The organism is Jatrophihabitans sp., assembly GCA_036389035.1.
Classification (GTDB): domain Bacteria; phylum Actinomycetota; class Actinomycetes; order Mycobacteriales; family Jatrophihabitantaceae; genus Jatrophihabitans_A.
Genome location: DASVQQ010000010.1, coordinates 170,493 through 224,018 on the forward strand (window position 1 = coordinate 170,493; position 53,526 = coordinate 224,018).

Sequence of the window (53,526 nt, forward strand, 5' to 3'; positions counted from 1 at the left end):
CGTGGCGCCGACCGTGCTGCGGGCCCGCAGCGCCACCGCCGAGGCGGTGCACTCCGTCGAGCCGTTCGGCCCGGTGGCAACGCTGATCGGTTACCAGGGCGCCGACGAGGTCGTCGAGCTGGCTGCCCTGGGCGAGGGGTCACTGGTCGGGTCGGTCTACTCCTACGATCCCGGGTTCGTCCGCGAGGTGGTGCTCGGCGCCGCGGCTCACCACGGCCGGCTTCTGGTGGTGGACCGGGACGACGCGCGATCCTCGACCGGCCACGGCTCGCCGCTGCCGCTGCTGGTGCACGGTGGCCCCGGCCGGGCCGGCGGCGGCGAGGAGCTAGGCGGCATCCGAGGCGTCCTGCATTACATGCAGCGGACCGCCGTGCAGGGTTCCCCCCGCGCGCTGGCCGCCGTCACCGGACGCTGGACGCCCGGCGCACCGACCATCACCGAGGACGCGCACCCGTTCCGCAAGCACCTGGAAGACCTGGCGATCGGGCAGGTGCTGTTCACCGACAGCCACACCGTGACGGCCGAGGACATCGACTCCTTCGTGGCGCTGACCGGTGACTCGTTCTACGCCCACACCAATCCCGAAGCCGCCGCCGCCAACCCGCTGTTCGGCGGCATCGTCGCGCACGGGTACTACGTGATCTCCCGGGTCGCCGGCCTGTTCGTGGATCCGGCACCCGGGCCGGTGCTGGCCAACTACGGCCTGGACAACCTTCGCTTCATCACTCCGGTCAAGGTCGGTGACTCGATCCGGGCCCAGCTGACCTGCAAGGAGAAGAAGGCGCGCCAGACCGAGAACTACGGCGAGGTCCGGTGGGATCTGATCGTCCGCAACCAGGACGACGAGCTGGTGGCCACCTATGACGTGTTGACCCTGGTGGCCAAGCGCGACAGCTGAGCGGCGTTCACAGCCAGCTCTGCGTGATCCCCAAGCCAGCGGCGAGGTCGCGCCGGTTAGCTCGTGTCGTAGGAGAGACCTAGACGACACGAACAGAGGTGGTCAGCGTGAGCGACCAGTCCACACCCGAGCCGACCGGTCAGACCAGCGCGCCGCCGGAGCAGCCGTACTACGTGCCGACCGCTCACCAGCAGGCCTGGTCGGTGGCTCAGCACTACCCCGGACAGCCGTCCTGGAGCCCGCCGCCGGTCGCCGCCAAGCCGCGCTCGCGCCGGCTGCTGGCCGGCTCGGTGGCCGCCGCCGCGGTGACCGCGCTGACGGTCGGCGGCATCGCGGTGGCGGCGGACCGCTCGCCGCTCGGCTCGGAGCAGACCACGTTCAGCTCGCCGAACAGCCAGAACCCGTTCGACCAGAACGGTGACGGCCAGACCTCGCCGTACGGCGACGCCTGGGGCGGCAACGGCTCCAATGGCACCGACGGCAACGGCTCGGACGGCAACGGCTCGGACGGCAACGGCTCCAACGGCACCCAGACCACCGGTCCGGCCACCGCCGCCCAGCAGGTCGGGGTCGTCAACATCACCACCACCGTGAACTACGGCCAGGGCAGGGCGGCCGGCACCGGCATCGTGCTGAGCCCCGACGGCGAGGTCCTGACCAACAACCACGTCATCGAGGGCTCCACCGCGATCACGGTGACGGTGGTCAGCACCGGTAAGAGCTACTCCGCCACAGTGGTGGGAACCGCTCCCAGCGAGGACGTCTCGGTCCTGCAGCTCAAGGACGCCAGCGGCCTGGCCACCGCCAAGCTCGGCGACTCGTCAGAGGTCGAGGTCGGCGACGCCGTCACCGCGGTGGGCAACGCGGGCGGCAAGGGCGGAACGCCGACCGCGGCGACCGGCACCGTGACAGCGTTGAACCAGTCCATCACCGCCAGCGACAGCAGCGGCGCCAACACCGAGCGGCTGACCGGAATGATCGAGATCGACGCCGACCTCGAGTCCGGCCAATCCGGAGGCCCGCTGTTCGACAACGCCACCGACAGCGTCATCGGCATCGACACCGCCGCCTCGTCGGCGTCCGGCCGGCCGGACAACGGCGCGACCACCGGCTACGCGATTCCGATCGACCGGGCGCTGGACCTCGCCGACAAGATCGAGTCCGGGGAAGAAAGCAGCACCGTGAACATCGGCTACCCGGCGTTCCTGGGAGTGCAGCTGTCGCCCGCCGGCTCGTCCAGCCAGGGCCCCGGCGCGCAGATCGCAGGCGTGGTCGACGGCTCGGCGGCAGCCAAGGCCGGCCTGCGGGCCGGTGACTCCATCACCGCCGTCGACGGCACCGCGATCACCAGCGCCAGCGGGCTGTCGAGCGTGCTGGACGCCCACGAGCCGGGTGATCAGGTGCGGCTGGGCTACACCGACTCGGCCGGACAGAGCCACAGCGTGACTGTCACCCTGGGCGCCGGCCCGGCGGACTGAACCCCCCAGCCGCTCGACCGGGCCGACTCAGCCGGCTACCTGCTTCAGGTAGCCGGCTGATCTGCTTCGGTGGCCGGCCGGCTGGCCGTGGCGGCGTAGCTTTCGATCTCAGCCAGCACCCTGGACTTGACGGCGTCAGGAGCGAACGACGCGGTGACCGCGTCGGCCGCGAGCGCGGCGACGCCGGCCTCGTCCAGGTTCAACAGCTCGGCGGCGATGGCGTATTCGCTGTTGAGATCGGTGGAGAACATCGGCGGGTCATCGCTGTTGATGCTCACCCGGACGCCCGCGGCGACCAGCTCGGCCAGCGGGTGCTGGGCCAGCTCCGGCACCGCCCGGGTCGCGATGTTCGAGGTGGGGCAGACCTCGAGCGGGAGCCGGTGCTCAGCCAGGTAGGCGATCAGCTCCGGATCCTGAATGGCTGAGGTGCCGTGCCCGATCCGCTCGGCGCCCAGCAACCGGATCGCGTCCCAGATGGTGCTCGGGCCGGTGGTCTCACCGGCATGCGGAACGCTGTGCAGTCCGATCGCCCGGGCGGCGTCGAAGTAGGGGGCGAACTGGGCCCGTGGCACGCCGATCTCGGGACCGCCCAGGCCGAAGCTGATCAGGCCCTCGGGCTGCAGCTCGGTCGCGATCCGGGTGGTCTCGGCCGCGGCCGGCAGGCCGGCTTCGCCGGGGATGTCGAAGCACCACCGCAGCACGATGCCGAGCTCGCGTTCGGCGGCCACCCGGGCGTCCTCGATCGCCTCCAGGAACGCCTCGGCGGCGATGCCCCGGCTCACCGAGGAGTACGGCGTGATGGTCAGCTCGGCGTAACGGATCTGCTGGCCCGCCATCTCGCGGGCGACCTCGTAGGTCAGCGTCCGGACGTCCGTCGCGTCGCGGATCAGGTCGACCACGGAGAGGTAGACCTCGATGAAGTGCGCGAAGTCGGAGAAGGTGAAGTACTCGGCGAGCTTGTCCACGTCGGCCGGTACCCCCGCCGCGGGATGGCGCGCGGCCAGCTCGGCGACGATGCGGGGCGAGGCCGAGCCGACATGGTGCACGTGCAGTTCGGCCTTGGGCAGGCCGGCGATGAATTCGGTGAGATAGGAAGGCGCAAGGGTCACCGGCCGAGTCTCCCATTGCGGCGCACCCAGCGACCTCCCGACCGGGTACTTCCTCCGATCCAGCTGCCGCCGACTGGCGGGTCGGGCAATTCTTGCAGTCATTCTGTGGGCATTTGCGGGGAATTAATTAGCACCAACGAACGGCAGCGCTTTCACTAATTGTGCCCTGCGGTTCTTCAACAGGCGGAGAGTTTGGCCTGCTGTCAATTTGAAGAATGGAAAATAAAAGAGAGATTGCAATTTGGGCACCGTCGGGCGCAACACTTGGTGTGATTTTTCATGCCGCACTGACTGCGCGGGAATGGAATCCTAGGTCATTACCCGAATGGCCGCCACCTGAACTCGGACAAGCCTTGGAAAGCCTGCCGCGGGCCCCCGTCCTCGCCGTGATCGAGGACGATGACGCGACGTTGGCCAGGCAGCTGCCCAGTGGCGGCGCACTCGATCATGTCGTGTGCGTCGGTTCCATCAGCTCGATCGCGACGCTGGCCGAACTCACCGCCCGCGGGGCCACGGTCTTCAACCAGGCGGCCCCGATCCTGGTGCTGTTGGAGCTGGTACAGACTGCCCTGCTGGCCTTGAGCCGCAGTCAGAACAGTTCGCCGCAAAGCCCACCGGGCGGTGATCTGCGGCTCGGTGAGCTACTCGAGCGGCGCAAGGAAGCCCAACGGCTGGCCCTGCTGACGCCGGCAGAGATCGACACTCTGCGCGGCATCGTCGGCGGGTTGACCGCGACCGAGATCGCCAATCAGAGCCATCACTCCGTGCACACGGTTCGAAGCCATATCAAGGCAATTCTCAGCAAGCTCGAGGTACGCACCCAGGTGAGCGCGGTCGCGGTCGCCCATCGATCGGCCTCTTACCGCTGGATGCGCACCGGACCGGCACGATTCACCAATTTTGGGGATGAGGCGGGCTAATACCGGCGTCACCATAAGAACGTTGCCTGCAGTCACAGCACCAAATCCGGCACCGACGGGGCACGTCTCGAAACAGCGAAAGGAATCAGCGATGAGAAGGCTCCCAGCGGCATGGTTAGGGAAGCCACGAACGACAGTTCCTCGCCACTACCTCGCCTAGCTTCGTGCCGAACCTGCAGACACGGGCTGCCAAGGCTGGTGTGGTTACGCGCAATGGCCACCCGATCGAGCCCGGAGTCCGACGTGCCCTCGGCCGGTCCTTTCGCACGGATCTGGCCGAAGTGCGGGTTCACGACGGCCCGGACGCCGCTGAGCTGGCCGAGGCCTTCGGCGTCGAGGCCTTCGCGTGTGGAAGGGATGTCTACTTCGCCGCCGGCCGGTACCGGCCCGACCGGCAGGAGGGTCTGTGGCTGCTCGCGCATGAGGTCGCCCACGTCGTGCAGCAGGCGGCCGGGCACCCACCTGCGACCGGGACCGCCGGGGGCGCGTTCGGACAGGTCGAGCTGGAACGCGCGGCCAGCCAGGCGGCCGACCAGGTGGTAGCCGGACAGCGGGTTTCTGAGCACCTGCTCGGGGTGTCGCTTGCCGGCGCGGCGCGCCCGGACCGGCCGCGGGTGGTCCAGTTCCACAGGTCTTTCGAACACCGGGCGCTGGGTGACCTCTCGACCACCGAGCTTCGCGAGATCTCGAGGGCAGGACCGGACCGGACCCGGATTCTCAGACGTGAGATCGCTCTGCAGCGTTTGTGGCAGAAGGACCCGGAGTCGGTGACCGAGGAGCAGGTCAAGAGCCGCTGCCCGGGCATTTCCACACTGCGCCTGCGGGAAAGCGGTCTTGTCGTCACTTACGGCGAGCTCAACGCGTTGCCGGACTACCTCGCCACCGGCGGGGTCGCGGACGCCATTCCGAAGGAGGTCCTGCTCCCCATCCTTCAATCCATCCGCCAGGAAAGCCACCTCAACTTCATCAGGCTGTTGGATCGAAAGGACGAGACGGCGTTGAAGGGCCCGGTGAACGCCGCGTCGGTGACGGCGCCCAGTCTCTACAACCTGCTGCGTTCGAGCAAGGCGTTCGACGACCTGACCAGTGGTCTGGGCCTGTACGGCACTGACCACTACAAGGCGGTCCTGCTGCGCAACGCGTGCCACTTCGCCCCGTTCTCGTGGCACCGTTGGCGGCAGTCGTACACCATGGCGATCACCCTGGCCAGGCTTGCCCATTCCGAACACGATGCTGATGAGCGGGCGCACCTGACCCGGGCCGCCTGGCTTCAGCACGGCTACGCCGATCATTTTCTGCAGGACTCGTTCGCCGCCGGACATCTGATCAACAAGAACCTCATCATGCAGTGGTACGTGGAGTGGGCGGCCGGGCAGAAATTCACACCGGTCTTCAACTGGGAAAGCATCAAGACCATGACGGTGCGGGCGCAGCCGGGCCTGGCCGGCAGGCGGCTCTACGACCCCTATCACGCCGGCCGGTCGAATGACCCGCAGACCTCTGAGGAACAAGGCTCCTACGGCCTCCGGTTGGCCAATACGGGCCTGGTGGCAGGTGACTCGGGTGACCTGGACTCGGCATACCAGGATTACTTCGGGTTCCTGTCCAGCCTGATCACGCAGGCCGGTTCTGCCGCTATTCACGACTACTACGACGAGCACTCGTTGTGGGTCGCCTCTGTTCAGCATCCGGCGCCGTACGAGATCTGGGGAGACGGCACCCTGCTCAGCGGCGCCGACGGAGACGCCGGGGTGGTGGCGACCAGCGAGGCAGCGTCCTTGTCGCGGTTGAGCCTGCATGAGGCGCTGACGACGGGCGACACCGAGATTGAGCTCACCGACATTCTCGACCGCTTTCCCACGAAGGTGCGCGGGCCGGGCAACCAGCTCATCGGATTGGAGGCGTGGAACGACACCCAGCGGCAGTTCTGCTTCGACAAGATCTTTCCGGAGCTGTGGGTCAGAGTGCCCGCCCTCAAGTCGCTGGAGCCGAATTTCGCCCACAACCTGTCGGTGGATCAGGATCTCGCCGTGCGCTGGAGTGCTGAGCTCAAGGAGGCGCGCCACGCGATGGTGAGCGTGCTTCCCGCCGGAAACCGGATGTACAGCGGGTCCAACGGCTACCTCTATGAGATCGAGCCGTTGACCGGAAAGGTGCTCGACTCGCTGCTACTGGCAGGCAAGTCGGGAAGCGCCGGGCAGTGCCCGACCCGGCTGGCCATCGATGGAAACCTGATTTTCGCAGGCATCCGCGGCGCGGTCTGCGCGGTAGCGGTCAGGCAGGCGTTTCGCCTGGCGTGGACGGCGAAACTGCCCAACGCCGGTGACACCGCCGTCAACGTCATGGTCGTCAACGGCAGGCTGCTGGCAGGCGCCAATGGCTACGTCTACGACGTCAATCCGCACGACGGCACTGTCGTCAACTCATTGCGGCTAGGCAGCTGGATCGGTCAGGGCGACTACACGATGCGGTTGGCGGCGTGCGGCTCGACGTTGGTGGCGGGTGGGCACGGCTGGGTCTATGGCATCGGACTTGCCGATCTCACCAAGACGTGGGAGCTGAGGCTGCCGGACTCGGGATACCGGCAAGTCGAGGTGTTGGCCTTCAACGAGCAGCTCTTCGCCGCGAGTGCCGGGCGGGCGTATCACATCGACCCGGTCGAGGGCGCCCTGGTGAAGCAGCTCCGGGTGACCAGCGCGGAGGGAATGGGCGACTACCCGACCACCCTGGCCGCCGACATGAGCACCTTGTTCGTCGGAACGCATGGTTGCGTTCACGGATTCAACCTCGGTGAGTGGTCCGCACCGGCTTGGGCGGCCGAGCTGGCCGGCGATCGGTATTCCGTCCCGAACCTGGCGGTGGGAGGCGGTCACGTGCTGGCCGGCTCCAACGGATACGTCCTCCGGATCGATCCGGTGTCCGGCGCGGTGCTGCGCTCGATGATGGTGACCCGCAGCGCCGGCCTCGGCGACTACGAGACCAGGCTTGCCCTCAACAGCGCCAATGACGAGGTCTATGTGGGAGTTCATGGTTACGCGTACAAGCTCGCCACGGTGAACGTGTAGCGCCGGCGCTCACAGTTCACCCAGCGCGGTCACCGGATTCTCGATGCAGTCGGCCACGAAACGCAGGAACCCGCCGGCCACCCCGCCGTCACAGGCTCGATGGTCGAAGGCCAGCGTCAACTGGCTCACCTTGCGGATCGCCAGCGCCCCGTCGTGCACCCAGGGCCGGTCGATGATCCGGCCGAGACCGAGAATGGCCACCTCGGGGTGGTTGATGATCGCGGCCGAGCCGTCCACCCCGAAGACGCCGTAGTTGTTCACGGTGAACGTGCCGCCGGTCAGCTGCGCCGGTGTCAGCGAGCCGGCCCGGGCGGCCTCGGTGCGCTCGGTCAGCGCCGCGGACAGCTGCCGGGTCGTCAGGGTCTGCGCCCGGGGGAGCACCGGCACCAGCAGCCCGCGCGGGGTCTGGGCCGCGAACCCGAGATTGACGTCGGGCAGGATCTCGACGGCGTCGTCAGTGATCCGGCTGTTCAGCTCGCGGTACCGAACCAACCCCAGCACGCAGAACCGGGACAGCAGGGCCAGCACGCTGACCGGCTCGTCCGGCCGGGCGGCGTTCAACGCCTGGCGGGCCTCGAGCAGGCCGGTCGCGTCGACGTCGACCCAGACCGTCGCCTCCGGAATCTCCCGTCGGGACAGGCTGAGCTTGTCGGCCATCACCCTGCGCAGCCCGGTCAGCGGCACCCGCTCGACGCCGGCCGTCCCAGCATGCGAGGGCGCGGGCGAGTCCGCGGTGGCGGCGGTTGCCTGCGGTTGCGAGCCGGGCGCGGACGAGAACGCTTCGATGTCACAACGGCGAATGACGCCCGAGGGATCGGACGGCCGGATCACGGCCAGGTCGATGCCGCGGTCACGCGCCAGCTTGCGCACCACCGGCGAGATCACCGAGGTGGCGACCAGTCGCCGACCGCCGGCGGTAGCCGGGGTGCTGGTGGCGGCGACAGCCTGCGGCAGGCCGGCCGAAGCTGCCCTGCGGCCGGCCCGGCCGCGGCGTCGCGCCGGCGCCGATGAGGTGCCATAGCCGATCAGGACGTTGCCGGAGTACTCCGATGACTCGGCGGCGCTTGACTCGACAGCGACCTGCTCGGTAGCGCCTGACTCGACAGCGACCTGCTCGGTAGCGCCTGACTCGGCAGCGGCTGACTCGGCGGCGCCGTTGGAAGCGCTGGTGCCGTTGGAAGCGTTGGTGCTGTTGGAAGGGCTGACGCCGTTGGAAGCGGCGGCGCTGACCTCCTCGACGGTGATCAGCGGGGAGCCGACCGCGATCCGCTGGCCGGGGTCGCCGAACAGCGCCGACACCTTGCCCGCGAACGGGATCGGCACTTCGACCGAGGCCTTCGCGGTCTCCACCTCGACCACCGGCTGGTCGACGCTCACCTGGTCACCGACCGCCACCAGCCAGGTGAGGATCTCGGCGTCGGTCAGGCCCTCACCGAGGTCGGGCAGCAGGAAGTCAGGCATTGGGGTCGGTTCCGGCCGGGGTGCTGGGCAACACCACGGTGTCGTCGAACTGCAGCCGGTCCACGGCGTCGAGGATGCGGTCCACCGAGGGCAGGTGGTGTTTCTCCAGCATCGGCGGCGGGTACGGAATGTCAAAGCCGGTGACCCGTCCGATCGGCGCGTGCAACTGGTGAAAGCACTGCTCGGTGAGCCGGGCGGCGATCTCGGCCCCGAAGCCGGCGAAGCCGCTGGCCTCGTGCACCACCACGGCGCGTCCGGTCCGGCGCACCGAGGCGACCACCGTCTGGTCGTCGAAGGGGCTCAACGAGCGCAGGTCGATCACCTCGGCCGAGATGCCGTCCTGGGCGGCCGCGTCCGCGGTCTCGAGCAGGGTGGGCACCATTGAGCCGTAGCCGATCAGGGTCACGTCATCACCGGCGCGGCGCACCAGCGCCTGGTGGAACTGCGCCGCGGGTTCAGCCGAGATCTCTTCCTTGGCCCAGTACCGGCGCTTGGGCTCGAGGAAGATCACCGGGTCATCGCAGGCGATGGCCTGGCGCAGCAGCCAGTACGCGTCGGATGCGGTGCCCGGGGCCACCACCTTCAGTCCGGGCGTGGACACCCAGTACGCCTCGGAGGAGTCGCAGTGGTGCTCCACCCCGCCGATGCCGCCCCCGTACGGGATCCGGATCACCACCGGCAGCGTGATCCGGCCGCGGGTGCGGTTGTGCAGCTTGGCCAGGTGCGAGGTGATCTGCTCGAAGGCCGGGTAGGCGAAGGCGTCGAACTGCATCTCGACCACCGGTCGCAGGCCGTGCATCGCCATGCCGATCGCGGTGCCGACGATGCCGGACTCGGCCAGCGGCGAGTCGAACACCCGTCGCTCGCCGAACTCAGCGGCCAGTCCGTCAGTGACCCGGAAGACCCCACCGAGCGCGGCGACGTCCTCGCCGTAGACCAGCACCCGGTCATCGGCGCGCAACTCATCTGCCAGCGCCCGGTTGAGCGCGCCGGCCATCGTGAGGTCGCCGAGCTTCTCGGCCTTCTCGGCAACGGCGGTCATGACGCCTCCGCCGCGAGTTCCTCGGCGAGCTCGGCTGCCTGGCTGCGCAGCGCGGCGGTCGGCTCGGTGTAGATGTTGGCGAACAGCTCCGCGGGGTCGGTGACCGGATCGGCGTTCATCGCCGCCCGCAGCCGGGCCGCCCGGGTCTCGCCCTCGTCGGCGATCGCCGCGATGCCGGCCTCGTCGAGCAGGCCCTGGTCCTGCAGGTAGGTCTGCAGCCGGGAGAGTGGATCGCGGGCCAGCCAGCTGGTGACCTCGGCATCGTCGCGGTAGCGCGAGGCGTCATCGGCGTTGGTGTGCGCCTCGATCCGGTAGGTCAGCGCCTCGATCAGGGTGGGGCCTTCGCCGCGCCGGCCGCGCTCGATCGCCTCGGTGACCGCCACGTGCACCATCGCGGCGTCGTTGCCGTCGATCAGCACGCCGGGCATGCCGTACCCGATGCCCTTGTGGGCCAACGTCTCGGCCCGGGTCTGCTTGGCCAACGGCACCGAGATCGCGTAGCCGTTGTTCTGCACCAGGAACACTACCGGCGCCTGCCAGACCGCGGCGATGTTGAGCGCCTCGTGGGTGTCGCCCTCGCTGGTGGCGCCGTCGCCGAGCAGCACCACGGCCACGGTGTCCTCACCGGCCAGCCGGGCCGCGTGCGCCAGGCCGACCGCGTGCAGGGTGTTGGTGGCCAGCGGCGTGCACTGCGGGCCGGTGCGGTGCAGGTACGGGTCATAACCGCAGTGCCAGTCCCCGCGCAGCAGGGTCAGCACCTCGACCGGGTTGATGCCGCGGCTGACCAGCGCCATCGAATCCCGGTAGGTCGGAAACAGCCAGTCCCGCTGGGCCATCGCGGTCACCACCCCGACCTGGCAGGCCTCCTGGCCGCGGGCCGAGGGATAGACCGCCAGCCGGCCCTGCTTGGTGAGCGCGGTGGCCTGGGTGTCGAAGCGGCGTCCCACCGACATCAACCGGAACAGCTCGAGCAGCACCTCGCGGTCAGGCAACCGCGCGGGGTCGGCCGAGGTGGCGTGGCCGTCGGCGTCGATCAGGCAGCGCGGCGCCGTGGTGGGCAGGAACCCGGCGGATGGAGTGACGACAGTCATGTGCCAAGTGTGGTGGGTCTAGAGCCGTTGATCCAGAAATGTATGGCAGCTCCAGACGATTGGCACAGAAAGCCTTGCTATCGTGCATTATGTCAAAACATAAGCTTCCGCAAGCGGTTGAGGTTAGACAACCGGTCCAGCTTGATGACACCGACCGGGCAATCGTGGCGGAACTGCGCGAGGACGGCCGGCTCTCGATGCGGGCGTTGGCTGAGAAGCTGCACATCTCCCGGGCCAGCGCCTACACCCGGGTCGAGCGGCTGGTCACCGAGGGCGTGATCACCGGTTACACCGCCTCGATCGACCCCGAACGCTACGGCTTCGGCATCTCGGCCTACGTCTACCTCAAGATCAGCCAGCACTCCTGGAAGGCGGTCCGCCGGCAGGTGCTGCAGATTCCCGAGGTCTGGCACGGCGCGCTGGTCTCCGGGGAGAACGACCTGGTGCTGCTGGTGCGTACCCAGGACGCGGCCAGCATGCGCGAGCTGGTGCTCAACACCTTTCAGACCATGCCGGACGTGCTGGCGACCCAGACCGTGCTGATCCTGGACGAGCTGAGCGGCCCGCGAAAAAGCCTCTGACCCCCCGGTGGCCGCTTGCGGTGGGTGCCAACGTTTGCGATCATGAGAGGGCAGACCCCGGCTGTCACCGAGGTCTGCCCCGAGTGGGCCGATTACCGGTCCGCAAGGGTCCGGATCAGATCAGCAGTGGCCAGGATCGTCGGTGCGAGTGTTGCTAGCGCGACGCACCAGATCCTGGCTTTCTGCTTTCCTGACATTTTCGGCATCCATCTCACCTCCTCCCACAGCAGGACCGCGTACCGGATTGCCGCGGTCCTGCCAGGGGAGGGGGCGTGGCGATCCTGGCACGGCGCGCCGGAGGATCTCGCTGTCTATGCACAGCACCTGCCGCCAGGGCGCGTAAGCGTTTTTGCGCTGCTTAGACTGCTGTGTATGACAGTTCCTGCTCTGGCTATGAACAACGGCGTCCAGATTCCGCAGCTCGGCTTCGGGGTGTTCCTGGTGCCCGACACCGAGACCAAGGCTGCCGTCCAGACCGCGCTGGAGGCCGGTTACCGGCACATCGACACCGCGAAGCTGTACCAGAACGAGGCCGGCGTCGGGGCGGCGATCGCGGAGTCGGGCATCCCCCGCGACGAGCTCTTCGTGACCACCAAGGTGTGGAACTCCGAGCAGGGCTTCGACCCGGCGATCGCCTCTTTCGAGGCGTCGATGGACCGGCTGGGCCTGGACCTGCTGGATCTGCTGCTGATCCACTGGCCGGCGCCGGACCTCAACCGCTACGTCGACACCTGGCGGGCCCTGGAGAAGCTCTACGCCGAGGGCCGGGTGCGCGCGATCGGCGTCTCCAACTTTCAGCCCGCCCACCTGCAGCGGCTGTTCGACGAGACCTCGGTGGTTCCGGCGATCAACCAGATCGAGCTGCACCCGCTGCTGCCGCAGTCCGAGCTGCGCGCCTTCCACGCCGAGCACGGAATCCTCACCGAGGCCTGGGCCCCGCTGGCTCAGGGCGGCAGCGTGCTGACCGACCCGGTGATCGCTCAGATCGGCGAACGCCTGGGCAAGAGCCCGGCCCAGGTGATCCTGCGCTGGCATATCGAGCTGGGCAACGTGGTGATCCCGAAGTCGGTGACACCGTCGCGGATCCGGGAGAACCTCGACGTCTTCGACTTCGAGCTGACCGCGGAGGACCGGAGCGCGATCGACGGGCTGGAGACCGGTGATCGGATCGGCCCGGACCCCGACACCTTCAGCCGGGTCTGAGCCGGGACAGCGTCAGGAACGCAGGGCGGCGGCCACGATCTCACGGGCCTCGTCCTGGATCCGCGCCAGCTGATCCGGCCCGTCGAAGGACTCGGCGTAGAGCTTGTAGACGTCCTCGGTGCCCGACGGGCGGGCGGCGAACCAGCCGCGCTCGGTGGTCACCTTCAGGCCGCCGATGGCAGCGCCGTTGCCGGGAGCGGTAGTCAGCCGCCCGGTGATCGGCTCGCCGGCCAGGGTCGAGGCCGTCACCTGCGACGGCGAGAGCTTGGCCAGCACCGCTTTCTGCTGCCGGGTGGCCGGCGAGTCGATCCGCGCGTAGGCCGGCTCGCCGAACTTCGCGGTCAGCTGCCGGTAATGCTGCGAGGGCGACCGGCCGGTGGTGGCCAGGATCTCCGAGGCGAGCAGGCACAGGATGATGCCGTCCTTGTCGGTGGTCCAGACGCTGCCGTCGCGTTGCAGGAACGAGGCGCCGGCCGACTCCTCGCCGCCGAAGCCGACCGAGCCGTCGAGCAGGCCCGGGACGAACCACTTGAACCCGACCGGCACCTCGATCAGCCGCCGGCCCAGGTCGGCCGCGACCCGGTCGATCATCGACGAGCTGACCAGGGTCTTGCCGATCGCGGCGTCGGCCTGCCAGCCGGGCCGGTTGGCGTACAGGTAGCCGATGGCCACCGACAGGAAGTAGTTCGGGTTCATCAGCCCGCCGTCGGGGGTCACGATGCCGTGCCGGTCGGAGTCGGTGTCGTTGCCGGTGGCGATGTCATAGAGGGTGGCGCCGCTGCTGTCGGCCTGCATCCGCTGGATCAACGAGGCCATCGCCGCCGGCGAGGAGCAGTCCATCCGGATCTTGCCGTCCCAGTCCAGGGTCATGAAACCGAACTGAGGATCGACGTCGGGGTTCACCACCGTCAGGTCGAGGCCGTAGCGCGACCCGATCTCGCCCCAGTAGGCCACCGACGCCCCGCCGAGCGGGTCGGCCCCGATCCGGACGCCGGCGGACCGGATCGCCTCGAGGTCGAGCACGTCGGCCAGCGCGCTCACGTAGGCGTCGAGGAAGTCGAAACCCTGGACGTGCTCCGATGCCATCGCGCGCTCGTACGGGATCCGCTTGATCTTGGCCGCCCCGGCAGCCAGCAACTCGTTCGCCCGGTCCTGGATCCAGCCGGTGATGTCGGTGCCGGCCGGTCCGCCGTTCGACGGGTTGTACTTGAAGCCGCCGTCGCCGGGCGGGTTGTGCGAGGGGGTGACCACCACGCCGTCGGCCAGCCCGGCCCCGGCGCCGCTGCCCCGGCCGGCGTTGTAGGCCAGGATCGCCCGGGACACCGCGGGGGTGGGGGTGTAGCCCTGCCGGGAGTCGACCCGCACGCCGACCTCGTGCGCGGCGAACACCTCGAGCGCGGAGCGGACCGCGGGCTCGGACAGCGCGTGGCTGTCCGCGCCCAGGTAGAGCGGGCCGTCGATGCCGTGAGCGCCGCGGTACTCGCAGATCGCCTGGCTGGTGGCCAGGATGTGGTCCTCGTTGAAGGTGGTGCTCAGCGACGAGCCCCGGTGCCCGGAGGTGCCGAAGCTGACCCGCTGCTCGGCGGCTGAGACGTCCGGGTGCAGCTGGTAGTAAGCCTCGATGAGGCTGCTGATGTCGACGAGGTCTTCGGCGGCGGCCGGCAGCCCGGCGCGGGAGGGATTCGGCATGCCTTCGATCAAACCACTTCGACGCCCGGGGCCGGACGGCCCGTTTTGCGGGGTTGCTCTGCAGGCTCCTTTCGGTAAGGTGCAGAGGGTAAGTTCAATGCCTAAACAAACTGGAGCAGGACACCATGTCGCTCACTCCCACCACGCTGACTCCCACCAAGGCCGACCGGTTCTCCTTCGGCCTATGGACCATCGGCTGGCAGGCCAGGGACCAGTTCGGTGACGCCTCCCGCGCCCCGCTGGACCCGATCGAGGCCGTGCACCAGCTCAACGAGCTCGGCGCCTACGGCATCACCTTTCACGACGATGACCTGGTCCCGTTCGGCGCCTCGACCACCGACCGGGACAAGCAGCTGGCCAGGTTCCGGCAGGCCCTGGACGAGACCGGCCTGATCGTTCCGATGGTGACCACCAACCTGTTCACCCATCCGGTGTTCAAGGACGGCGGCTTCACCAGCAACGACCGCTCGATCCGCCGGTACGCCATCCGCAAGGTGCTGCGCAACATCGAGCTCGCCGCCGAGCTCGGCGCCCGTACCTTCGTGCTCTGGGGCGGCCGGGAGGGCAGCGAGTACGACACCGCCAAGGACGTCCGGGCCGCGCTGGACCGCTACCGGGAGGCGATGAACCTGCTGACCCAGTTCGTCACCGACCGGGGCTATGACCTCCGGTTCGCCCTCGAGCCCAAGCCCAACGAGCCTCGCGGGGACATCCTGCTGCCGACCGTGGGCAGCGCGCTGGCCTTCATCTCATCCCTGGACCAGCCCGAGCTGGTCGGCGTGAACCCCGAGGTCGGGCACGAGCAGATGGCCGGGCTCAACTTCGTGCACAGCGTCGCGCAGGCGCTGTGGCACGGCAAGCTGTTCCACATCGACCTCAACGGCCAGCGCAGCATCAAGTTCGACCAGGACCTGGTGTTCGGCCACGGTGACCTGCTCAACGCCTTCGGCCTGGTGGACCTGCTGGAGTTCGGCGGCGCCCCGACTTCCGAGGACCCGAGCGATTCGGGCGCCGGAAGCCCGGCCTACACCGGACCGCGGCACTTCGACTACAAGCCGTCGCGGACCGAGGACTACGACGGCGTCTGGGATTCGGTGCGCGCCAACATGCGCAGCTACCTGATCCTCAAGGAGCGGGCCGCCGCGTTCCGCTCGGATCCCGAGGTGCGCCAAGCCCTGGCCCACGCGAAGGTCAACGAGCTGTCCCGGCCCACCCTGGACGAGGGCGAGGGCTATCCGGAGCTGCTGGCCGACGCCAGCAGCTTCGAGGAGTTCGACGCCGGAGCGGCCGGCGAGCGGGGCTACGGCTTCGTCCGGCTCAACCAGCTCGCGCTGGAACACCTCACCGGCGCCCGGTAAGGCTGCGTGCTGAGTGAGCATCGAGTGAGCGCAGCGAGGGAGGCGCGGAGCGAAGTGACAGCACAGTGAGCATCGAGTGAGCGCCAGCGAGCGAGGCGCGGAGCGAAGTGGCAACCAGCCGCTGGTCGCCGGGGTGGACTCCTCCACCCAGTCCTGCAAGGTGGTCATTCGCGACGCCGGCACCGGACGGCTGGTCAGGCACGGCAGGGCCGGTCATCCCGAGGGCACCGAGGTGCACCCCGAGGCCTGGTGGCAGGCGCTGAACGCCGCGCTGGAGCAGGCCGGCGGCCTGGCCGACGTCTCGGCGATCAGCATCGGCGGCCAGCAGCACGGGATGGTGTGCCTGGACTCCGACGGCCAGGTGATCCGGCCGGCGTTGCTGTGGAACGACACCCGGTCCGCCGCGGCGGCCCTGGATCTGGTCGCCGAACTCGGCCCGCGGTACTGGGCCGAGGCCGTCGGCAGCGTCCCGGTGGCCTCGTTGACCGTGACCAAGCTGCGCTGGCTGGCCGAGCACGAGCCCGAGCACGCCGCCCGGACGGCCGCGGTCTGCTTGCCGCACGACTGGCTGAGCTGGCGGTTGGCCGGCGCCGACACCGCCGCGCAGCCGCTCGCCGGACTGGTGACCGACCGCTCCGACGCCTCCGGGACGGGCTACTTCGACGGCCGGAGCAACAGCTACCGCACCGACCTGCTCGTCCGCGCGCTGGGACACCCCGCGGCGCTGCCCCGGGTGGCCGGCCCGGCCGAGCCGGCCGCCGACCGCGACGGTGTGCTGATCGGCCCCGGGGCCGGTGACAACGCCGCCGGGGCGCTCGGGACGCAGGTCGGTGATGACGTGCTGGTGTCGCTGGGGACCTCCGGGGTGGCCTGTGCCCGCAGCGGCGTTCAGCCGGCTGACCCGAGCGGGCTGGTGGCCGGCTTCAGCGACGCGACCGGTGCGTTCCTGCCGCTGGTCTGCACCCTGAACGCGGCCCGGGTGCTCGACGCGGCGGCCCGGCTGCTGGGGGTCGGCCTGGCCGAGCTGAGCACGCTGGCGCTGTCGGCCGCCCCCGGGGCCGGTGGTGTGACGGTGCTGCCGTACCTCGAGGGTGAGCGGACCCCCAACCTGCCGCACGCCACCGGCGCGGTGCACGGACTGACGCTGGCCAACTCCCAGCCCGCGAACCTGGCCCGGGCCGCGATCGAGGGCATGCTGTGCGGGCTGGCCGCCGGCCTGGACGCCCTGGTCGCGCAGGGCGTGTCGGTGTCGGGCGTGCACCTGATCGGCGGGGCCGCCCGGTCCGAGGCAGTGGTGAGGATCGCACCGTCGGTGTTCGGGGTGCCGGTCACGGTGCCCGAGCCCGGCGAGTACGTGGCCGACGGCGCCGCCCGGCAGGCCGCCTGGGTGCTGACCGGCACCGCGCAGCCACCGGTGTGGGACCTGGGCTCCTCGGCGGTCTACGACGGCGCCCCGACCCCCGGGCTGCGCGAGCGCTATGCCGATGCCACCGGCAAGTACCTGAACCGATGACCGCGACCCGGTGACCGGGCACCGCAACCCGGCCGGCCAGCGGACCGTCCGGCGGCACAACCTGAGCCTGATCACCACGGCGCTGGCCGCCGCCCCCGGTTCCCGGGCTGAGCTGGCCCAGCGCACCGGCCTGACCAAGGCCACCGTGTCGAGCCTGGTGGACCACCTGATCGCCCGCGCCGTCCTCATCGAGGGGGAGCCGGCCACCGCCGGGGTGGGCCGTCCGGCCCGTCCGGTCAGGCTCAACCCGGACGGGCCGGTGGCCCTGGGTGTGGAGATCAACGTCGACTACGTCGCGGCCTGCGTGCTGGACCTGACCGGTGAGCTGCGCTGCTACCGGCACAGCGCGGTGGACAACCGGGCCGGCAGCGCGGCCGAGGCGATCGGGCAGGCTGCGGCGCTGGCCGGTGAGGTGCTGGCCGAACTCGGCCAGCCGCCGCTCGGCGGGGCGCTGGCGCTGCCGGGGGTGGTCGGCGCCGACGGCACGTTGCTGCGGGCGCCGAACCTGCCCGGCCTGACCGGCGCCCGGCCTGGTGAGCAGCTGGCCGCCGCACTGCGCCTGCCGCGGGCCGGGCGACTGCTGGTGGACAACGAGGCCAACCTGGGCGCCCTGGCCAGCCTGCGGGCCGAGCCGGCGGTCGGACCGGACTTCGTCTACGTCTCAGGTGAGATCGGGGTCGGCGCCGGGCTGGTGGTGGGCGGTGAGCTGTTCCGCGGGACGCACGGCTTCGCCGGCGAGCTGGGTCACGTGGTGGTCTCCCAGGACGGGCCGGACTGCGGCTGCGGCGGCCGGGGCTGCGTGGAGCAGTACGCCGGCCAGGAGGTGCTGCTGCGCACCGCCGGCCAACCGGACCTGGAGCGGCTGGAGGTCGCGGTCGCGGCCCGCGACCCGGCGGCGCTGGTCGCGGTCGCGCAGGCAGGCAGCGCGCTGGGGGTGGGGCTGGCCTCGCTGCTCAACGTCCTCGACCTGCCGAAGGTGGTGCTCGGCGGCGTGTACGCCCGGCTGTACGACGAGATCACCCCGGCGTTGACCGTGCAGCTGAACCGGCGGGTGCTGGCGCCCCGCGGCCCCGGCCGGCTCAGCAGGTCGCCGCTGGGCATCGACGCGGCGGTGCGCGGGGCGGCCGGCGCGGTGCTGGACCGGGCGCTGCGCGACCCGGCCGGCATCGAAGACCGGGGCGAGGAATTCCGGGGCGATCTCAGCGGGTCGGAGCTCAACGGGTCGGAGCTCAGCGGGTCGGGCGGGAGTTCAGGTTCCAGTAGCCCTTGGCGTACACCTGGGGCCGGCTGAGGCCCAACCGCGCCAGCTCGTCGCGCACCGCCACGATCGCCCGGGACTCACCGAGCAGGTAGGCATAGCCAGGGCCGGCGCCCGGCTGCAGCTGGTCCAGCGCGCCGGTCAGCAGCTCGGGCTGCCCGGCCGGCCGGCCGTCGCGGGTCAGCCACCGGACCTCGACGCCGGCCGCCAGTGGATAGCGTTCGGCGTCATCGGCGATCTCGGCCAGCACCCGCAGGCTGCGTCCGGTCGCGGCCGCTGCCTCGGCCAGCGCCCCGATCGCCGGCAGCCCGGCCTCGTCGGTCAGCGCCAGCAGCCAGGACGCCGAGGACGCCGGGGGCAGCGGCAGCTCGCCGCGCGGTCCGAAGAAGCTCACCTGCCCGCCGACCCGCAGTTCCTGCGCCCAGCTCGACCCCGGGCCGTGGCCGTGCAGCACCGCGTCGATCACCAGCCGCTCGCCGTCCTGGGAGCGCACGGTGTAGCGGCGGCGCACCTCGCGGCCGTCCGGGCCGGTCAGCACCACGGCGATGTCGCAGCCCAGCGGCCAGTCCCGGCCGGCGATCTCGGGCGCACTCAGCACGATGCGGCGCATCCGGGGCGAGAGCATGGTGAGTTCGGCCACGGTTGTCAGGAATTGGCCGGTGCGGGTGATGTGTTGGACGTCAGGCATGGTGTGTTCAGGATGCCATCGCCCCGAGCGGGCGTTGACGCCCTGCCGCCCCACCTGCATCCGCGACCCGTCATCGCCTTCAACCCCCCACAAGGAGCCTCAATGCCCTCCGAACTGACCAAGGTCGTCTACGTCACCGCCGCCACCGCCACCGGCGGCCGGGCCGGTCACGTCACCAGCGCCGACGGCCTCGTCGACTTCGACCTCGCCCAGCCGGGCGCCTCGCTAGAGCCGGCAGTCAACCCCGAGACCCTGTTCGCGGCGGGTTACGCCGCCTGCTTCCAGGGCGCGCTGACCAACCGGGCCAAGACCAAGGGCGTGGACGCCTCAGGCTCGAAGGTGACCGCCCACGTCTCCTTCGGCCCTGTCGAGGACGGCGGCTTCGGCCTGGCCGTCGAGCTCGAGGTCAGCATTCCGGGCGTCGAGCAGGCCCAGGCCCAGGAGTTGCTGGAGCTGGCGCACCAGTTCTGCCCGTACTCCAAGGCCACCCGGGGCAACATCGTGGTGACGCTGACAGCGGTCTGAGCGCTCTCGGCGGTTGGTCGAACTGAGCCGTCGGTCAACCGCCGAGGTGGCAGAATGAACAGATGGCCATCAGCGTGTTCGACCTCTTTTCGATCGGGATCGGACCGTCGTCCTCGCACACCGTCGGTCCGATGCGTGCGGCCCGGACCTTCGTGCTCGGGCTGGAGGCCGACGGCCTGCTCGAGAAGGTCGGCCGGGTCCGGGTAGAGCTGTTCGGCTCGCTCGGCGCCACCGGCCGCGGTCACGGCTCGGATCGGGCGGTGGTGCTGGGCCTGGAAGGCGAGACACCTGAGGACGTCGACACCGACACCGTGCTGCCCCGGGTCGCCGAGGCGCGCCGGGCCGAGAAGGTGAGCCTGCTGGGCCGGCATCCGGTCCAGCTGGCCGCCTCGGACCTGGTGCTGCACCGTCGCCTGACGCTGCCCTTTCACCCCAACGGGATGCGGTTCACCGCCTTCGCCGACCCGATCTCGACCGACCCGGCCCCGGCCGGCGCGGAACCCGCGACGAAATCCACGGAGGCGCCGACGCCACTGCGCGAGCGGACCTACTACTCGGTCGGCGGCGGGTTCGTGGTGGACGAGGAAGCCAGCGGCGCCGACCGGATCAAGGCCGACGACACCGTGCTGCCGTACCCCTTCACCACCGCCGCCGAGTTGTGCGCTCATGCCGCGGCCAGCGGGTTGCCGATCTCGCAGGTGATGCTGGCCAATGAGTGCGTCTGGCGTCCGGAGGCCGAGGTGCGGGCCGGCCTGCTGCACATCTGGCAGGTGATGCAGGACTGCGTGACGGCCGGCTGCGGCCACGGCGGGATCCTGCCCGGTGGCCTGAAGGTGCGCCGGCGGGCGCCGGAGCTGCACCAGTCGCTGGCCGGTGACTCGTTCTCCACCGACCCGCTACGGGTGATGGACTGGGTCAACCTGTTCGCCCTGGCCGTCAACGAGGAGAACGCCGCCGGCGGCCGGGTGGTCACCGCGCCCACCAACGGCGCGGCCGGCATCATCCCGGCCGTGCTGCTCTACTACCGCCGGTTCGTGCCCGGCGCCTCCGACGACGGCGTGGTCCGGTTCTTGCTGACGGCGGGCGCGATCGGCGTGCTGTACAAGGAGAACGCCTCGATCTCCGGCGCCGAGGTGGGCTGCCAGGGCGAGGTCGGCTCGGCCTGCTCGATGGCCGCCGGCGCGCTGTGCGAGGTGCTCGGCGGCACCCCGGCGCAGGCCGAGAACGCCGCCGAGATCGGCATGGAGCACAACCTTGGCCTGACCTGCGACCCGATCGGCGGCCTGGTTCAGGTGCCCTGCATCGAGCGCAACGCGATGGCCGCGGTGAAGGCCATCAACGCCGCCCGGATCGCCCTGCGCGGCGACGGCAAGCACATCGTCAGCCTGGACAAGGTGATCCGGACGATGCGCCAGACCGGGGCCGACATGCAGGCCAAGTACAAGGAGACCTCGCGCGGCGGCCTGGCGGTCAACATCATCGAGTGCTGAGCCGCTCAGGGTTTAGGCCGACGGACTCGTCGGCGGTGCGGTGCCCGTGCAGGGCCCTGCCGCGCAACGGCGACCGGGCCCCGTCCTCACTTAATCCGCGCTCTGCAGGACGGCGTCGATGCCGCTGGTGAACTCCCCCGGGGTGGGAGTGACCGCAGTGGCGCTGCTCTCGTCCGGCGCGTTGCGGTAACACTGCCGCAGGTAAGCCCCGGGGTCCCAGTACTCCCCTCTGAAGCAGATCACCAGCGGGATGGCAGGCAACCCGACCAGGGTGTACTGGCCGGTGGAATCGGTCAGGTAGGACGAGTCGTAGTGGACGCCGTCGGTTCCCCGCACGTCGACGTACGCCTCGTTCAGAAGCATGCCGCTGGCATCGGTCACCGTGCCCGTCACCGCGCCACCGATCCTGAGCTGGGCATCGATGCCGCTGGTGATCGTGGAGGCCTCGGCGTGCACCGGGGCGCCACCGGCAGGAGACTGCTGATCCCGCCAACACTGCTGCACGTAACCGGTGGGGGGACCGTCCCACGACGATCCTGGGTGGAAGCAGACGGTGTAGTCACCGGCCAGCAGGCCCGACACCTGATAGGACCCGTCCCAGTCGGTAAATGCGTCATTGGACTGGTCGGACGTCGTCGAGGTAGCCACCACCCGAACGGACGGCACTCCGACGCCGTTGGGGTCGGTGACCCGCCCGGTGATGGCAGGGCCATCGGCCAGCGCGGCGTCGACCCGGACGGTGCCGGCATCGGCGACCACTACCGGGTCCGCGGTGTCGGCGCTCGGCTGGTTGTCGTAGCACTCCGAGCTGTAGCCGAGACCGGATGAGCCCTGCGTCCAGGAGGCGTCGAAGCAGACCGCGTAGCTGCCCGGGTCGAGGCCGGCCAGCGTGTAGCTGCCGGCATCGTCGGTGAACGCGAAGTCAAGGAACCCGGCGCCTGCGAGCGGGATCAGCGACACTCGCACCGAGTCGATCGGCCTGCCGTCCTTGTCGCTGACGGTGCCGCGGATGGTTGCGCCGGGTACCAGGGCCTCGTTCACCGTGGTCAGCTGACCGCCCGTCACGGTCACCGGGGTGCCGGTGGTGGCGCCGGACGGTTGGCCGTCATAGCAGCCTCGGCGGAACCCGCCGCTGGTGAAGCTCGGGTCGTAACAGACGGTGTACTGGCCTGCGCCGAGGCCCGCCAGTTGCCAGTTGCCGCTCTCGTCGGTCAGGGTGTCGATGGCAATCCCGGCCGAGTCGAACACGGTCATCCAGACGCCGGCCACCGGGCTGCCGTCCGGTCCGGAGACCGAACCGCCGATCGCGCCGGCGAGTTGCAGGGTGCGGTGCTGCGTCACGGTCTGGCCGGCGACCACCGCGACGTCAGGACCGCAGCCCGTGATGTAGCCGTACGGGGCGGTCGTGGAGGTGCCTTCGGGCCCATTGACGCAGACGGTGTAGGCGCCAGGGGCGATCCCGCTGATGCGGTACAGGCCCTGCGCGTCGGTGATGTCCCTGCCGCCACTCGGTCTCAGGAATGCGATCACGCCAGCCGCCGGGTTACCGGCCGGGTCGGTCACCGTGCCGGTGACTGCCCCACCCACCGCGAGGACGGCGTTGATGCCTCGGGTGGTGTGCCCGAGGCGGACCGGGATGGCGGTGGCGTTCCACTGCGGCTGGTTGTCGTAGCACTCGTCGAGGTAACCCGTGCTGGCCGCTCCGGTGGCGTGGCTGGCGTCGAAGCAGACCCGGTAGCTGTCGGCCGGCAGGCCGGTGATCGTGTAGCCGCCGTCAGCCGAGCTGGTCGCCGAGTGGTAGGCATCCCACGGGGAGGTGACATAGACCCTGACGTTGCCCAGGCCCGTTCCGGACGGGTCGGTGATCCGCCCGGAGATCGCTCCCGCAACGGCCAGGTAATCGTTGATGCCGTTGACCGTCTTTCCTGCCGTGACGGTGACCGGGGTTCCGCTGTTGCCGGAGCCGAAAGGCTGCTGGCGATAGCAGCCGTTGAAGTAACCGGTGGGCGATGAGCCCTTCGTCTGCGAGGTCACCTGGAAGCACACGGTGTACGTGCCGGGCTGGATGTTGGTGACCCGGTAGCTGCCGTCGGCGCCGGTGGTCGCCTCGCCGGCGTACCCGCCGTCGACGGCGTTGACCTCCACCGACACGCCGGCGATCGGGTGACCCTGCTTGTCGGTCAGCACACCGCGGATGCCGGTGCGGTCGTTCGTGGTCAGGGTGGACGCGCTGACGGTGCTGGGAGTGCTGAGGTTCCGCTGCCGGTCCGAGGCGTAGACCGCGTAGCTGTAGGCCGTGCCACCGTCGAGCTTCTGATCGGTGAACTCGGTCGCGTGCGAGCCGAGGATCGCCACCAGGGTGCCGTCCGAGGCCGACAGCGGTGGCTGGTCGCCGATTGCACGCCGGATCAGCACGTGTGCCAGGTCAGCATCCTTCGGCACGGCCCACTCCAGCGAGATGGAATGCAGCGCGTTGGCGGTCACGGTGAGCCCGGTGACCGGGCCGGGCGCCATGGTGTCCTTCGGCGGGGCTTGATGAGGTTGGGTGTAAGCCGTGGCGGCAGGTATGGCTGTCGCAAAGCCTGCGCCCGTCACCGTGGCGAGGACGAGCGCGCCCGCGCCGAGCGCGGACATGAGAAATTTTTTCATGTTAGTGAGCCGCCTCGCTGCTAAGCCGGCGCGTCGGCGAGTACGGCGTCCACGCCGGAGCTGACCTGGCCGGCGGTGGTGTGGACGGGGTTGGCGGCGCTGGCGTTGGGCTGGTCGTCATAGCACTCGGACAGGTACCCGGCGCCGTTGGCGCCGCCCTCCGGGTAGGTCTGGAAGCACACCACCACGGCGCCCGCCGGCACGCCGACGATCCGGTAGTGGCCGGTGTTGTCGGTCATGCCAGCACGGCCGAGGTACGAGCCGCCGACGCCATAAGTCAAGACGGACACGTCCCAGATGCCGTTGCCGGCCGAGTCGGTGACCCGGCCGGTGATTTCGGCGCCGACGGCGAGTTCTGCGTCCACCCCGGTGCTGACCTGGCCGGCGGTGGTGTTGACCGGGTTGGCGGTACTGGCGTTCGGCTGGTCGTCGTAGCACTCGGACTGGAATCCGGTGCCGTTGGCGCTGCCTTGTTCGCCGGGGTGAAAGCACACCACTACGGCGGTCTCCGGCAAACCGGTGACCCGGTAGTGGCCGAGGTCGTCAGTTGTGCCGACGGGGCTTTGGTCCGAGCCGCCAGCACCAGAGGTCTGGACGAAGACGTTCGAGATGGGGTTACCGGCCGAGTCGGTGACCTGGCCGGTGATGGCGGCGCCGACGGTGAGTTCGGAGTCGATGCCGGCGATCACGGTCCCGGCGGCTACGTGCACCGGAGTGCGGGGGGAACTGACGCTCTGGTCGTCGTAGCACTCATCGACGTAGCCGGTGCTGGATGGCTCGAGGATGAGCGATGCGCCGAAGCAGACGTGGTAGTCACCTTCGGTCAGCCCGGAAAGCCGGTAGCTGCCGTCCTGGTCGGAGTAGGCGGCGAAACCTTGTCCGGACTGGAGATTGTCGGCGTAGACCCAGACATCGCCGAGCATGGCGCCGTCGGAGCCGGTGACCCGGCCGGAGAGCGCCCCGGCGACCGGCAGGTAGTCGACCAGGCCGGAGGTCATCTTGCCCGCCAGCACGGTCACGGGTGTGCCGGTGTTGCCGTAGCCGTAGGGCTGCTGGCGGTAGCAGCCGGGCAGGTAACCCGTGGCCGAGTGACCGGTGGTGCCGTCGTCGGTAAAGAAGCACAGCAGGTAGACGCCCGGCGTCAGGCCTGGGACGGAGAACTGGCCGGTGCTGGAGGTGGCCGTTGCGGCCACACCGTTGCCGGTGGACGCCTCGCGGACCTCGACGTGGGCCCGGCTGATCGCGCGGCCCTGCTGGTCGGTCAGCTTTTCCGCGCAGGCCGGTGGTGTCGCTGGTCGAGCGTGTGGCGGTGGTCAGGGTCGCCGCGACGCCGACGGTGCGGCTCTCGTACCGGGGAAACACCGCGTAGCTGTAGGCGCCGGCCGCGCTCAGGCGCTTGTCGGTGAACGTGGTCTGCCGGCTACCCAGGGTTGCCACCAGCGCGCCGTCCGAGGCTGCGAGTGGCGGGGTGTCACCAGCCGCTCGCCGGATCAGCACCCCGGCCAGGTCGGGGTCACGGGGGTTTACCCAGCTCAGGCTGATCGAATGGGCGTCGTTGCCGGTCATCCGGAGGTCGGTGACCAGTCCGGGCGGGGTGCGTTCAGGCGGCGGCTTGACTGCCGGACTGCGGTGGCTCGGCCCGGCTGCGGCGGGGCTGGCGGATGGCCCGGTCGCGTAGGACGGCGAGCTGGCACACCAACCCCGAAACCAGGGTCGCCGCGGCGACCAGGGCAAGGACAGATCGGCGTGCAGGCATATTAACTCCGCGTTAGGAACTTGTGTACCAGGCAAAACTTAGCTCGACGGCGCCGGCTAAGGCCCAGCCAGTCACGCCGCCGGCGCGTCGGCTAGCACGGCGTCGATGCCGGCCCGCACTCCACCGGCGGTGGTGTTCACCGGGGTGGCGGTGAACATGTCGGGCTGGTCGTCGTAGCACTCGTACAGGTGACCGGTGCCGTTGGCGCCGCCTTCATAACTCTGGAAGCACACCGACACGGCGGTCGCCGGCAGGCTGGTGAGCCGGTAGCGACCGGTGTCGTCGGTGAAGGCATAGCGAGTGAGCTGCCAGCCGTCGGCGCCGAAGGTGTGGACGTAGACGTTCGGGACGGGGTTGCCGGCGGAGTCGGTGACCTGACCGGTGATGGCGGCGCCGGCGGCGAGTTCGGCGTCGATGCCGGCAGTCACGTCGCCGGCGGTGGTGCGCACCTGGGTGGCGGTGCTGACGGTCGGCTGGTCGTCGTAGCACTCGGATGAGTAGCCGGTGCCGCTGGTGGCGGCTTCCTCGCCGGCAAAGAAGCACACCGACACGGCGGTCGCCGGCAGCCCGATGAGCCGGTAGCGGCCGGTGTCGTCGGTGACGCCGAGAGAGCCGGAGGACGCGTTGTCGCCGGCAAGAGTGGTCTCGACATAGATGTCGCCGAGGCCGTTACCGGCGGAGTCGGTGACCCGGCCGGTGACGGCGGCGCCGACGGCGAGTTCGGCGTCGATGCCCGTGGTCACCTCACCGGTGCTGACGTGCACCGGGGTGGCGGTGTAGCTGGTGGGCTGGTTGTCATAGCACTCGTCGACGTATCCGGTGGTGGACGGCTGCTGGACGCTCCCCGCGCCGAAGCAGACCAGGTAGTCGCCCTCGGTCAGCCCGGACAGCCGGTAACTGCCGTCCTGGTAATCGGAGATGACGGTGATGTACTGGCCGGACTCCGGCGCATAGGCGTAGGCGAACACGCCGCCGAGCACAGCGCCGTCGGAGCCGGTGAGCAGCCCGGTGATGGCCGCGCCCGAGCCCAGCACCGCGTTCGCCGTCACCGAGCCGGAGGATCCGACGGTGACCGGGTCGGCGGTGTCGAACGAGGGTTGGTTGTCATAGCACTGCGCCGCGTAGCCACCTGCTGTCGAACCCTGGGCGTAGGACGGGTCGAAGCAGACCTTGTACGCATCCGCGGCCAACCCGCTCAGGGTGTAGCTGCCGGACTCGTCGGTCTGGCCGGAGTAGCCGTTGAAGCCGACGCTGCCGAAGGCGCTGACCAGCACGCCGCTGATCGGAGCGCCCGAGGCGTCGGTGATCGTGCCGGTGATCGAGGCGCCCCGCGACAGGTGGGCGTCGACCGTGCGCAATTCTCCGGCGGAGATGGTGAGCAATGTGCCGCTGCCGTCAGCCTGGGCGCCGTAGCAGGTGCGCAGGTAGGCGCCGGAGGTGTAGGTCGGGTCGAAGCAGACCGTCACCTTGCCCGGCTCCAGCCCGGCGAGCTGGTACGTGCCGTCGTCATTGGTGGCGGTCATGGTCAGCATCCGTCCGGAGCTGTCGGACACCACCACCATGATGCCGGCGACCGGGCCGTCGTCGCTGGTGACGGTGCCACCGACCGCGCCGGCTTTGAAGAGGGTTTCGTTCACCGTGGTGGCTTGGCCTGCCACCACGTCCACCCTCAGATAGCGATCGCCGACGCAGGTGTTGGTGTAGCCGTACGGAGCAGTGGCCGAGACGAGGTACGAGCCGTCGAAGCACAGGAGGTAGCTGTCACTGGCCAGCCCCGCGATGGTGTAGTCGCCGCTGCTGCCGCTGCCGGCGCCGCCGTAGCGCGCGCCGGTGGCCGAGATCATCACGTCTTGCAACGGAGAGCCGCTGGAATCGGTGACCTTGCCGGTGATCGCGCCGGCAACGGCCAGCATGGCGTCGACGCCCGCGCTGGTCTGCCCGGAGTGCACCGCGATCGGCGTTCCGGAGGAGTACGGGGGTTGGTCGTCAAAGCACTCGTCGAGGTAGCCGGTGGCTGATGGCCCGCCCGCATGCAGGCTGTAGAAGCACACCTCGTAACTGCCGGCAGCCAACCCGGTCGTGGTGTAGCTGCCGTCCGCACCGGTGCTGGTGCTGAAGACCTGCTGGAAGTCATCCCTGCCCAGGACGATAACCGTGACGTCGGACAGGCCTCGTCCGGCGGGGTCGGTGACCCGGCCGGAGAGCGCGCCGGCGGTCAGCAGGTAGTCCACCAGGCCGGAGGTCATCTTGCCGGCCAGCACGGTCACCGGTGTGCCGGCGTCGCCGTAGCCGTAGGGCTGCTGGCGGTAGCAGCCGGGCAGGTAACCGGTGCTCGAGTGGCCGGAGGTCTCGCTGTCAGGGCGGAAGCAGACCGAAAAGGCGCCCGGCGCCAGGCCGGTGACCGAGAACTGGCCGGTGGCCGTGGTGACCGCGAAGCCAACCCAGTTGCCGGTGGACGGTTCGCGGACCTCGACCTGGGCCCGGCTGATCGCGCGGCCCTGCTGGTCGGTCAGCTTTCCACGCAGGCCGGTCGTTGTGCTGGTCGAGCGGGTTTCGGTGGTCACGGTCGCCGCGAGGCCGACGTTGCGGCTCTTGTCACGGCTGAACACCGCGTAGCTGTAGGTGCTGGCCGCGGTCAGGTGCTTGTCGCTGAACGTGGTCTGCCGGCTGCTCAGGGCCGCGACCAGCGTGCCGTCCGCGGCGCTGATCGGCGGGGTGTCGCCGGCCGCCCGGCGGATCAGCACGCCGGCGAAGTCGGAATCGGTGGGGTTGACCCAGCTCAGGCTGATCGAGCGGACGTCGTTGCTGGTCATCCGGAGGTCGGTGACCGGTGCAGGCGGGGTGGTGTCACGCACCGGCTTGAGTGTCGGACCGTGGTGGCTCGACCCGGTCGCGGCGGGGCTGGTCGGGGCCGGGGCCGGGGTCGCGACCGGCGCGGTGGCGTAGGACGGCGAGCTGGTCACCGCACCGGCGACCAGGGTCGCGGCGGCGAGCAGGGCAAGGACGGACCGGCGTGCAAGCATATTAACTCCCCGTTAAGTAACGTACGGGGCGAAAGTAGCATGCGTTATTCAGCCGATCTAACGGGATTGCAGGAAAAGGCAATCCGCCGCTGACCCAGCCGCGCTGGCCGGCTCAGCGGCCGGATCGCCTCACGCCGGCGCGTCGGCCAGGACGGCGTCGACGCCGGAGCTGACCGCGGCGGCGGTGGTGGTCACCGGGGTGGCGGTCGACACGTCGGGCTGGTCGTCATAGCACTCGGACAGGTGGCCGGTGCCGTTCGCGCCGCCGTCCTGACCGGGGTAGAAGCACACCCGCACCGCGGTCGCCGGCAGGCCGGTGATCTGGTAGTGGCCGGTGGCGTCGGTGAAGCCGGCCGGGCCGAGGTTCGAGCCGTCCGCGCCGAAGGTGTCGACGTAGGCGTTCGGGATGCCGGCGCCGACCGAGTCGGTGACCTGGCCGCTGAGGCCGGCCCCGATGGCGAGTTGGGCGTCGATACCGGTGGTCACCGTGCCGGCGACGATCTGGTGCAGGGGGCTGCCCTGGTTGTCGCGACACTCGTTGACGTATCCGGTCACGGCCGGCAGGCGGACGTTGGCCGCGTCGAAGCAGATGGTGTAGTCCCCGCCGGCCAGCCCGCCGAGCCGGTAGCTGCCGTCCAGGGGATCGGTGCTGGCGATGGCGTACCGGCCGGACGCGGGCGCGTAGGCGTAGACGTACACCCCGCCGAGCAGGGCGCTGTCGGCGCCGGTGACCTGGCCGGTGACGGCGGCGCCCGGGCTCAGCACCGCGTTCACCGTCACCGAGCCCGACGCCCCGACGGTGACCGGGTCCGCGGTCTCGAACGTGGGCCGGTTGAGGTGGCACTCCGCAGCGTAGCCGGCGGCTGACGGCGCCTGGGCGTAGGACGGGTCGAGGCAGATCTGGTAGTCATCGGCCGTCACCCCGCTGAAGGTGTAGCTGCCGGCCTGGTCGGTCTGGGCGGAGTAGCCGGTGTAGTTCGACATCCCGTTCGCGCTGACCAGGACCCCGCTGATCGGAGTGCCTGAGGTGTCGGTGACCGTGCCGGTGATCGAGGCGCCGACCTGCAGTTGGACGTTGGCCGTGCTCAACGCCCCGGCGGTGACGGTGATCGGTGAGCCGCTGCCGTCGGGTTGGGCGCCGTAGCAGGTTCGCTGGTAGCCGCCGGCGGTGTAGGTCGGCTCGTAGCAGACCGTCACCTGGCCCGATGCCAGGCCGTTGAACTGGTAGCCGCCGGAGCTGTCGGTGTTGGTCGAGCTGAGCTGGTTGCCCGAGCTGTCGGACACGCTCACCCAGACGCCGGCGACCGGGCCGCTGACGCCGGTGACGGCGCCGCCCACCGCGCCGGCCGTCACGACGGTCTTGTTCACCGTGGTGGCCTGGCCCGCCACCACCGCCACCGGCAGCAGGTCTGCGGTGCAGCTGTTGGCATAGCCGTAGGGTGCGGCGACCGTGATGGCGGATGAGCCGTCGAAGCACAGGGTGTAGTTGCCGGTCGGCAACCCCTTGACGGTGTAACCACCGCTGCTGTTGCTGCGGCCGGAGCCCGCGAACTGCGAGAGGCCGTGCACCCAGGCGTCGACGTCGATGTCGGTGACCGGCGCGCTGCTGATATCGGTGAGCTGGCCGGTGATCGCGCCGGCCTCCGCGAGCGCGGCGTCGATGCCGGCGCTGGTCTGCCCGAGGCTCACCGCGACCAGCGTGGCGGAGCTGGTGTTCAGCGGCTGGTTGACATGGCACTCGTCGAGGTAGCCGGTGGCAGAGGCTCCGCTCACGTCCTGGCTGTAGAAGCACACCTGGTAGGAGCCGGCGGCCAGGCCGGCCACCGTGTAGGTCCCGTCCTGCTGGGTGAGGGCGACATAGGGCCCGTATTCGGGGGTGCTCGGGTCGAAGGTGGAGACCAGGACGCCGGCCAGGCCCTGGCTGGCGGAGTCGGTGACCCGACCCGAGATCGCGCCGCCGACTTCGGGGTCATCGAGCAGGCTGGACGTCATCTGACCGGCCAGCACGGTTACCGGCGTGCCGGTGTTGCCGCTGCCGTTGCCGTTGTGCCGCCGGCACCCGGGCAGGTATCCGGTGCTGGACTGGGCGGTGCTCTCGTTGCCGGGCTGGAAGCAGAGCAGGTAGGAACCCGGCTTCAGGCCGGTGACCGTGAACTGGCCGTTGGCGGCGGTGCCCGCTACTGCCACGGGGTTGCCGGAGGACGCTTCGCGGACCTCGACCTGGGCCCGGCCGATCGCGCGGCCCTGCTGGTCGGTCAGCTCGCCGCGCAGGCCGGTCGCGGTGCTGGTCGAGCGGGTGGCGGTGGACAGGGCCGTCGCGAGGCCGACGTTCTGGCTCTTGTCACGGCTGAACACCGCGTAGCTGTAGGCGCCGGCCGCGCTCAGGTGCTTGTCGGTGAACGCGGTCTGCCGGCTGCTGAGGGTGGCCACCAGCGTGCCGTCCGAGGCCGCGATCGGCGGGGTGTCACCGGCCGCCCGCCGGATCAGCACCCCGGCGAAGTCCGGGTCGGTGGGGTTGGTCCAGCCCAGGTCGATCGAATGGGCGTCGTTGCCGGTCAGCGTGAGCCCGGTGACCGGGCTCGGCGCGATGCTGTCCCGCGACGGCTTGGCCGGCATGCCGGGGCGGCTCGGCCCGCTCGCGGCGGGGCCGGCCGCGGCGGGGCTGGCCGTAGTGGAGCCGGTCGCGGGGGGCTCGGCCGCGTAGGCCGGCGCGCTGGTCGCCAATCCCGAGACGAGGGTCGAGGCGGCGAACAGGACGAGGGTGGACCGGCGTGCCAACATAATTACTCCCCGTTAGAATCTTGTTACGGAGAGTTAACATAGCGCTTGAAGCACGCACTGTCTGTAGAAACCGGCGAATTGGTGAGAGGCTCCTCATTGCGGGCAGTACGGGCGGCTCCATGGAACGGGCCGGACAGCACGAAGCCCCTGATCCTCTCGGATCAGGAGCCCGTGCCATTCAGGTCGTGCGGCGGCTGCTCAGCGCCCGCCTCAGCACGCCGGTTTCATTCGCCGGCCTCAGGGCACCGGCGTCAGCGGGACGTCGGCGATCTCGTCCTTGCCGGTGCTGATCATGGTGGCGGCGACCACCACCGCCACCACCGCGAAGATCGCCGCGGCCAGGAAGCCCCGGGACGAGCCGTGCGCCAGCACCGTGTGGAACGCCTGGTTGGCTACCGCGTCCTGCAACGCGCCGGCCGAGGCCCGCACGCTGCCCGAGGCCTGCTGGGACAGTTCCATGAAGTGCTGCAGGACGGTCGGCTGTTCCTGGCCGCTCTGCACCAGCGCGCCGAGCCGCTCACCCTGGTTCTTGCCCTCGCTCCTGGAGGCGGTGGCGAACACCGTGGTCAGCACCGACAGCCCGATCGAGCCGCCGACCTGCTGGCCGACGTTGAGCAGCGCCGAGGCCAGGCCGGCCTCGTGCGGCTCGACCCCGGCGACCGCGACCGAGGTCAACGGCACGAAGATGGTTCCGATGCCGGCCGACATCACCAGCAGGGACGGCAGCAGGTGGCCCAGGTAGCTGGATTCGGCGGAGATGCTGGACAGCCAGAACAGGCCGCCGGCCATCACCACCGAGCCGAAGATGATCAGGTTGCGGGGGCCGATCCGGGCCAGCAGCTGCGCCGAGATCTGCGCGGCGGTGCCGATGGTGAACGCCACCGGCAGGAACGCCAGTCCGGCCTTGAGCGAGGAGTAGCCGAGCACCAACTGCACGAAGTACGTGACGAAGAAGAACATGCCGAACATGGCCGCGCCGATGATCAGCATGACGATGTAGGCGCCCGAGCGACTCTTGTCGCGGAAGATGCGCAGCGGCATCATCGCGTAGGACCGCTTGGCCTGCAGCGCGACGAAGCCCAGCAGCAGCACCAGGGCCACCACGAACGCCCCGACGGTGGTCGGCTCGCTCCAGCCCTTGGACGCGGCGTTGATGAAGCCGTAGACCAGTGCCGTCATGCCGATCGTGGACAGCGCGCCGCCCAGCCAGTCGAACCTGCCCGACAGCCGGTCGGACTCGTGCACGTAGACGTAGGCGCCGACGACCAGCACGGCGCCGATCGGGACGTTGACGAACAGCACCCAGCGCCAGGTCAGGTACTCGGTCAGCACGCCGCCGAGCAGCAGGCCCAGGGCGGCGCCGGCGCCGGCGACGGCGGCGAACACCGCGAACGCCCGGGTGCGTTCGGGCCCTTCTTCGAACTCGGTGGCGATCAGCGACAGCGCGGTGGGCGAGGCGATCGCGCCGCCGATGCCCTGGATGACGCGTCCGAAGATCAGGAGTTCGAAGTTGGGCGCCAGGCCGCCGAGGAGGCTGCCGAGAGCGAACAGGCCCAGGCCGACCATGAACATCCGGCGGCGTCCGAGGATGTCACCGGCCCGCCCGCCCAGCAGCAGCAGGCCGCCGAAGGCGAGGGTGTAGGAGTTGATGGCCCAGGTCATGTCGGTCTGGTTCTTGCCGAAGTACTCGCCCATCTTCGGCAGCGCGATGTTCACGATGGTGCCATCGAGAACGATCATCAGCTGTGCCCCGGCGATGATCAACAGGGTTAGGCCGGGGTGCTTTGCCTTGCCGTTCGGCCGGGTGGCAGGGGCTTGTTGGTGCGTCGTGCTCACGACTCTCCTCGAAGTGCTGGAGCTCATGCCGGGCGGTCTGCCGCACGGCGGTGTTGCGTCTGGCGCGGTTTCGGCGCGGCTTTCCGGTTTCTCGGAGCTTGCCGAACTTATGAAGCTTATAGGGAACGTTGGCGTTCCTTGCGGTAGGCTAGCGGGTAAGAGATAAGAAACGCAAGCGTGCACTAATTTGTTGCCCAACTCACTCCGTGCTAGTCGTGTCCGCAGTCCCGGACCCAGATGGAAAGGCGGCCAGCGCTCCATGAGTTCCGTGTCCACACCACCGCTCGAGACCTCCGGAGAGGACTCCGGGCGGCAGCGTAAGCGCGGCGTGGAGCTGGAGCGAGCGATTAAAGACGCCACCATCGCCGAGCTGGCCTGCGGCGGGTACGGCAGCGTCACGATCGAGTCGGTGGCCGCCCGGGCACAGACCGGCAAGGCCTCGATCTATCGCCGGTGGCCGACCAAGCAGGAGCTGGTGCTGGACTCGCTTGGGGACCTGCTGTCCGGCCCGCTGCTGGGCGCGGTCGAGATGCAACTCGACGACAAGGTCACCACCCGGGACGCGCTGCTGACCCTGGCCCGTCGGATCAGCAAGCTGATGACCGGCCTCGGCGGGGACGCGATGCGCTCCATCATGGGCGAGTCGCTGCGCGACGCCGCCTTCTGCTCGACCTTCGAGTGCGATTTCTTCGACCCGCGCAAGCAGGTGCTGCTGCGCCTGCTGGAGCGCGGCGTGCGCCGCGGCGAGGTGCGTCCGGATGCGGTGTCGGTACTGGTGCCCGAGGTGTTGGCGGGCACCCTGATCCACCGGGTGGTGTTGCGCCGCAAGCCGATCAGCGACGCCGAGCTGGTGGAGCTGATCGACGGCTTCGTGATGCCGGCCGTCAGCCCTCGCTGACGCTGGGCGGCGGTGGCATCGGCTGTGGCTTCGGCGGTGGCTTCGGCTGGGTCGCTTTGGCCCGGTCACCGGCTGACCAGTAAGGTGTGCGGCTGACGGCCGTGCTGGTTCAGGACGGCCCGAGGAGGCTTCGCCTAGTCCGGTCTATGGCGCCGCACTGCTAATGCGGTTTGGGTTTATCGCCCATCCGGGGTTCAAATCCCCGAGCCTCCGCTCAGCTCCTGGCCCCGTCCCCGGACGGGGCTTCGTGCTGTCCGGGCTGGCTGGTCGGGGTGACCGGGCCGTTTTGGTCGGCCCTGATCCCACCCGCTAGACTCGGCCCTCGGTTCAGACGCGCCCGTAGCTCAACGGATAGAGCACTTGACTACGGATCAAGAGGTTGCAGGTTCGAATCCTGCCGGGCGCACCAGAGTGACGTCTTTCAAACCCGCACCGTGTTGAACGGATGCGGGTTTGTTCGTTTTGGGTCGTTGCCCACGGATGCGACGGATGTAGGCGGCGCTCCAGTCGTGGCGTACATCGGACCGGCTGTTTCGAGCCTCGGTCGGAGCCTCGGCTGCGCTGGGTACCGCCGCAGCGTTCGGGCGGTGCCCTGGTCCGGCGGCTGCCATAATTTCGGGTCCGAGCAGCGTCCTGAACGGTTCGGCGAGCGCGGCCCGGACGCCGTCCTCGTCGATGTAGATCATGTCGAACAGTGCCTGGTTGAGCAGCCGGCGGGTTCGGTCGTCTGCCTGCAGGTAGGCGCGGTTGCAGTCGTCAGCCAGGTCGAGCGCGGATTTCAGGTTGGTCTGCACGGTGTCGAAGTGGACGCTGGTGGCGTCCAGGCGGCTTTCGATGAGTTCCAGCTGGCCGGTGATCCGGTCCTGCTCCGTTTTCAGTAGCTCCAGCGGGACAGCTCCGGCGTAGTGGGCCTGCAGCAGCCGAGTTCGTTCGTGGGTCAGCTGTTGGCGCTGGTTGCTGAGTTCGCGGTGGAGGGCTTCGGCCTGGGTCCGAGCCGCCTGCAGTTCCTCCGTCAGCGTCGCCTCAATGTGCTGGCGTAGTTCGGGATCCAGCTCGACGGTGGCGTAGTAGTCGATGATGAGATCCTCGACAACCGAAATCAGTAGCGCTTTACGGGTGCACGGCGTGCGCTTCTGGTGCCGTCCGACGCAGACGAAGTATGGGTAGATAGCGCCGTGGCGGTTCTTGGCGTTGGTGATAATTAGGCGGCTGCCGCAGTCGCCGCAGAACACGCTGGACTTCAGGTAGTGCTGGTGCTCGCGCTGCTTCTCGCCGGTACCACGCGCGGTCAGGACTTCTTGGACTTGCCGCCAGGTCGCCTCGTCGACGAGCTTGGGATGCCGCCCGGGGTAACGGGCACCACGCCAGACCACGTCGCCTTTGTAGTAGGGGTGGGTCAGGATGAGGTAGAGGTGGTTGGCTCGGATCGGTCGCAGTGGGAACTTCGGCGTCGGCAGATTGGTCAGCCCGCGCAGTTCCAGCTCGGCCACCAGCCCTGTCAGTGACCAGTCGCCGGTGGCATAGGTCTGAAAGGCCCAGCGGATCAACTCGGCACGCTCAGGGTCCAGCTCAATGGTGCGGACCTCACGGCCCTCGCTGTTGATGATGCGGGCGTTGCGGTAGCCCAGTGGTGGCTTGCCGGGAGTGCCGCCCGTCTTGACCTTCTGGCTCATGCCCTTGATGACTTCGCTGGACAGATTTTGGGAGTAGAACTCGGCGATGCTGCTCATGATGCCGTGCAGCAGCATCCCGGAGGGTGTCTCATCGATGTTCTCGGTCGCTGACACCAGCGTGACGCCAGCCCTTTGCAGCGCCAGGTTGATCTCAACGTCATCCATGCGGTTGCGAGCCAACCGGTCGACCTTATGCACGATCACGTAGCGAATCTCCGGGTGTTCGCGGAGGTAAGCCAGCATCGCTTGTAGCTGTGGACGAGCGGCTGACCGAGCGGACTCACCGCGGTCAATGAACTCAACGGCTATCACCGCCCCGAGCGCGTCAGCCTTACGTCGGTTGGCCTCCCGCTGGGCCGGTATCGAGTACCCCTCTGGATCGCCGTCGCGCTCGGCTTGCTCTTTGGTCGATACCCGCAGGTAGGAAGCTGCTAGCAATAGGTTTGAGGCGGTGACAGATGCTGCCGTTAGTGCCGGGGTTCGTTTCATCGAACAACCTCCAACTGACCGTCGCTGCGAAATGGCGGGTAGTAGAGCGCCGGGTGGCGCACGAGCAGCAGTCTGCTTAGTAGCTGCCTGTAATTAAATGCTGGAGAAGTAAATGGCATTTCATTACCTATTGTACGCGAATTGGTTCCCTCAGGCGACCCGAATTGTCTATTCCGCGGTGGAGGATAGGCTTGCCTATTCGATTTCGCCGTTGAATACCCAGACACCGACCGGTACGGCCTGCAGCGTGTAAATGGTGGTGCGGGCGACGAGAGCGCGGCCGAGCGCTGTGATGTCGATATCAACGTGGCGGCGGAACGGCTCGGCGATGGCGGCGTCGAGCTTGGCGTCGAGTTCGTAGGCGTCGACGAGCTGGACGACGTAGGCGTCGACGCTGCTGTAGTGGCCGAGATAGGCCCGTTCGAATAGGGCTCTACTGGTGTCCTGCTCGGGCTCGCGGTAGCGGGCCCAGGTGAGGTAGGCCTGCTCGCGGATGGCGGCCGTGATCGCTGCCACCGGTCCGCCGTCGTCGCCGGCTGGCTGGCTGCTCCTGCGGTGTCCATTGCCCATGTGCGTGTCCTCCGTCGGTTTTCAGAAATTGCCGAGGAGGAAAGGTATGGGGCGATTATTAAAAAGGCGAGCCTAAGTTGCCGGCCAATTTGCTGAGCGGGCGAATTGCGGCGAATTCTGGTCAGAAATTGCGGGTAGGCGGAGGCTAATTGAGCCGGCAGCCGATTATCGGGCATTGAATAGCCAGACGCCGCCCTCGGCGGCTTCCACTGTATGCAGGTCGGCGTCGAGGTCCTGCGCTGTGGCAGCAAGGTCGATCTTGACGTAGGGCCGCAGGCTCGGCGGCACCACCCGGTCGAGCAGCTGGTCGTAGCCGAGGTCGTTGATCAGCTGCTCGACGTAGGCGTGCAGGCTGTCGTATTGGCCGATGTAGGCCTCGTCGAAGTCGGCCAGCAGTTCGCGGTCTTCTGCGATGTCAGCCCAGGCGGCGAAGGCCAGCCCGTGCGCGGCGATGCCCCTAGCGACGCCGCTAACCCAAGCAAGGTCCTCGTGCTGATCAAGCCGGCAGGCCCCGAAGTTGTCGAAGTCGAAGATGCCCCACTCCTCAGCCGGTTCACCGGTGCGGGCCGTCCACGGCGAGGCGGCCAGCACGGCTTGAATGTCGGCCTCGATCTGCTCAGGCTCGCGGGCGGCCTCGATCCAAGCGCCGTGCAGCAGGCCGTCGTTGTAGTCGGCCAGCGAGCCCACCCAGATCCGCGGCGGGGCGATCGGCGGCTGCGCGGCTTCGGCGACAGTGCCTGCGCTTTCTGCCAGTACTGGCGCTGGCGCATTCTCAGTTGGTTGTGGTTGTTCGTGAGTCATAGCTGACCTCCTCTCATTGGTTGGTGTGACTGGCAGAGACGGACGGTGAGACAGGAGCTGTCTCGAACCGTCCGGCCCCTGCCAGGGTTGGCACCGAGTGGTGCCAGCTGACGGAGTTACCTCCTCTCAGCTACCTGCCTCCTCCGATCCGCCGCGTCGTCCGCGTGCCCGGCCGCTGGGTTGCGGAGCGGGTGGTTCCGGGTCGCCAGTGGGCGGTTCTGCCGCTTCGGCTGGTGCCGCTGGTGCTGCCGGTTCGGTGGTGCCGAACAGGCTGGCGATGGCGGCCCGCCGGGCGCTGGCATCGCGGTCGATGTCAGCCAGGACGGCGTCGGCGCGGCCCGAGAGTTCCGGCAGGCTCTTGGCGGCCGTGACGTGGGCCTCGAGCGCTGCCTTGATCTCATCGGTGATAGTGGTGCTCCGCAGCTGGGCGATCAGGCTCAGCTGCGCGTGCAGGTCAGGCTCTAACCGAATGCCGAGCGTTTTCACGCCGGACCGGCCGGTTGAGCCGTTGTCCGTTAGGGACATGGCACACCTCCTCGGTGCTGTGCGGGCGAGCGGATCTGCCAGGAGGGCAGTTCTCTTACGGTTGCTCGACCGCATGACACCGACGAGGCGTCAGGCGGCCCGCTGGGCGGGTCCGGCTCGGGCCTCCTGAATGCGGCGGTTAGCCAGCTCGGCAAAGGCCGGGTTCAGCTCGATGCCGAGCCAGTCGCGCTGCAGCCGCTCGGCCGCCACCGCCGTCGTGCCGGCGCCGAAGAACGGGTCGAGCACTAGTCCCGGCTCGGAGGGCGCGTCGCAGCCGCAGCTCGGGCCGAGCGCACCGCGCACCGCCGTGCCGCCGAGCGAGCGGATCAGCTGGCGCCGCCAGGGCAACCGGCAGCTCACGCAGCGGGCTTCGGGGCAGCCGGCCGAGATGGCCCGTTCCGGCAAGGCGATCGGGAAGGTGGCGTGGTGGCCGCTCCGGTAGCCGCTGGAGGCCAGCTGCCAGACGTCGCCGGGGTTCTTGCCGAGCGGGTGCCCGACGATGCCGCGGGCCTTCATGAGCTCCAGGCCGGAGGCGTCGTCACCGTTCGGCCCGCGCCAGATCTCGCGGCTCCTGGGCCGGACGTGGTCGGGCCGCAGCTTGCCCTGGTGTCGGCTGGTGTGTGGCTGCCGGACGCTGTCCAGGTCGAAGAAGTAGCTCGGCTGCCGCGTGAAGACGTAAACCGCCTCCCACCGACAGGTCAGTCGGTCGCGGACTGAACTCGGCATCGAGTTGGCCTTAGTCCAGATGATCTTGTTGCGGAGCAGCCAGCCGTCTTTCAGCAAGCTCAGCGCGAGCCGTTCCGGGCCGAGCACCAAGCTCTTGCGACCGGCCCCCTGACTCGGGTGCGTCGAGTACGTGTCGGCCAGGTTGAGCCAGAAGCTTCCCGTCGGCACCAAGCAGCGCTGCACCTGACGCGCCACGGCTCGTAGACCGCTGACCCACTCGTCGACGTGGCCTTCCAGACCGAGCTGGCCGTCGATCTGGTAGTCGCGCAGCCGGAAGTAGGGCGGGCTGGTCACCACCGTGTCGATCGAGCCGTTCGGCAGCCGGCGCAGTTCGGTGAGGGCGTCGCCGACGAGCACCTGGTTACGCGGTGGCATCGTCACGCCGGGCTCCCGCTGATGACGGCCGGCAGGCTGGCCAGCGTGCAGACCCGGTACAGCGCCGGGTCGAGCGTCCGGCTGGCGGTGATGCCGGCCGTCAGCTTGGCAGCGTGCAGTTCATCCGGCACCACCCAGACAACCAGCGGCAGGACGTCATCGGCCTGGCCGCTGCGCCGGTAGTCCTCGTACTGGGCGCACTTACTGAGCAGCGTCGGCAGGCTCTCGGTCGCCCGGTCAATTTCAAAGAACCAGTGGTCCTCAAACTCGGCCTGGGCCGTCACCGCCAGCAGGTCCGGCTTGAGCGTCTCCGGGGCACCGCTCATCGGCGTGTAGCGCCGCCAGCAGCGCGGCTCGGTCACGACCGACAGCACTTCGACTCGGCCCGCCCGGGCTAGGTCGAGCAGGCAGAGGTGGACCTCGGCGGTGAGTAGGCAGTGCTCCAGCCAGCGCAGCGACGGCTCCTTACGGCGGGCCCGCGGCCGACCGGCGTCGTCAGCCAGCAGGCGTAGCAGCTGGTCACCGACCGCACCGGCCCGCCAGACGTAGGAGGCTGAGCCGGCCCGGACGCCACCGACGCGGCGGTCGAGGTGCTCGATCAGCCCGAAGTCGAACAGCCGCTGCAGCACCCGGCGGCAGATCCGGCCGGCCGCCGCCGGTGTGCGGTGGTTGGCAAAGTGAAAGCGGATGAGCTGCTCGGTGGTCAGGAAGCGGTGGGCGTCCAGGCTGAAGAGAACACTGAGGTCACGGGCACTGAGCTGGGCTTTCAGCCGGTCGGCCCGTTCCCGCTGGCCGCGTCTAGCGGGTCCGCGGCCGGTGCGTTTGGGGCCTTCCGGCCGGCTGCGCTCAGGGGGCACTGGTCTCACTGATCCAGTGAGACTTTCGGGCGCAGACTGCTGCCCGAGGTCCGGTAGTTCGGTGGGTGCGGCGGCCCCGCTCGCCACGCGAGCGGACCAGCGACCGGACTGGCTATCGGCGGTCACGGGGCGGCCCGCCTGCGTCGACCGAGGTTGATGGTCGGGTTGCCAGTGGTGCCGTCGCCGTCGAGCAGCGCAGCGAAGTCGGCCTCGATCTCGGCCAGCGGTCGGCCGTAGGCGGCCCGGCTGCGCGCCCGGATGTCGAGGGGATCGCTGCACGGTGTTGGCGCCGGCAGGGTGGTGGCTGAGGCCCACGGCTGGACGGAGTTAGCGCGCATCAGCGAGGCGTAGACGTGGTAGGCCGGCAGGGCGCTGAAGTCCTCCGGCGCGACCAACGACTGGCCGGCCGCCATCGCCCGGGCGTCACCGGCCCCCAGTTGGAAGCAGATCCGTGACCGCGCGTTCGCCTCAAAGGCGGCCCGCATGCCGGCTGACAGCTGGTCGCGGTACTGGTGGGCCAGGTGCCAGCCGACCTTGAGCGAGCGGGAGGTGGCCAGCGCATCGGACAGGTCGGTCGGCAGCCGCAGGTAGTCCTGAACCTCGTCGATGTAGACCATGACCGGCGTCCGCTGCTCCTCCGGCACGGCCCGGCGCTCGCGGACGGCTAGCCACAGCTCGGCGATGACGAGCGCGCCGAGCAGCTCGGCGGTGTCCGGCCCGATGACGCCTTTCTGGAGCGGCACCAGCAGCACCTTGTGCTCGGTCAGCACCTGGCGCAGGTTGAAGCGCGGCGAGCGCTGGGCCAGGACGTTACGCAGGTTGGGCCGCAGCAGCGGCCGGAGTTTGTTCTGCAAGGGGGCGATCACCTGGGAGCGGGCGTCCTCGCTGAGTCCCTCAAAATATCGCCAGAACGGCCCGGCCGCGACCGGATCGTCGCGCACCACCTGAGCCGTCAGCGAGCGGCGGAAGCCGGCGTTCGTCAGCAGCAGCGGCAGCATGACGAGCGAGGCGTCGTCGCGGCGGGCCAGCACATTGAGGGCGTTAGCCAGGATGTCGGTCGAGCGTGGGCCGATGCCGACGTCGCCGTAGAGGGCGTGGAAGGTCGCTAGCAGCGAGTCGGCCACCAGCTCCGGGCTGCGGCCGTGGCGCATGAGCGGGTTGATGCCGACGGGAGATGCATCGAGGCAGTCCAGCAGGACGACGTCGTCTCGCCGCTCTGTCGGAATGCGGGCTACTAGATCAGTCACCAGGTCGTTCGGCTCGATGACGACGACCGGGCGGCCGGCCCGCAGGTCCTGGTCGATCAGGTTGAGTAGCAGCGTGCTCTTACCGGTGCCGGTCGGCCCGATGACCCAGGAGTGCCGGAGCGCGTCGGTCACCGAGTAGCCGAGCTGTCCGCTGACACCGGGCGCAAGGGCCGCGCCCACGATGCGGTCGCTCTTGCCTGCGAACTGGGCCGGGGCGACCTGCTTGGGGTGCAGTGGCGGCTGGCCGGGCAAGTCGTCGTCACCGAACGGCCAGCCGGTCAGGGCCAGCGTCTCGCTGACGTTAATCCTTATTGGCCAGCGCCACGGCCGGGCCGCCCGGTTGAGCTGCTCCGGCTGCTCGCGTACCAGCTTGGTCTGCAGGCCTGGGGCTTCGCTGACCCTCAGGGCGGCGTAGAGGCTGAGGATGAGGTTGCGCCGCCGAGCAGCATCAGCAGCGAGTGCGCCGAGTCGGAGCGTGGCGGCGAAGCCGTGCTCGCCGACCTTGTCGCGGAGCGCCGCCCGCTTCTCGCCGTCGACCGTGCCGCCGTTACCGCGCCAGGCGACCTGGTACCACGGCATGACGATCGAGGACGGCGACTGGTTAGGCACGGCTAGCGGAATCCGGCGCGGGCCGAGCACCAGCTGCAGGACGAGCAGCTCGCCCTTGTTGACAGCCGTCAGCGCGCTGAGGACCTGCCGAGTAGCTACATCGGGCAGATCAGTCCGGAGCGCCCGGTGCCGGGTCGACAGCTTGAGCCGGCCAGCTGCCGTGACGGCCTGCCGCTCGCTGCTGGGTTCAGTTAGAGCGGCGCCGGGCACAGCGGCGGTCAAGCGGCGCTCGACGGAAGCTACAGCGGCGGCCGGCGCGCCGAGCAGGTACTGCACGCCGCGCTCGTCCGCCCGGGCCTCCAGCACGATCTGCGGCGAGCGCTGGTCAGCCGCCCAGGCCCGGGGGACCGCCACCGCCCCGGCCGCGTCGAGCGGCCGGGGCCAATGCGCTTGTCGCCAGACGAGGCGATCAGACACGGTCGTCCTCATCTTTGCCGGGGCTGGGTTGGCCTGCCGGCTCGGCGTCGGGCTGGTCCGCCGCTTGAACAGCGTCCGGCTGCTCGGCCGCAGCCTCAGCGGCGGCTTCGGCCGTGGCCAGGCTGATGAGCGCCCGGCTCAGCTTGCGCAGATCCGGTGGGTCACGCCGGACGGCGCGGACCGAGATATTGCGCTGCCGGCCGGGGCCGCGGCGCTTGCCGTTGGGGGAGTCTTTGTAGGTTCGAGACATAGCGGTGGCCTCCTTTCATTTCAGGATTGATATTTCTGGGCCAATTAGTGGATGAGTGGGCTAATCAGCGGGCCGAGCTAGTTAACAATCGATTGCCAATTCGGTCAACACTATGTTGCGGTAGCACAGCAGCGACTGGAGCAGCGCTTTCTTCGGTAGAACGGCATTAACTTTTTCTTGAATTGGCCCTCTTTTATCGGGCGGCGTCGCCTACCACTGCTGGCCGCGGGACCGCACTGCCAAGATGGCGACGGCCACTAGGCTGATTACGCCGAGGATGCTTAGGGCGGTGAGCCAGACCGCCTGAATTAGGCGAGCTGCCAGATAAATGGCAGCTGCGCCCAGCAATATGCTCCAACAGCCGCCGACCAGCTGATCCAGCCAAGAGCGCGGGTTCGGGTTCACCACGCGCTCAGTTCGGACCGAGCAGCACGTCGTGCATCTGAGACCTGACAAGCTCGGCCGTATTGTCGAGGCGATGGATTACTGCCTTGACCTCTACTCGGAGCTGGTTATTGGGAGGGGCTTGAGCGCATTTGGTTGTGCTGCACGCTATCCAAGCGAGCGTCGCACCAACGCCCAGGATGAAATACCCCCACAGCAATCCCACGAGAAGTACGGTGTCGCTCACGGGGTAGTTCTGCCCTGTACGAGCTGGAGCACCCGCACGGCATGCTCCCCGATGAGCTGCTCCAGGTCGTCAATCCGTGACTGCTCAGCCAGCGCCAGCCGCTCGCTAAAGGCCAGCAGCTCGCTCAGGTGCTCGTTGATCGCCGCGATCAAGCCGTGCGCGAGCTGCTCACCGTCACTTCCCCCCGGCATCCTGTCAGCGCCGGCGGCCTGCACCTGCCCGGCGACGCTCACGCCAGCCGCCGCAAGCTGGCGATCTCCTCGTGGGCGTAGCGGACGTAGCCGTCCACCAGCGCACCAAGCCGGCTGGCCAGGTACTCGTCCCCATCGCCCAGCGCGTAAGCCTGATGAGCTAAGCCGGTGGCGTGATTCAGGGCGGTGCTGGTCACGAAGTGTGCCACCGACAGCCGAGTGTTCATGATGATGCCGGCCGCGACCTCGCTGTTAGTCCTGGCTTGGAGCTGGTTGGCCGCCGCGCGGCTGAAGCCGTCAGGAACAGACGTGGATCCTCCTGCTGCCCTGTAGCGACGTGAGATCTCGTTCATTTGATTCTCTCCTGTCTGCGTGATCTGGCTAGATCACCGCTACGGGAACCCTGAGGGGTCAAACCGGGCCTACTCCGGCCATTTCCCGGTCAACCCGGTCAGCTTCTGAGAACATCTCTGTTCGTGACGAAGAGCCGCGCACCGCGAACGCCGACGTACTGGTATGAACAGCCTGGCGTTTCGCCGATGGTTCGCGAGCTCATCCACCTGCGCGATGTGGGCGTGTTGGCGGCCGGCACGCTTCGAACCGAACAGATGCCGATGATCATCGCCAAGGCAAAGCAGTTGCATCCGAATGCGGGCACGGTACATGCAGCGGTGGGCCGGCTTCTGAACACCGCAGTCGGGCAAATCAAAAACCCAACCTACCAAGAAGCCGCCCGCTGGGAATTCGGTCTAGGTGAGGAAGGTTGGAAGAAATCTTCCTCACGTCGCGAGCACATTTACCAGAATATACTGCACGTTTCAGAACGTCACTTTCGCCGGTTGGACAAGTACGAGCGGCGTATTCTTGAGTTGACTGCAAGTGAGATACAAGCCGTACAGAGCAGCACGCAGAGCTCCAGTTTGGACACCAGAGCCACCCCATACGTTTTGCGAACCGAACTAGCTGACGCGATTGAACGGCTGCTAGCTACAGCCGACCAGGACTGGCGGTGGCGACGACGCAACACCATCTATCTCATTGGTGAGCCCGGTACTGGTAAGTCCCGCCTTGCGCGCGAGCACTTCGCCGACCGAGATTCTGTTGTCCTCCAAGCGGATAGTGCCGATGCGTTGTTGTTGTCGATCACCAAAGTGCTAGACGCTCGGGGCGGGCTGGATTCCACGACGACGAGTGCGTATGCGCTGCGGCGGGGCTTCGCGGCCTTGCTCTGCGATGCCAGCGCGCCGGAGATCGTTATCCTAGACGGCTACGCCGATGTTGGTGCTGTCGATGACTTGCTCCCTGATGTGACACGGTCTTGGATCATTGTTACCGGCAGCGCTGCTCCGCCGGAGGATCACGCACCAGTCGTTTCGGTTGAAGAATTGACGAACGAAGAGTCAGAGCAGCTCATATCTGAGCAGTGTCCTGAACTCGATGAACGCGCACGCAGCATCATTACCATCACTATGGGTGGCCGAGTACGTGCCCTGAACCAGGCCTGCGCTTTACTAAACCAGTTCGGTGACATTGATGTGTACGACTTCTGCCGTTCGGTTCGGCGAGACGTGACGTCAGTGCTGGACGCTTCGGCTCCGAGAGGGGAACAAACCTTATCTAGCATTTATCGAAGAATGCTTTCCAACTTACAGCACGAAAAACGGGCGCTGGAATTACTGGATTTTCTCGCCTTTGCTGGGCACTCCAACCTCACCGAGCGGTGCGCCATGGCCTACTTGGTGGTGAACCCAGGCTTCTACATGACCAACGAGACCACTGCAAGGTTGCGCTATGTCTCGGCCATGCGCCCGCTCCTTGAACTCGGGATAGTGCACGTCAACGGCTCGCGTGTCTACCTAGACACACTGACCGCCCAGATCATCCGACGGCTACGGCACGAAAATCGGCGTCATACGGCCGCATGCATATACGGCTACGCCACCTCTTCCAAGATAGATCAAGGAGCCTGGGAGGCATGTGATTTGATCGATGCCGGTTGGGAACCTGAAGATGTCGCTAGTTACTTTGCCAGTCATGCCACAGCTATGGTGCGACTAGACGCTTATTTATTGATTTCTGACACGCCGTCGGAAGATGAACTTGAGGAGATTGGTACCGCCGACGAGTTCTTGATAGATCCGCTCTGGGAACTGATTTTCATCACGGCTCGGCAGGGTCAGCTTACTTATGGTAAAGCGTATGCTGAAGTGCTCGCCTCTACAGTCAAGCGTCGATCAAGTGGGGACTTTCTCTATACCTGGATGCAGATATCCAAGGGCAGAAAAGCAGCCAGTGGATCGGTTAGCACTCCGCCGCCACAATTTCTGCTTGACTTGTTAGAAACCGGTCCGCCCACGCCGGATGACATGAACGACTGGCGTGAGACACTGGGGATGCCGCGGTTAAAAAGCCCGAAAGCGATTGAACGCTGGGTGCAGACCTATTCTCTCGTATTAATACTTGAAGGTTTCCGTGATTTTGCAGATGGGCCTGACTTGACGGACATGCCAAGTGGAAAAGAGCTGGCTCTTGGCTGCCTCGAAATGGTTCGGACGGTTGGTAGCTTTCAATCTGTTATTGACGACTACCGTCAACAGAAGATGGGGTCAGCCCACAAATCGATGCGGCGCCGTAAACCCCGATGAAGTAGTTCGAGCCACAAAGTCTTACTGCTCGCTACTAAGTCCGAAGCCTAGAAAGTACTGGACTATTCCTACATAATATGCTATTATATAACTAGTTTATGAAACGCGAACATCTGCAAGACTCACCACTTCCTGAGGCCCAGCAAACCTATGGGCTTGTACTCAGTGGTGAGTTTTTCCGGTCATTAACAGAAGAACAACTTCGATCGATCGGCCATCTGGCTTCAGAACTAGGCATCGAAGTGGCACCGATACACCAGGAAGAGCAGCTCGCTTCGATAAAACGCGGACTGCATGAAGCCGAGCGGCCGCCCGTCGCTCTGACCAAAGGTGGCTTCCGCCAGTTTGCTGCCGAGCACGGCTTTGGCGACAAGTTAGCGTGTCACGCCTGGAACGCCGTCGGGTACACGGCGCGGAGCCACGATGAGGCCAACCCCACCGACCCCTACACGCCCGTCAAGCTCATAGCCAAGACGGGTACCCGTGCAGATGAAGCGTGGGTCGAGTTGGCAACGATTCGCGATCGCCTGATCGACAGCACGCTGTCACCCTCAGCTTGGATACGAGGGACAACAGAGCAGGTGCGATTCCTGGTGCGCCTAACCAACGAGCTGCTACAACCGGATGAACCGCTACCGGCAACTCGACAGCAGGCCGTCAGAACCGGCCTGCGCCCAACTCCTTACTTTATGTCTCATCGCTGAGGGTGGACAGAGCTGGGGCAGCGGCTCCCCTCGCTGACTCGGCGGTAAGCGGGTTATTCAAAGTCCCAGCGAACCACCCGGGATACCGTAAGACATGGCCGAGAGTGATTACGTCGCTGCGTGGGTGCCGGATGACGACCCCAGGCGGCCCTGGGATGAAGCGGCAGACTTGGCAGTCGCATGGGTGCTCTCAGAGGTAGAGCGGAGCGGCGGTGCACCCCTGCTAGTGACTCCGACCCAGTCGCAATGGTCGTGCGGTGTTGACTCCATCGAGTGGCTAGCGCAGAACTATCAGGCGACAACGCCGCGTAGCAACCGGCCCAGCTCTGGACATGGTCCAGTACTCGTCTACGTGCCCGACTACGAGACGTTTCAGCTAGCCGCTCGGTACGCCCGCGGTGCCTCCCTTGCCGTCGTAGAGTCAGTTTCGGATCCAGTGTCCGGTTGGGCTATGGAGGTAGGAGCGCTCAATTTGATCACCAGCGAACCAACGCCCGATACAAGGACGGATCTGCTGCGCGAAGAGCTGGATCGACTGCATTTCTACGGCAACAACGGGTGGACATCAGGATACGGTCAAGAGCAAGCGAAGCGCCTGCTACGTGATCTTAGAAGCAAAGGGCAGCTCGATCGAGGCCTAGTTCTTGGTTACATGCTCGCCAAGCAGCATAACGGCAAGTCGATTGCGCGGCTTGGCAAGATAATTGACCAGCTGTCCTAAGGGCCGCCAGCGCTTACGCTGAATGCCCTGCCGTCCGGCACCGAACTCACGCGCGTTCACGTCGGCTACGTATGCCCCAAGCTTTGCACTGTGCAACCTCAGCGCGCCAGAACGCCATGGCTGGTTCGATTGCCTCCGGCCGGGTCCGAACGTCGAAGGGGTCGCTATGGTTGTTCACCCGAAAGTAGCCAGGGCCCGGATGGCCCATTCGAGGACCAGCCACATAGACAACGAGGCTGTCTAACGGCGGTAGGTCGGCGTTACGATTGCATCGCCAATGGATTGCCTCCATGAACTTGCTGACGGCTTGCTCGGCCCCGTCTTTGTACATGTCCTGGGGAGCATCGAGGCCACCGGCGCGAAAGACCAAGGTGTAAGAACGAGTCTCGGCGCGGTCTTCTGCAGCTTGCTCGATCAGGTAGGCAATCGCCTGGTCAACTTGCGCGTCGGTGAACTGGTGTCGTGATGCCACGAGGTGAAGCTTAGACCGACCCTGGGTTTCGGCGATGGCGCGGATCTTGGAAGCGCCTTGCCTGACTCGAGGACTTCAGACTGCCGGTGGAGTGTATGAAGATTTGCCTAGCCTTCGGCAGAACGGCGGGCCAAACAGTCCTGCCGCAGCCGAGCTTTCAGCGCCGGCTGCGCGCCAGGTAGAGCAACTCGTGTACACGGAAACGCCACGAAGGCGCTCCTTCTCGCTGATACGATCACGCAGCTGAAGTCCTCAGAGGTGTAAGCCCGCTTGATAGAGCCGACCCACGAGCGTCCCGATAACTCGACAAGATCGACAACTTTCGACATAATCATAGGCATCGTTATACACATCTAAAAGACGGGCGGAGAAGATGAGTGAACGGCTTTTGATCGCTGGCGATAGCCTTGTTGAAGGCGTTGGCGCAAGTAATAAGCATGGTTGGGCGCAACAGGTTGCGGAAGCAAGTTCCATACCCACCGATATAATTGGTATCGGGGGCCTAACGGCTCAAGAGCTTTACGACCGACTTCAGAGTGAAGATATCTCAGGGTACAGCGTTATTTGCCTAGCCATCGGACTGAACGATAGCCGGTATCGTGCGGATCAAGAGCAATACGAAACTGAGCTTGACCAATTCCGCTCAGATCTCGAACAGTTGTTACGTATGGTTACGAATGGCCCCCGGCGCGTAGGGCTCCTATCGCTTTTAAGGGTGGACGAGGCACGGTCAGCTCCTTTGAAAGAAGATAAAAAGTATTTCAATGTAGATATCGTTCGGTACGAAGAAACACTTCGCGACCTCGCTTCAAACTTCAATGTAGAGGTCATTGAGGCACCTGACATGCACCTAGACCCTAGCAACTACGACGACGGAGTCCATCCGTCTGACAGCGGACATCACCAGATCTTTGAAAGGGTTTGGGAGTGGCTTGGCAAATGACTCGCGTCGGTTCGATCTGTATGAAATCGCTGTACGTCGCCAGATGCACGAGTCGGATTTATACTGGACTCGGAACAACGCTTTCCTAATCGTGCAAGGGGTGCTACTCGCATTCTATGGTAGTGCCGCTAGTGGCTTGCCATCCACAATTCGTGGTATTCCGGTGATTGCTGGCTTTTTGCTTTCAATCGCTTGGTATCTCGTCCTCCGTCGTGGCAAGGCGTATGTTGCAAGATGGGAAACGGTGGTTAGCCGGATCGAGCAGGAGGCCACTGCTCTTTCGATGGAGCCATCGATACCGCTTCTGCGCTACTTTCATAATGCGCAAGCAAGTGAGCCTAGCCATCGCTTAGGGTTCCTCAACATGGAAACCTCCACACTCATGAAAGGCGCCACAGTTATTACTGGTGCAATCTGGGTGCTTGCCGGCGTTGTGCTATTGATTCACACCGAAAATGACACGCCCCTGCGCTGTCAGGTAGCGCCAGCATCTTCGCAGACGACCAACATCACCGTCACTTGCGATACTGGCGCGAAGCTTGAGTTGCAAAAATGAGTGGAATTGCAGACCTGGCAAACGCGCCGGCGTTGAAGGGCGTATTTGCTCGCCTGCAAGAAAGATTTGCTCCTCATAACCTAGCGACCTTTGACGAAGAGTCGCTGATAGCTGCACATACTCTTATCGACAACATTATGAATGTCCTCATCGATTTCTTACCTGATAACTCTCCACTCGTAGCACGAGATGCAATTGTTCATCCCACTGCGATATTGGGGGAGCGTGTGGTCATCTTTCCCGGTGCATATGTCGGCCCTTACTGCTACTTGCGTGGACATACTTTAGTGTTTCCTGGATGCCATCTCGGCTACTTGGTCGAAACCGATAAGGCTGTGATTTTTGACAACACGCAAATACACCACAGTGCGGTAATAGGGCAGAGCATAATAGGGGCCGGTTGCAACATAGGATTCTCATTTGCAACAGCGACAAAGACAGTCACTGGACGTCCTACTCGTGTGCATTGCTGCGAGAATCACTGGTACGAGAGCAAAGCCGTGCACCATGGAGCGGTTCTTGGGCGGCAAGTCGTCGCGGGAACACAGGTCAGCTTGATGCCTGGCGCATCAGTCATGGCACAAGTACGGCTTTACCCACATGTGCGCGTGGGAGGATACGTTACAAACGACGTACGTAATTCCAACGTCTGATGAGATGCACGATTTGGACCTGTCGCCCCCAGGACGAGATAGGAGGCCTGCAACGACAAGTTGAGCAGCTGAAGGTCGACTTGTTGCGGCACCTAGCTTTTGAGCAGGTCAATGTGGTGGAACCCACTCTACGGTCGCCGCTAATCAAAAGGGCCGGCCTGCCGGATTATGAAGCTTCTGCGGTAACCCTCGAAGGCCTACTAGATGAAGGTACTAGTATCATCTACTGCGCTCGCCTATTCGATGGTCTAGAGCGTGCACAACTGAGGCGCCTTGCTAGGTTCGCCCAAAGGGTGCCCATTGTAATCCGGTGCCCCACTACCGATGATGCACGAAGAGCCACAAGGGCGCTAGCTGAGATGCCGCCGCAACATAGCTCCACTATGTTTTTCCACTGCTTAAATGACAGATCAGCGCAAGTACTTCGTAGAAACTGTGAGGTACGGCAGCTAATCATTAAGCCAAATACGTCTACCCCCCGAAGAGCCGCTGAAGACGCACTCTCCAGTTCCCGCCCCGAGCCGTGGTTCGTCTATTGCGGAAGAGCCGCTGCCTCAAAGAATCTGTCTGCGTTATGCCAGGCATGGCCAGTCAGTGGCTCATCACGTACCTTGAGGCTTTATGGCCCAAATGAATTGAAGAATTTCCAAGAGCCTATGTCGAATATTTGTTACTGCGGACGCTATACTGGCAAGCCTCCCTTTCGGTTCGGAGATATTGTGTTCCTGCCCTCTTTTCGCGAGGGTCATCCCAACGTGTTAGTGGAGGCTTTCAAGACGGGGGCTATTGTCGTGGGTAGCGATATAGCAGGAGTTAGAGAGCATTTGTCTGATGGAAGAGGTGTCACGATACCTCGCCCACTTGATATCAAGAGCATCAGCGAGGCGATAGGCATGTGCGTCAGCTTGTCATCAGCAGAGCGAGCAGCTATCGGGCTCCGAGCAATCGGATATTTTAATGATCACTTCTCATCAAAGCTGTCATCTGCGGCAGCTTCAGTTGCGCATGTGCTAAAGCTTGATCAAATGGCTAGAAACCCTAATTTGCAGCCGAAGTGACGCCTGTAACCGTTGGGCTCGTCGCACTGCGAGGTGCTGAACCGTCGCAGCTTCCATGCCGGAGGGCAGAAATTTGCGCATCCTAGTTACAGGAGTTGCAGGATTCGTTGGCTCTCATATTGCCCAAGCACTTGTAAAGGATGGCCATCAAGTCGTCGGCGTAGATTCCTTGATCCCCATCCCCTATGCTGTCGAACAGAAGCTGGAGACCCTCGCGAGTCTCCGTGGGGTGATCGAGTTCTACGAGATCGACCTACGTGTGGCAGCATTAGAGCCTTACGTGAAGGGTATCGACGTCGTGGTGCACTCCGCTGGAATGGCAGGTCTTCTTCCGTCTTGGGAACATATCGATGTCTACCTTTCATGTAATGTGACCGCTACGGCTCGACTCGCTAGAGCGGCAATTGACTTTGGAGTCGGCCGATTTATCCACCTTTCGTCGTCGTCTGTGTACGGTGGTGCCTATAGTGCCATCGAGACTTATATAGGCCAGCCGTTATCCCCTTATGGAGTAACAAAGAAGGCTGCAGAAGATATTCTGCGGGTGTATGAACGTACCTTTGGGCTGCCGCTAACGATTCTACGCCTCTTTACAGTGTATGGACCAGGGCAGCGGGCAGATATGGCCTTTAACAGGTTTATTGATGCGGTGCTTTTGAATCAACCAGTCATGATCACACAACCACTTAATAGCCTGCGTTCCGCAACCTACATCGATGATTGTGTTACGGGTATAAAGCTTGCAACTTATCAGGACTGTGTCGGCTCCACATTTAACCTTGCAGGCGCTTCTGCAGTGTCTTTGCGAGAAGTGTTGCACGCTATTGCAGAAGCGACGGGCCGGCAACCGATCCTGGCTTTAGGCGCGGAACGGGCTGGTGATCAACCCGCCTCTATCGCAGATATCAGCCGCGCACGAAGTGAAATTGGCTTTCGACCTGCGGTGTCGCTCGTGGAAGGTATTCAACGGCAAGTCAGTTGGCAGAGACATAGAATGACGAATAGCGTTGCTTAACCAATCATGCCGCCGCAGGCGCGGAAGCATACTGAATTCGTCTTGCTGGCATGTCCAACATAGGTAGTACTCATCCCCAACCGGAATCCCGCTGAAGGGTCAGCGCGCCCGCCCGCAGCCCAGCCGCTGGGCGTCATCTGGCCGGACGGCTACGTAGTTGGCGGTGCCGGCGGCCGCGTCGTGGGCGCTGCAGCTGACCAGGTGTGGGCTTTCCGACGTCAGGTAGCGGATGGTCGTGCTGCTGCCGGCCAGGGTGACGTGCGGGGAGATGAGCAGGCCGCCGAGGCTGCTTTTGCTACCGGTTGGGTCGCTCGGGGTGATGCTGCCGGCCAGGATGAGCCAGCCGGTCCACCGGTTGATGCTGCCAGGGGCGACGTCAGTCCAGCGGATGTTGGCGGCTTCTTTGACGTCGCTGATCGAGCTGCCGCACTGCGGTCCGTCTGAGTAGTTCTTGGCCCAGAGCCGGACGCCGTGGGCCGGCTCGGTCTCACCGTCGCCGATTGCCTGGGCGTGGTCGCCGAGCTTCAGGACCACGGTGGTGGGCAGCGCCGAGGTGACTTCCACGCTGACGCGGACGGTGACGGCCAGGGAGCGCTCAAAGCTGGAGTTGGCCGCGGCTACGGCGCTGCGGCAGCTGTCGATGACGGTGTTGAGGATGTCGCTGGCCGGCCCTGGGGCGTCGAAGGTGATGGTCAGGTGGACGCGGTCGCCCTGGCCATTTTCAGCCGTGCCGCCGATCGAGGAGCCGCCGAGCAGGCCGCTCTCAGACGGTTCCGGGATGGCCGTGGTGGGTTCCGGCGTGGCGGTGGTAGGCAGCTCGCTCGCGAAGGAGGGACTGTCTGACGGCGCGGCCGAGGTGGACGCCGCCGAGCTGGTCAGCGACGACGGCGTGGTGCGCGGCGGTGTGCCGCTGTCCGGCTGGCTGCTGCCGCAGGCGGTCGCGACCAGGCCGGCCAGCAGCAGGGCGGCCAGCGGACCCCGCGGCAGGCGGCCGCGGCGGGCGGGTGGCTGGTGGCACAAGCTGCTGAGTCGGAACACCCCGAACCCTCCATGATCATCTTTAGCGGGGGGGGGGGGGGGGGGGGG

At 67.0% G+C, this 53,526-nt stretch carries 41 protein-coding genes and 2 tRNA genes (1 of these 43 cut by a window edge); 21 read left to right on the plus strand and 22 right to left on the minus strand.

Going from position 1 to position 53,526, the window contains the following annotated elements; genetic code table 11:
- Both paaZ and VF557_07585 read left to right on the plus strand, forming a co-directional pair.
- A protein-coding gene (paaZ, locus tag VF557_07580) for a phenylacetic acid degradation bifunctional protein PaaZ (protein ID HEX8080054.1) crosses the window boundary here: on the plus strand, positions 1–898 show its 3' portion. Its footprint begins 1,151 nt before the window's first position; 898 of the gene's 2,049 nt are visible here — the last part of the coding sequence; its start codon lies beyond the left edge, outside the window; it ends in the stop codon at positions 896–898.
- Between the two features lie 107 nt (positions 899–1,005).
- Positions 1,006–2,376, plus strand: coding sequence for a trypsin-like peptidase domain-containing protein (locus VF557_07585; GenBank protein HEX8080055.1), 1,371 nt, complete (start codon positions 1,006–1,008; stop codon positions 2,374–2,376).
- 44 nt (positions 2,377–2,420) lie between these two features.
- On the opposite strand, the gene VF557_07590 is transcribed toward VF557_07585, so the two are convergent.
- On the minus strand, positions 2,421–3,485 hold the full coding sequence (locus tag VF557_07590; GenBank protein HEX8080056.1) for an adenosine deaminase: 1,065 nt from the start codon (positions 3,483–3,485) through the stop codon (positions 2,421–2,423).
- A 386-nt stretch (positions 3,486–3,871) separates the two neighbouring features.
- Here VF557_07590 and VF557_07595 point away from each other — a divergent pair, with 386 nt between their 5' ends.
- The gene (locus VF557_07595) at positions 3,872–4,405 is read left to right on the plus strand and encodes a LuxR C-terminal-related transcriptional regulator (GenBank protein ID HEX8080057.1); all 534 of its coding nucleotides are present in this window, start codon (positions 3,872–3,874) and stop codon (positions 4,403–4,405) included.
- 200 nt (positions 4,406–4,605) lie between these two features.
- The gene (locus VF557_07600) at positions 4,606–7,470 is read left to right on the plus strand and encodes a DUF4157 domain-containing protein (protein ID HEX8080058.1); all 2,865 of its coding nucleotides are present in this window, start codon (positions 4,606–4,608) and stop codon (positions 7,468–7,470) included.
- 9 nt (positions 7,471–7,479) lie between these two features.
- Here VF557_07600 and VF557_07605 read toward each other — a convergent pair whose 3' ends face one another.
- From VF557_07605 to pdhA, 3 genes are read right to left on the minus strand one after another with little or no spacing between them, the layout of a single operon-like run.
- Entirely contained in the window at positions 7,480–8,931 is a 1,452-nt protein-coding gene (locus tag VF557_07605; protein HEX8080059.1) for a dihydrolipoamide acetyltransferase family protein, read from the minus strand.
- Positions 8,924–9,973, minus strand: a complete 1,050-nt coding sequence (locus VF557_07610; protein ID HEX8080060.1) for an alpha-ketoacid dehydrogenase subunit beta — start codon at positions 9,971–9,973, stop codon at positions 8,924–8,926. Before VF557_07610 ends, VF557_07605 begins: the two co-directional genes overlap by 8 nt.
- A complete protein-coding gene (gene pdhA / locus VF557_07615) occupies positions 9,970–11,064 on the minus strand; it encodes a pyruvate dehydrogenase (acetyl-transferring) E1 component subunit alpha (protein ID HEX8080061.1) in 1,095 nt (364 codons plus the stop codon). Before pdhA ends, VF557_07610 begins: the two co-directional genes overlap by 4 nt.
- Before the next feature lie 89 nt (positions 11,065–11,153).
- On the opposite strand from pdhA, the gene VF557_07620 reads away from it, so the two are divergent.
- Positions 11,154–11,645 carry an Lrp/AsnC family transcriptional regulator gene (locus VF557_07620; protein HEX8080062.1) on the plus strand — a complete coding sequence of 164 codons (492 nt, stop codon included), beginning with the start codon at positions 11,154–11,156 and terminating at the stop codon, positions 11,643–11,645.
- Positions 11,646–12,017: 372 nt separating this feature from the next.
- Positions 12,018–12,848 (plus strand): aldo/keto reductase, encoded by an 831-nt coding sequence (locus VF557_07625; GenBank protein HEX8080063.1) that lies wholly within the window; start codon positions 12,018–12,020, stop codon positions 12,846–12,848.
- Positions 12,849–12,860: 12 nt separating this feature from the next.
- Here the strand turns inward: VF557_07625 and pgm are convergent, their stop codons facing one another.
- On the minus strand, positions 12,861–14,537 hold the full coding sequence (pgm, locus tag VF557_07630; GenBank protein HEX8080064.1) for a phosphoglucomutase (alpha-D-glucose-1,6-bisphosphate-dependent): 1,677 nt from the start codon (positions 14,535–14,537) through the stop codon (positions 12,861–12,863).
- Between the two features lie 125 nt (positions 14,538–14,662).
- On the opposite strand from pgm, the gene xylA reads away from it, so the two are divergent.
- The 3 genes from xylA to VF557_07645 all read left to right on the plus strand — a co-directional run bounded on the left by xylA (position 14,663) and on the right by VF557_07645 (position 18,699).
- Entirely contained in the window at positions 14,663–15,895 is a 1,233-nt protein-coding gene (gene xylA, locus VF557_07635) for a xylose isomerase (protein HEX8080065.1), read from the plus strand.
- 76 nt (positions 15,896–15,971) lie between these two features.
- Positions 15,972–17,408 (plus strand): xylulokinase, encoded by a 1,437-nt coding sequence (gene xylB / locus VF557_07640; protein HEX8080066.1) that lies wholly within the window; start codon positions 15,972–15,974, stop codon positions 17,406–17,408.
- A gap of 10 nt (positions 17,409–17,418) precedes the next feature.
- Complete coding sequence (locus VF557_07645; protein HEX8080067.1) at positions 17,419–18,699, plus strand: ROK family transcriptional regulator; 1,281 nt, start codon at positions 17,419–17,421, stop codon at positions 18,697–18,699.
- Here the strand turns inward: VF557_07645 and VF557_07650 are convergent.
- Positions 18,638–19,354 carry a siderophore-interacting protein gene (locus tag VF557_07650; GenBank protein ID HEX8080068.1) on the minus strand — a complete coding sequence of 239 codons (717 nt, stop codon included), beginning with the start codon at positions 19,352–19,354 and terminating at the stop codon, positions 18,638–18,640. The genes VF557_07645 and VF557_07650 overlap by 62 nt on opposite strands.
- 102 nt (positions 19,355–19,456) lie before the next feature.
- On the opposite strand from VF557_07650, the gene VF557_07655 reads away from it, so the two are divergent.
- Both VF557_07655 and VF557_07660 read left to right on the plus strand, forming a co-directional pair.
- Entirely contained in the window at positions 19,457–19,879 is a 423-nt protein-coding gene (locus VF557_07655) for an organic hydroperoxide resistance protein (protein ID HEX8080069.1), read from the plus strand.
- A gap of 62 nt (positions 19,880–19,941) precedes the next feature.
- Entirely contained in the window at positions 19,942–21,369 is a 1,428-nt protein-coding gene (locus VF557_07660) for an L-serine ammonia-lyase (GenBank protein ID HEX8080070.1), read from the plus strand.
- Positions 21,370–21,459: 90 nt separating this feature from the next.
- Here the strand turns inward: VF557_07660 and VF557_07665 are convergent, their stop codons facing one another.
- The 5 genes from VF557_07665 to VF557_07685 form a co-directional block, all read right to left on the minus strand.
- A complete protein-coding gene (locus VF557_07665; protein HEX8080071.1) occupies positions 21,460–23,883 on the minus strand; it encodes a carboxypeptidase regulatory-like domain-containing protein in 2,424 nt (807 codons plus the stop codon).
- A gap of 155 nt (positions 23,884–24,038) precedes the next feature.
- Positions 24,039–25,211 carry a carboxypeptidase-like regulatory domain-containing protein gene (locus VF557_07670; protein ID HEX8080072.1) on the minus strand — a complete coding sequence of 391 codons (1,173 nt, stop codon included), beginning with the start codon at positions 25,209–25,211 and terminating at the stop codon, positions 24,039–24,041.
- Between the two features lie 634 nt (positions 25,212–25,845).
- Positions 25,846–28,797: a carboxypeptidase-like regulatory domain-containing protein gene (locus VF557_07675; protein ID HEX8080073.1), complete on the minus strand. Its 2,952-nt coding sequence runs from the start codon at positions 28,795–28,797 to the stop codon at positions 25,846–25,848.
- A 129-nt stretch (positions 28,798–28,926) separates the two neighbouring features.
- Positions 28,927–31,578 (minus strand): carboxypeptidase-like regulatory domain-containing protein, encoded by a 2,652-nt coding sequence (locus tag VF557_07680; protein HEX8080074.1) that lies wholly within the window; start codon positions 31,576–31,578, stop codon positions 28,927–28,929.
- Positions 31,579–31,815: 237 nt separating this feature from the next.
- Positions 31,816–33,414 carry an MFS transporter gene (locus VF557_07685; GenBank protein HEX8080075.1) on the minus strand — a complete coding sequence of 533 codons (1,599 nt, stop codon included), beginning with the start codon at positions 33,412–33,414 and terminating at the stop codon, positions 31,816–31,818.
- A gap of 259 nt (positions 33,415–33,673) precedes the next feature.
- Here VF557_07685 and VF557_07690 point away from each other — a divergent pair, with 259 nt between their 5' ends.
- From VF557_07690 to VF557_07705, 4 genes are all read left to right on the plus strand, one after another.
- A complete protein-coding gene (locus VF557_07690) occupies positions 33,674–34,312 on the plus strand; it encodes a TetR/AcrR family transcriptional regulator (protein HEX8080076.1) in 639 nt (212 codons plus the stop codon).
- Between the two features lie 123 nt (positions 34,313–34,435).
- Positions 34,436–34,525 (plus strand) — tRNA-Ser (locus VF557_07695).
- 120 nt (positions 34,526–34,645) lie between these two features.
- A tRNA-Arg gene (locus VF557_07700) sits at positions 34,646–34,721 on the plus strand.
- A 178-nt stretch (positions 34,722–34,899) separates the two neighbouring features.
- On the plus strand, positions 34,900–35,193 hold the full coding sequence (locus VF557_07705) for a hypothetical protein (GenBank protein HEX8080077.1): 294 nt from the start codon (positions 34,900–34,902) through the stop codon (positions 35,191–35,193).
- A 1,476-nt stretch (positions 35,194–36,669) separates the two neighbouring features.
- Here the strand turns inward: VF557_07705 and VF557_07710 are convergent.
- From VF557_07710 to VF557_07750, 9 genes are all read right to left on the minus strand, one after another.
- Positions 36,670–37,044, minus strand: a complete 375-nt coding sequence (locus tag VF557_07710; protein ID HEX8080078.1) for a hypothetical protein — start codon at positions 37,042–37,044, stop codon at positions 36,670–36,672.
- 165 nt (positions 37,045–37,209) lie between these two features.
- Complete coding sequence (locus tag VF557_07715; protein ID HEX8080079.1) at positions 37,210–37,845, minus strand: antirestriction protein ArdA; 636 nt, start codon at positions 37,843–37,845, stop codon at positions 37,210–37,212.
- Positions 37,846–37,971: 126 nt separating this feature from the next.
- Complete coding sequence (locus VF557_07720; protein HEX8080080.1) at positions 37,972–38,370, minus strand: hypothetical protein; 399 nt, start codon at positions 38,368–38,370, stop codon at positions 37,972–37,974.
- Between the two features lie 90 nt (positions 38,371–38,460).
- The gene (locus VF557_07725) at positions 38,461–39,471 is read right to left on the minus strand and encodes a site-specific DNA-methyltransferase (GenBank protein HEX8080081.1); all 1,011 of its coding nucleotides are present in this window, start codon (positions 39,469–39,471) and stop codon (positions 38,461–38,463) included.
- A gap of 2 nt (positions 39,472–39,473) precedes the next feature.
- Positions 39,474–40,328, minus strand: a complete 855-nt coding sequence (locus VF557_07730) for a replication-relaxation family protein (protein ID HEX8080082.1) — start codon at positions 40,326–40,328, stop codon at positions 39,474–39,476.
- Between the two features lie 122 nt (positions 40,329–40,450).
- The gene (locus tag VF557_07735; protein HEX8080083.1) at positions 40,451–42,601 is read right to left on the minus strand and encodes a hypothetical protein; all 2,151 of its coding nucleotides are present in this window, start codon (positions 42,599–42,601) and stop codon (positions 40,451–40,453) included.
- Entirely contained in the window at positions 42,594–42,851 is a 258-nt protein-coding gene (locus VF557_07740) for a hypothetical protein (GenBank protein ID HEX8080084.1), read from the minus strand. The genes VF557_07735 and VF557_07740 overlap by 8 nt, the downstream gene beginning before the upstream one ends.
- A gap of 627 nt (positions 42,852–43,478) precedes the next feature.
- On the minus strand, positions 43,479–43,715 hold the full coding sequence (locus VF557_07745) for a hypothetical protein (GenBank protein ID HEX8080085.1): 237 nt from the start codon (positions 43,713–43,715) through the stop codon (positions 43,479–43,481).
- Positions 43,712–43,900 carry a hypothetical protein gene (locus tag VF557_07750; protein HEX8080086.1) on the minus strand — a complete coding sequence of 63 codons (189 nt, stop codon included), beginning with the start codon at positions 43,898–43,900 and terminating at the stop codon, positions 43,712–43,714. Before VF557_07750 ends, VF557_07745 begins: the two co-directional genes overlap by 4 nt.
- Positions 43,901–44,149: 249 nt before the next feature.
- On the opposite strand from VF557_07750, the gene VF557_07755 reads away from it, so the two are divergent.
- The 3 genes from VF557_07755 to VF557_07765 all read left to right on the plus strand — a co-directional run bounded on the left by VF557_07755 (position 44,150) and on the right by VF557_07765 (position 47,743).
- A complete protein-coding gene (locus VF557_07755) occupies positions 44,150–46,318 on the plus strand; it encodes a hypothetical protein (GenBank protein ID HEX8080087.1) in 2,169 nt (722 codons plus the stop codon).
- Positions 46,319–46,416: 98 nt separating this feature from the next.
- On the plus strand, positions 46,417–47,022 hold the full coding sequence (locus tag VF557_07760) for a hypothetical protein (protein ID HEX8080088.1): 606 nt from the start codon (positions 46,417–46,419) through the stop codon (positions 47,020–47,022).
- Between the two features lie 472 nt (positions 47,023–47,494).
- Positions 47,495–47,743: a hypothetical protein gene (locus VF557_07765; protein HEX8080089.1), complete on the plus strand. Its 249-nt coding sequence runs from the start codon at positions 47,495–47,497 to the stop codon at positions 47,741–47,743.
- A gap of 46 nt (positions 47,744–47,789) precedes the next feature.
- Here VF557_07765 and VF557_07770 read toward each other — a convergent pair whose 3' ends face one another.
- Entirely contained in the window at positions 47,790–48,215 is a 426-nt protein-coding gene (locus VF557_07770; protein HEX8080090.1) for a hypothetical protein, read from the minus strand.
- Positions 48,216–48,588: 373 nt separating this feature from the next.
- On the opposite strand from VF557_07770, the gene VF557_07775 reads away from it, so the two are divergent.
- From VF557_07775 to VF557_07785, 3 genes are all read left to right on the plus strand, one after another.
- Complete coding sequence (locus VF557_07775) at positions 48,589–49,158, plus strand: GDSL-type esterase/lipase family protein (protein HEX8080091.1); 570 nt, start codon at positions 48,589–48,591, stop codon at positions 49,156–49,158.
- A 100-nt stretch (positions 49,159–49,258) separates the two neighbouring features.
- Positions 49,259–49,714 carry a hypothetical protein gene (locus VF557_07780; GenBank protein HEX8080092.1) on the plus strand — a complete coding sequence of 152 codons (456 nt, stop codon included), beginning with the start codon at positions 49,259–49,261 and terminating at the stop codon, positions 49,712–49,714.
- A gap of 1,766 nt (positions 49,715–51,480) precedes the next feature.
- Entirely contained in the window at positions 51,481–52,440 is a 960-nt protein-coding gene (locus tag VF557_07785; protein ID HEX8080093.1) for an SDR family NAD(P)-dependent oxidoreductase, read from the plus strand.
- A 99-nt stretch (positions 52,441–52,539) separates the two neighbouring features.
- On the opposite strand, the gene VF557_07790 is transcribed toward VF557_07785, so the two are convergent.
- The gene (locus VF557_07790; protein ID HEX8080094.1) at positions 52,540–53,478 is read right to left on the minus strand and encodes a hypothetical protein; all 939 of its coding nucleotides are present in this window, start codon (positions 53,476–53,478) and stop codon (positions 52,540–52,542) included.
- Positions 53,479–53,526 lie beyond the last annotated feature (48 nt).

Excerpts from the sequence above, each read along its gene's own strand:
- VF557_07785 (HEX8080093.1), top strand. The coding sequence starts at position 51,481 with ATGCCGGAGGGCAGAAATTTGCGCATCCTAGTTACAGGAGTTGCAGGA.
- VF557_07775 (HEX8080091.1), top strand. The coding sequence starts at position 48,589 with ATGAGTGAACGGCTTTTGATCGCTGGCGATAGCCTTGTTGAAGGCGTT.
- VF557_07740 (HEX8080084.1), bottom strand. The coding sequence starts at position 42,851 with ATGTCTCGAACCTACAAAGACTCCCCCAACGGCAAGCGCCGCGGCCCC.
- VF557_07675 (HEX8080073.1), bottom strand. The coding sequence starts at position 28,797 with ATGCTTGCACGCCGGTCCGTCCTTGCCCTGCTCGCCGCCGCGACCCTG.
- VF557_07610 (HEX8080060.1), bottom strand. The coding sequence starts at position 9,973 with ATGACCGCCGTTGCCGAGAAGGCCGAGAAGCTCGGCGACCTCACGATG.
- pgm (HEX8080064.1), bottom strand. The coding sequence starts at position 14,537 with ATGCCGAATCCCTCCCGCGCCGGGCTGCCGGCCGCCGCCGAAGACCTC.
- VF557_07725 (HEX8080081.1), bottom strand. The coding sequence starts at position 39,471 with ATGCCACCGCGTAACCAGGTGCTCGTCGGCGACGCCCTCACCGAACTG.
- VF557_07660 (HEX8080070.1), top strand. The coding sequence starts at position 19,942 with ATGGCCATCAGCGTGTTCGACCTCTTTTCGATCGGGATCGGACCGTCG.
- xylA (HEX8080065.1), top strand. The coding sequence starts at position 14,663 with ATGTCGCTCACTCCCACCACGCTGACTCCCACCAAGGCCGACCGGTTC.
- VF557_07605 (HEX8080059.1), bottom strand. The coding sequence starts at position 8,931 with ATGCCTGACTTCCTGCTGCCCGACCTCGGTGAGGGCCTGACCGACGCC.
- VF557_07720 (HEX8080080.1), bottom strand. The coding sequence starts at position 38,370 with ATGTCCCTAACGGACAACGGCTCAACCGGCCGGTCCGGCGTGAAAACG.
- VF557_07655 (HEX8080069.1), top strand. The coding sequence starts at position 19,457 with ATGCCCTCCGAACTGACCAAGGTCGTCTACGTCACCGCCGCCACCGCC.
- VF557_07715 (HEX8080079.1), bottom strand. The coding sequence starts at position 37,845 with ATGACTCACGAACAACCACAACCAACTGAGAATGCGCCAGCGCCAGTA.
- VF557_07690 (HEX8080076.1), top strand. The coding sequence starts at position 33,674 with ATGAGTTCCGTGTCCACACCACCGCTCGAGACCTCCGGAGAGGACTCC.
- VF557_07760 (HEX8080088.1), top strand. The coding sequence starts at position 46,417 with ATGAAACGCGAACATCTGCAAGACTCACCACTTCCTGAGGCCCAGCAA.
- VF557_07620 (HEX8080062.1), top strand. The coding sequence starts at position 11,154 with ATGTCAAAACATAAGCTTCCGCAAGCGGTTGAGGTTAGACAACCGGTC.
- VF557_07650 (HEX8080068.1), bottom strand. The coding sequence starts at position 19,354 with ATGCCTGACGTCCAACACATCACCCGCACCGGCCAATTCCTGACAACC.
- VF557_07680 (HEX8080074.1), bottom strand. The coding sequence starts at position 31,578 with ATGTTGGCACGCCGGTCCACCCTCGTCCTGTTCGCCGCCTCGACCCTC.
- VF557_07665 (HEX8080071.1), bottom strand. The coding sequence starts at position 23,883 with ATGGCGCCCGGCCCGGTCACCGGGCTCACCGTGACCGCCAACGCGCTG.
- VF557_07710 (HEX8080078.1), bottom strand. The coding sequence starts at position 37,044 with ATGGGCAATGGACACCGCAGGAGCAGCCAGCCAGCCGGCGACGACGGC.
- VF557_07625 (HEX8080063.1), top strand. The coding sequence starts at position 12,018 with ATGACAGTTCCTGCTCTGGCTATGAACAACGGCGTCCAGATTCCGCAG.
- VF557_07750 (HEX8080086.1), bottom strand. The coding sequence starts at position 43,900 with ATGAACACTCGGCTGTCGGTGGCACACTTCGTGACCAGCACCGCCCTG.
- pdhA (HEX8080061.1), bottom strand. The coding sequence starts at position 11,064 with ATGACTGTCGTCACTCCATCCGCCGGGTTCCTGCCCACCACGGCGCCG.